The organism is Actinotalea caeni, assembly GCF_009733795.1.
In the GTDB taxonomy this organism is placed as follows: Bacteria; Actinomycetota; Actinomycetes; order Actinomycetales; family Beutenbergiaceae; genus Pseudactinotalea; species Pseudactinotalea caeni.
In genome coordinates this window covers 1-56,107 of the sequence record NZ_WNXX01000021.1, presented here as the reverse complement: position 1 = coordinate 56,107, position 56,107 = coordinate 1, and the positions used below count along the sequence as shown (strand labels likewise).

At 70.1% G+C, this 56,107-nt stretch carries 54 protein-coding genes and 2 pseudogenes (1 of these 56 cut by a window edge); 24 read left to right on the top strand and 32 right to left on the bottom strand.

Annotation, left to right across the window (positions count from 1 at the left end):
* The 6 genes from tsf to GPA02_RS15505 all read right to left on the bottom strand — a co-directional run.
* A protein-coding gene (tsf, locus tag GPA02_RS15530; protein WP_156201305.1) for a translation elongation factor Ts crosses the window boundary here: on the bottom strand, positions 1–739 show its 5' portion. Its footprint begins 104 nt before the window's first position; the window shows 739 of its 843 coding nt (coding positions 1–739); it begins with the start codon at positions 737–739; its stop codon lies beyond the left edge, outside the window.
* Positions 740–783: 44 nt separating this feature from the next.
* Complete coding sequence (gene rpsB / locus GPA02_RS15525) at positions 784–1,716, bottom strand: 30S ribosomal protein S2 (RefSeq protein ID WP_156201303.1); 933 nt, start codon at positions 1,714–1,716, stop codon at positions 784–786.
* A gap of 345 nt (positions 1,717–2,061) precedes the next feature.
* Positions 2,062–3,684 carry a dipeptide ABC transporter ATP-binding protein gene (locus GPA02_RS15520; protein WP_156201301.1) on the bottom strand — a complete coding sequence of 541 codons (1,623 nt, stop codon included), beginning with the start codon at positions 3,682–3,684 and terminating at the stop codon, positions 2,062–2,064.
* A complete protein-coding gene (locus tag GPA02_RS15515; RefSeq protein WP_156201299.1) occupies positions 3,681–4,574 on the bottom strand; it encodes an ABC transporter permease in 894 nt (297 codons plus the stop codon). Before GPA02_RS15515 ends, GPA02_RS15520 begins: the two co-directional genes overlap by 4 nt.
* Positions 4,571–5,536 carry an ABC transporter permease gene (locus GPA02_RS15510; RefSeq protein WP_156201297.1) on the bottom strand — a complete coding sequence of 322 codons (966 nt, stop codon included), beginning with the start codon at positions 5,534–5,536 and terminating at the stop codon, positions 4,571–4,573. Before GPA02_RS15510 ends, GPA02_RS15515 begins: the two co-directional genes overlap by 4 nt.
* Before the next feature lie 12 nt (positions 5,537–5,548).
* A complete protein-coding gene (locus GPA02_RS15505; protein WP_156201295.1) occupies positions 5,549–7,096 on the bottom strand; it encodes an ABC transporter substrate-binding protein in 1,548 nt (515 codons plus the stop codon).
* 144 nt (positions 7,097–7,240) lie between these two features.
* On the opposite strand from GPA02_RS15505, the gene GPA02_RS15500 reads away from it, so the two are divergent.
* The gene (locus tag GPA02_RS15500; RefSeq protein ID WP_156201293.1) at positions 7,241–7,924 is read left to right on the top strand and encodes a DUF1028 domain-containing protein; all 684 of its coding nucleotides are present in this window, start codon (positions 7,241–7,243) and stop codon (positions 7,922–7,924) included.
* Between the two features lie 27 nt (positions 7,925–7,951).
* Here the strand turns inward: GPA02_RS15500 and GPA02_RS15495 are convergent, their stop codons facing one another.
* Complete coding sequence (locus GPA02_RS15495) at positions 7,952–8,551, bottom strand: helix-turn-helix domain-containing protein (RefSeq protein WP_240134084.1); 600 nt, start codon at positions 8,549–8,551, stop codon at positions 7,952–7,954.
* A gap of 41 nt (positions 8,552–8,592) precedes the next feature.
* Between GPA02_RS15495 and GPA02_RS19555 the strand changes: the two are divergent.
* Positions 8,593–9,168: pseudogene (locus GPA02_RS19555) on the top strand (M23 family metallopeptidase); the annotation flags it as partial.
* A gap of 99 nt (positions 9,169–9,267) precedes the next feature.
* Here GPA02_RS19555 and GPA02_RS15485 read toward each other — a convergent pair.
* The 6 genes from GPA02_RS15485 to GPA02_RS15460 all read right to left on the bottom strand — a co-directional run bounded on the left by GPA02_RS15485 (position 9,268) and on the right by GPA02_RS15460 (position 14,584).
* A complete protein-coding gene (locus GPA02_RS15485; RefSeq protein ID WP_156201291.1) occupies positions 9,268–10,215 on the bottom strand; it encodes a tyrosine recombinase XerC in 948 nt (315 codons plus the stop codon).
* Between the two features lie 172 nt (positions 10,216–10,387).
* On the bottom strand, positions 10,388–11,374 hold the full coding sequence (locus GPA02_RS15480; protein WP_193567878.1) for a MerR family transcriptional regulator: 987 nt from the start codon (positions 11,372–11,374) through the stop codon (positions 10,388–10,390).
* A gap of 16 nt (positions 11,375–11,390) precedes the next feature.
* Positions 11,391–12,170 (bottom strand): HEAT repeat domain-containing protein, encoded by a 780-nt coding sequence (locus GPA02_RS15475; protein ID WP_240134083.1) that lies wholly within the window; start codon positions 12,168–12,170, stop codon positions 11,391–11,393.
* A 161-nt stretch (positions 12,171–12,331) separates the two neighbouring features.
* Positions 12,332–13,585, bottom strand: a complete 1,254-nt coding sequence (dprA, locus tag GPA02_RS15470) for a DNA-processing protein DprA (RefSeq protein ID WP_156201289.1) — start codon at positions 13,583–13,585, stop codon at positions 12,332–12,334.
* Entirely contained in the window at positions 13,578–14,210 is a 633-nt protein-coding gene (locus GPA02_RS15465; RefSeq protein WP_338027533.1) for an ATP-binding protein, read from the bottom strand. The genes dprA (GPA02_RS15470) and GPA02_RS15465 overlap by 8 nt, the downstream gene beginning before the upstream one ends.
* Before the next feature lie 53 nt (positions 14,211–14,263).
* Positions 14,264–14,584 (bottom strand): sulfate permease, encoded by a 321-nt coding sequence (locus tag GPA02_RS15460; RefSeq protein WP_338027532.1) that lies wholly within the window; start codon positions 14,582–14,584, stop codon positions 14,264–14,266.
* A 256-nt stretch (positions 14,585–14,840) separates the two neighbouring features.
* On the opposite strand from GPA02_RS15460, the gene dprA (GPA02_RS15455) reads away from it, so the two are divergent.
* A complete protein-coding gene (gene dprA, locus GPA02_RS15455) occupies positions 14,841–15,842 on the top strand; it encodes a DNA-processing protein DprA (protein ID WP_156201285.1) in 1,002 nt (333 codons plus the stop codon).
* Between the two features lie 41 nt (positions 15,843–15,883).
* On the opposite strand, the gene mobF is transcribed toward dprA (GPA02_RS15455), so the two are convergent.
* Entirely contained in the window at positions 15,884–19,432 is a 3,549-nt protein-coding gene (gene mobF / locus GPA02_RS15450) for a MobF family relaxase (RefSeq protein WP_204986645.1), read from the bottom strand.
* 274 nt (positions 19,433–19,706) lie between these two features.
* On the opposite strand from mobF, the gene GPA02_RS15445 reads away from it, so the two are divergent.
* On the top strand, positions 19,707–20,795 hold the full coding sequence (locus GPA02_RS15445; protein ID WP_156201283.1) for a DNA cytosine methyltransferase: 1,089 nt from the start codon (positions 19,707–19,709) through the stop codon (positions 20,793–20,795).
* Positions 20,796–21,021: 226 nt separating this feature from the next.
* On the opposite strand, the gene GPA02_RS15440 is transcribed toward GPA02_RS15445, so the two are convergent.
* The 5 genes from GPA02_RS15440 to GPA02_RS15420 form a co-directional block, all read right to left on the bottom strand.
* The gene (locus tag GPA02_RS15440) at positions 21,022–21,723 is read right to left on the bottom strand and encodes a DUF1361 domain-containing protein (RefSeq protein WP_156201281.1); all 702 of its coding nucleotides are present in this window, start codon (positions 21,721–21,723) and stop codon (positions 21,022–21,024) included.
* The gene (locus GPA02_RS15435) at positions 21,720–21,875 is read right to left on the bottom strand and encodes a hypothetical protein (protein ID WP_156201279.1); all 156 of its coding nucleotides are present in this window, start codon (positions 21,873–21,875) and stop codon (positions 21,720–21,722) included. The genes GPA02_RS15440 and GPA02_RS15435 overlap by 4 nt, the downstream gene beginning before the upstream one ends.
* 76 nt (positions 21,876–21,951) lie before the next feature.
* Entirely contained in the window at positions 21,952–22,860 is a 909-nt protein-coding gene (locus GPA02_RS15430; protein ID WP_156201277.1) for an SDR family oxidoreductase, read from the bottom strand.
* Positions 22,796–23,464, bottom strand: a complete 669-nt coding sequence (locus GPA02_RS15425; protein ID WP_156201275.1) for an SDR family oxidoreductase — start codon at positions 23,462–23,464, stop codon at positions 22,796–22,798. Before GPA02_RS15425 ends, GPA02_RS15430 begins: the two co-directional genes overlap by 65 nt.
* Before the next feature lie 45 nt (positions 23,465–23,509).
* Positions 23,510–24,619 (bottom strand): NADH:flavin oxidoreductase/NADH oxidase, encoded by a 1,110-nt coding sequence (locus GPA02_RS15420; RefSeq protein WP_162457800.1) that lies wholly within the window; start codon positions 24,617–24,619, stop codon positions 23,510–23,512.
* A 138-nt stretch (positions 24,620–24,757) separates the two neighbouring features.
* Here GPA02_RS15420 and GPA02_RS15415 point away from each other — a divergent pair, with 138 nt between their 5' ends.
* Together GPA02_RS15415 and GPA02_RS15410 are read left to right on the top strand one after the other, a co-directional pair.
* Positions 24,758–25,123: an ArsR/SmtB family transcription factor gene (locus GPA02_RS15415; RefSeq protein ID WP_156201271.1), complete on the top strand. Its 366-nt coding sequence runs from the start codon at positions 24,758–24,760 to the stop codon at positions 25,121–25,123.
* A 33-nt stretch (positions 25,124–25,156) separates the two neighbouring features.
* A complete protein-coding gene (locus GPA02_RS15410) occupies positions 25,157–25,546 on the top strand; it encodes a DUF1304 domain-containing protein (RefSeq protein ID WP_156201269.1) in 390 nt (129 codons plus the stop codon).
* Positions 25,547–25,559: 13 nt separating this feature from the next.
* Here the strand turns inward: GPA02_RS15410 and GPA02_RS15405 are convergent, their stop codons facing one another.
* Together GPA02_RS15405 and GPA02_RS15400 are read right to left on the bottom strand one after the other, a co-directional pair.
* Complete coding sequence (locus tag GPA02_RS15405; RefSeq protein WP_156201267.1) at positions 25,560–26,927, bottom strand: ABC transporter ATP-binding protein; 1,368 nt, start codon at positions 26,925–26,927, stop codon at positions 25,560–25,562.
* Positions 26,928–26,959: 32 nt separating this feature from the next.
* Positions 26,960–28,702 (bottom strand): ABC transporter permease, encoded by a 1,743-nt coding sequence (locus tag GPA02_RS15400; protein WP_156201265.1) that lies wholly within the window; start codon positions 28,700–28,702, stop codon positions 26,960–26,962.
* A gap of 236 nt (positions 28,703–28,938) precedes the next feature.
* On the opposite strand from GPA02_RS15400, the gene GPA02_RS15395 reads away from it, so the two are divergent.
* Complete coding sequence (locus tag GPA02_RS15395) at positions 28,939–29,307, top strand: ArsR/SmtB family transcription factor (protein WP_338027531.1); 369 nt, start codon at positions 28,939–28,941, stop codon at positions 29,305–29,307.
* Here the strand turns inward: GPA02_RS15395 and GPA02_RS15390 are convergent.
* The 7 genes from GPA02_RS15390 to GPA02_RS15360 form a co-directional block, all read right to left on the bottom strand.
* Positions 29,291–30,007: an MgtC/SapB family protein gene (locus tag GPA02_RS15390; RefSeq protein ID WP_156201261.1), complete on the bottom strand. Its 717-nt coding sequence runs from the start codon at positions 30,005–30,007 to the stop codon at positions 29,291–29,293. The two genes, GPA02_RS15395 and GPA02_RS15390, sit on opposite strands and share 17 nt — an antisense overlap.
* 140 nt (positions 30,008–30,147) lie before the next feature.
* On the bottom strand, positions 30,148–32,892 hold the full coding sequence (mgtA, locus tag GPA02_RS15385; RefSeq protein ID WP_156201259.1) for a magnesium-translocating P-type ATPase: 2,745 nt from the start codon (positions 32,890–32,892) through the stop codon (positions 30,148–30,150).
* A gap of 294 nt (positions 32,893–33,186) precedes the next feature.
* Positions 33,187–34,044, bottom strand: a complete 858-nt coding sequence (locus GPA02_RS15380) for a magnesium transporter CorA family protein (protein WP_162457799.1) — start codon at positions 34,042–34,044, stop codon at positions 33,187–33,189.
* 35 nt (positions 34,045–34,079) lie between these two features.
* Positions 34,080–35,021: a CorA family divalent cation transporter gene (locus tag GPA02_RS15375; protein ID WP_156201255.1), complete on the bottom strand. Its 942-nt coding sequence runs from the start codon at positions 35,019–35,021 to the stop codon at positions 34,080–34,082.
* A gap of 70 nt (positions 35,022–35,091) precedes the next feature.
* Entirely contained in the window at positions 35,092–35,298 is a 207-nt protein-coding gene (locus tag GPA02_RS15370; RefSeq protein ID WP_162457798.1) for a hypothetical protein, read from the bottom strand.
* Positions 35,299–35,391: 93 nt separating this feature from the next.
* A complete protein-coding gene (locus tag GPA02_RS15365) occupies positions 35,392–36,339 on the bottom strand; it encodes a magnesium transporter CorA family protein (protein WP_156201251.1) in 948 nt (315 codons plus the stop codon).
* Positions 36,340–36,403: 64 nt separating this feature from the next.
* Positions 36,404–36,736 carry a hypothetical protein gene (locus GPA02_RS15360; RefSeq protein WP_156201249.1) on the bottom strand — a complete coding sequence of 111 codons (333 nt, stop codon included), beginning with the start codon at positions 36,734–36,736 and terminating at the stop codon, positions 36,404–36,406.
* A gap of 567 nt (positions 36,737–37,303) precedes the next feature.
* On the opposite strand from GPA02_RS15360, the gene GPA02_RS15355 reads away from it, so the two are divergent.
* From GPA02_RS15355 to GPA02_RS15275, 17 genes are all read left to right on the top strand, one after another.
* The gene (locus GPA02_RS15355) at positions 37,304–37,639 is read left to right on the top strand and encodes a hypothetical protein (protein WP_156201247.1); all 336 of its coding nucleotides are present in this window, start codon (positions 37,304–37,306) and stop codon (positions 37,637–37,639) included.
* A 131-nt stretch (positions 37,640–37,770) separates the two neighbouring features.
* Complete coding sequence (locus GPA02_RS15350) at positions 37,771–38,688, top strand: helix-turn-helix domain-containing protein (protein WP_338027530.1); 918 nt, start codon at positions 37,771–37,773, stop codon at positions 38,686–38,688.
* Between the two features lie 218 nt (positions 38,689–38,906).
* Complete coding sequence (locus GPA02_RS15345) at positions 38,907–39,986, top strand: ImmA/IrrE family metallo-endopeptidase (RefSeq protein WP_156201313.1); 1,080 nt, start codon at positions 38,907–38,909, stop codon at positions 39,984–39,986.
* Entirely contained in the window at positions 39,986–40,921 is a 936-nt protein-coding gene (locus GPA02_RS15340; RefSeq protein ID WP_156201245.1) for a bifunctional DNA primase/polymerase, read from the top strand. Before GPA02_RS15345 ends, GPA02_RS15340 begins: the two co-directional genes overlap by 1 nt.
* On the top strand, positions 40,918–41,619 hold the full coding sequence (locus tag GPA02_RS15335) for a DUF2637 domain-containing protein (RefSeq protein WP_156201243.1): 702 nt from the start codon (positions 40,918–40,920) through the stop codon (positions 41,617–41,619). Before GPA02_RS15340 ends, GPA02_RS15335 begins: the two co-directional genes overlap by 4 nt.
* Complete coding sequence (locus GPA02_RS15330) at positions 41,616–42,032, top strand: hypothetical protein (protein WP_156201241.1); 417 nt, start codon at positions 41,616–41,618, stop codon at positions 42,030–42,032. The genes GPA02_RS15335 and GPA02_RS15330 overlap by 4 nt, the downstream gene beginning before the upstream one ends.
* A gap of 92 nt (positions 42,033–42,124) precedes the next feature.
* Positions 42,125–43,027, top strand: a complete 903-nt coding sequence (locus tag GPA02_RS15325) for a hypothetical protein (protein ID WP_156201239.1) — start codon at positions 42,125–42,127, stop codon at positions 43,025–43,027.
* On the top strand, positions 43,024–44,034 hold the full coding sequence (locus GPA02_RS15320) for a ParB N-terminal domain-containing protein (RefSeq protein WP_156201237.1): 1,011 nt from the start codon (positions 43,024–43,026) through the stop codon (positions 44,032–44,034). Before GPA02_RS15325 ends, GPA02_RS15320 begins: the two co-directional genes overlap by 4 nt.
* A 39-nt stretch (positions 44,035–44,073) precedes the next feature.
* A complete protein-coding gene (locus GPA02_RS15315) occupies positions 44,074–44,763 on the top strand; it encodes a hypothetical protein (RefSeq protein WP_156201235.1) in 690 nt (229 codons plus the stop codon).
* 12 nt (positions 44,764–44,775) lie between these two features.
* Complete coding sequence (locus GPA02_RS15310; RefSeq protein ID WP_156201233.1) at positions 44,776–46,422, top strand: M23 family metallopeptidase; 1,647 nt, start codon at positions 44,776–44,778, stop codon at positions 46,420–46,422.
* Positions 46,422–46,688 (top strand): DUF6112 family protein, encoded by a 267-nt coding sequence (locus GPA02_RS15305; RefSeq protein ID WP_156201231.1) that lies wholly within the window; start codon positions 46,422–46,424, stop codon positions 46,686–46,688. The genes GPA02_RS15310 and GPA02_RS15305 overlap by 1 nt, the downstream gene beginning before the upstream one ends.
* 122 nt (positions 46,689–46,810) lie before the next feature.
* Positions 46,811–47,080, top strand: coding sequence for a DUF6112 family protein (locus GPA02_RS15300; RefSeq protein WP_156201229.1), 270 nt, complete (start codon positions 46,811–46,813; stop codon positions 47,078–47,080).
* 28 nt (positions 47,081–47,108) lie between these two features.
* Positions 47,109–48,455, top strand: coding sequence for a TrbL/VirB6 family protein (locus tag GPA02_RS15295; protein WP_156201227.1), 1,347 nt, complete (start codon positions 47,109–47,111; stop codon positions 48,453–48,455).
* Positions 48,456–48,461: 6 nt separating this feature from the next.
* Positions 48,462–49,931, top strand: coding sequence for an SCO6880 family protein (locus GPA02_RS15290; RefSeq protein WP_420809366.1), 1,470 nt, complete (start codon positions 48,462–48,464; stop codon positions 49,929–49,931).
* A gap of 51 nt (positions 49,932–49,982) precedes the next feature.
* Complete coding sequence (locus GPA02_RS15285; RefSeq protein ID WP_156201225.1) at positions 49,983–50,774, top strand: hypothetical protein; 792 nt, start codon at positions 49,983–49,985, stop codon at positions 50,772–50,774.
* A gap of 32 nt (positions 50,775–50,806) precedes the next feature.
* Positions 50,807–51,268, top strand: coding sequence for a hypothetical protein (locus GPA02_RS15280; RefSeq protein ID WP_156201223.1), 462 nt, complete (start codon positions 50,807–50,809; stop codon positions 51,266–51,268).
* Complete coding sequence (locus tag GPA02_RS15275) at positions 51,265–52,749, top strand: ATP-binding protein (protein ID WP_156201221.1); 1,485 nt, start codon at positions 51,265–51,267, stop codon at positions 52,747–52,749. Before GPA02_RS15280 ends, GPA02_RS15275 begins: the two co-directional genes overlap by 4 nt.
* 48 nt (positions 52,750–52,797) lie before the next feature.
* Here GPA02_RS15275 and GPA02_RS15270 read toward each other — a convergent pair whose 3' ends face one another.
* From GPA02_RS15270 to GPA02_RS15255, 4 genes and pseudogenes are all read right to left on the bottom strand, one after another.
* Positions 52,798–54,039, bottom strand: coding sequence for an MFS transporter (locus GPA02_RS15270; protein WP_156201219.1), 1,242 nt, complete (start codon positions 54,037–54,039; stop codon positions 52,798–52,800).
* A 41-nt stretch (positions 54,040–54,080) separates the two neighbouring features.
* A complete protein-coding gene (locus GPA02_RS15265) occupies positions 54,081–54,446 on the bottom strand; it encodes an ArsR/SmtB family transcription factor (protein WP_156201217.1) in 366 nt (121 codons plus the stop codon).
* Positions 54,447–54,559: 113 nt separating this feature from the next.
* Positions 54,560–55,918 (bottom strand): magnesium transporter, encoded by a 1,359-nt coding sequence (mgtE, locus tag GPA02_RS15260; RefSeq protein WP_156201215.1) that lies wholly within the window; start codon positions 55,916–55,918, stop codon positions 54,560–54,562.
* 71 nt (positions 55,919–55,989) lie between these two features.
* Positions 55,990–56,107, bottom strand: a pseudogene (locus GPA02_RS15255) (IS481 family transposase); the annotation flags it as partial.

The following is a 56,107-nucleotide window of genomic DNA, read 5'->3' as shown; positions in this document are numbered from 1 at the left end:
GCAGCACGTTCTCCTTGAAGAAGCCGTTGAGACGGCCCTCGATGATCTTCGGGAGCGCGCCCTCGGGCTTGCCCTCGTTGCGCGCGGTCTCCTCGGCGATGCGACGCTCGTCGGCGACCTGCTCGGCCGGGACGTCGTCGCGGCTGAGGAAGGTCGGCGAGTACGCGGCGATGTGCATCGCGACGTCCTTGGCGACCTCGGCGCCCGCGGCGTCGGTGGCGACCAGCACACCGACCTGCGGGGGCAGGTCCTTGGCGGTGCGGTGCAGGTAGGAGGTGACCTTCTCGCCGGCGACGCGGGCGACGCGACGGACGACGATCTTCTCGCCGAGCGTGGCCGCGGTCTCGTCGACGAGCGACTGCACGGTGGCGCCGTCGGTCTCGACGGCGAGCAGCGCCTCGGCCGACTCGGCACCCGAGGCGACGGCCGCCGCGAGCACGCGGTCGGCGAGCGAGATGAAGGTCTCGTTCTTCGCGACGAAGTCGGTCTCCGAGTTGATCTCGACGAGCACGCCGACCTCGCCACCCGTGGGGGCGGCGTCGATCTGGACGGCGACGAGACCGTCGGAGGCCGAGCGGCCCTCGCGCTTCGCGACGCCCTTGAGGCCCTTGACGCGAATGATCTCGAGCGCCTTGTCGGCGTCGCCGTTCGCCTCGTCGAGAGCCTTCTTGACGTCGAGCATGCCCGCGCCGGTCTTCTCGCGCAGCGCCTTGATGTCAGCGGCGGTGTAGTTCGCCATGGGGGTCAGGTTCCCTGTTCTCTCGTGGTTCGTGGTCGCGGTGCTCAGGCCTGCTCGGCCGCGGGGGCCTCGCCCTCGGCGGCAGCCTCGGGGGCGGCCTCCTCGGTGGCCTCGGTCGCCTCGGCCTCGGCGGCGGGCGCCTCGGCAGCCGGGGCCTCGGCGGCCGCGGCGTCGGCGGCAGGCGCCTCGGCCTGGGCGGCGGCCTGCTCGGCCTCGTGGGCCTGCAGCAGCTCGCGCTCCCACTCGGCCAGCGGCTCGGCGGCCGCGGCGTCACCGGTGCTGCCACCGGCGCGGGCCACGAGGCCCTCGGCGACGGCGTCGGCGATCACGCGGGTCAGCAGCGAGACGGCGCGGATGGCGTCGTCGTTGCCCGGGATCGGGTAGTCGACCTCGTCGGGGTCGCAGTTGGTGTCGAGGATCGCCACGACCGGGATGTTGAGCTTGCGGGCCTCGGCGACGGCGAGGTGCTCCTTCTTCGTGTCGACGACCCACACGGCCGAGGGCACCTTGGTCATGTCGCGGACGCCGCCCAGCGTGCGCGCGAGCTTGTCGCGCTCGCGGCGCTGCATGAGCAGCTCCTTCTTGGTGTAGGCCGACGACGCGACGTCGTCGAAGTCGACCTCCTCGAGCTCCTTGAGGCGCTGCAGGCGCTTGTTCACGGTGCCGAAGTTGGTGAGCATGCCGCCCAGCCAGCGCTGGTTCACGTAGGGCATGCCCACGCGGGTCGCCTGCTCGGCCACGGCCTCCTGGGCCTGCTTCTTGGTGCCGACGAACAGGATCGTGCCGCCGTGCGCCACGGTGTCCTTGACGAAGGAGTAGGCGCGGTCGATGTCGGCGAGCGACTTCTGCAGGTCGATGATGTAGATGCCGTTGCGCTCCGTGAAGATGAAGCGCTTCATCTTGGGGTTCCAGCGACGGGTCTGGTGCCCGAAGTGGACGCCGCTCTCGAGGAGCTGGCGCATGGTGACGACGGCCATGGCTCGTCCTTCCGGCGCGGGGCGGACCGCCCGCACGCTCATCTGGTACCCGGACGCGTGGCGTGCGGGCACGAACTCGGTTGTCTCGGCCCACCGGGTGGCGGACCGCCTGGTGCTCACGACCGCTCGGCGCCGGGACACGGGTCCCGGACCAGGCCGCGCGGCCCCACCGGAACCGGTGGTACGTGAGCGCGCGATGTCAGCCGGTTCGTCCGGGGACTCACCGCCTGCGGTGCACATACTACCGGACGCCCCTGCGGGCCCCGACCGTGAGCCCGGTCTCACCCGCGCTGCCGCGCGGGCGAGCAGCATGCCGGCCGAGCGGTCTGGACGCCGGCGCTCGCCTCAGCCCGCCCGTTCGAGCGCGGCCCGGGGCCGCTCGGGCGGGATCGCGTCGAGCAGCGCCCGCGTGTAGGGGTCGCGCGGCTCGGCGAACAGCTCGGCGGCCGGCGCGTGCTCGACGACCCGGCCGCGCTGCATGACCAGCACGTCGTGGCTCATCTGCTGCACGACCGCGAGGTCGTGGGCGATGAAGAGGAACGTCAGCCCCAGCTCGGCCTGCAGCCGGAGCAGCAGGTCGAGGACGCGCGCCTGGATCGAGACGTCGAGCGACGCCGTCGACTCGTCGAGGATGAGCAGGTCGGGCTCGAGCGCGAGCGCGCGAGCGATCGAGACCCGCTGGCGCTGCCCGCCGGAGAGCTCGTGCGGGTACCGCCCGGCGAAGTCGGCCGGCAGGTCGACCAGCTCCAGCAGCTCGGCGACCCGCTCGCGCGGCGAGCGGCCGTCGCGCGGCAACCGGTGCGCGCGCAGCGGCTCGGCGATGCTCTCCCCCGCCCGCATGCGGGGGTCCAAGGAGGAGAACGGGTCCTGCATCACCATCGCGATGCGACGGCGCAGGTCGGCCGGCACGCGACCGAGCACGTCCTGCCCGGCGAGCGTGGCGGTGCCGGCCGTCGGCCGGGCGAGCCCGGTGAGCACGTGGGCGATCGTCGACTTCCCGGAGCCCGACTCCCCGACGATGCCGAGGGTGCTGCCGCGGCGGACCTGGAACGAGACGTCGTCGACGGCGTGCACGAAGCTGCGGCCCGTCGCCGACGTCACCGGGAACCGGACGTCGAGACCGACGACGTCGAGCAGCACCCCGCCGTCGGCGTCGACCGCGGGCGGCCCGGGGACGCCGAGCCGCGGCCGCGCCGCGAGGAGCTCGCGCGTGTAGGGGTGCCGGGGGTCGTCGGTCAGCTCGACGACGTCGCGGTGCTCGACGGCCTCGCCGTCGCGCAGCACGAGCACGTCGTCGGCGACCTGCCCGATGACGCCCAGGTCGTGGCTGATCCAGACGACCGCGGTGCCGCGGTCGCGCTGCAGCGCGCGCACCAGCTCGAGGATCTGGGCCTGCGTGGTCACGTCGAGCGCGGTGGTCGGCTCGTCGGCGACCAGCAGCGCCGGGTCGCACGCGAGCGCGATCGCGATCATGACGCGCTGCCGCTGCCCGCCGGAGAGCTGGTGCGGGTAGGCGCGCAGCCGCTGCTCGGGGTCGGGCAGCCCGACGGCCTCCAGCAGCTCCAGCGCGCGCCCGGCGGCCGCGCGGCGGGTGAGGCTGCGGTGCGCCTCGAGGGACTCGGTGATCTGCCGCTCGAGCGTCAGCAGCGGGTTGAGCGAGGTCGTCGGGTCCTGGAACACGAACCCGATGCGGTCGCCGTGCACGCGGCGCAGCGTGCGCGGTCGCGCGCCGACGAGCTCGACGGCGCCGCGCTCGCCGTCGGTGACGATGCTGGATCCGGTCACGCGTGCACCGGGCGCGTCGAGCAGCCCGGTCGCCGCGAGCACGGTGAGCGACTTGCCCGAGCCCGACTCCCCGACGATGCCGAGCGTCGCCTCTGGCTCGACGGCGAACGTCAGTCCGTGGACGATCTCGCGGCGGCCGATCGCCACCCGCAGGTCCTCGACCTGCAGCACGGGTGCGCTCATCGCCGCCTCCGGGACTCGATCAGGGTGCGCTGCTTGGGGTCGAGCACGTCGCGCAGCCCGTCGCCCAGCAGGTTGAACGCGAGCACGGTGACGAAGATGGCCGCGCCGGGGAAGACGCTCATCCACCAGGCCTGGGACAGGAACCCCTGCGCGGCGAAGAGCATGCCGCCCCACGACGGCGCCGGCGGCTGGATGCCGAGGCCGAGGAACGACAGCGCCGCCTCCGACAGGATCGCGAAGGCCAACGAGAGCGACGTCTGCACGATCAACGGCCCGGTGATGTTCGGCAGCACGTGCCGGCCCAGGATCGAACGACCGCTCACACCCATGGTGCGCGCCACCTGCACGTAGGGCTCGTTGCGGACCGAGAGCGTGCTCGCCCGCGCGACACGGGCGAAGATCGGGGTGTACACGATGCCGATGGCGAGCATCGTCGTCGCCATCCCGGGCTGCAGGATCGCCACGATCGCCAGCGCCAGCAGCAGCACCGGGAACGCGAACATGACGTCGACGACCCGCATGAGCACGGTGTCGACGACGCCGCCCACGTAGCCGGACACGACACCGACCGCGACGCCGACGACGAACGCGAAGGCGACCGAGACCACGGCGACCTGCAGCGACACGCGCGCGGCGACCACCACGCGCGAGAACAGGTCGCGCCCCAGGTCGTCGGTGCCGAACCAGTGCGCCGCGCTCGGCGGCTGCAGCGCGTTGGCGACGTCGACGGCGTTGACGCCGTACGGCGCGACCCAGGGCGCGAGCAGCGCGACCACGACGACGGCCGCGAGCACGACGGCGCTGACGACGGTGACCGGGTTGGTCGCGAGCACGCGCACCGTGCTCAGCCGACCGGTCGGCTCGGCGGTCTGCTCGGTCGTGGCGCTCATGCGAGCCGGATCCGCGGGTCGACCAGCGCGTAGAGCACGTCCACGAGCAGGTTGATGAGCAGGAACATGACCGCGATCAGCAGCACCGACCCCTGGATCATCGAGTAGTCGCGGGCCGCCACCGAGTCGTAGACGAGCCGCCCCAGCCCGGGCCACGCGAACACGACCTCGACGACGATGACGCCGCCGAGGATCGTCGCGAGCTGGATGCCCGCGATCGTGAGCACGGGGACCAGGGCGTTGCGCAGCACGTGCCGACCGACGACGACGCCGGCCGGGAGCCCTTTCGAGCGCGCCGTGCGGACGTAGGACATCGAGGCGACCTCGAGGACGGCGCTGCGGATGTAGCGGGTCATGATCGCCGCCGCGACCAGCCCGACCGTCAGCCCGGGCAGCGCCACCCGGCGGGCCCACCCCCCGACGTCCTCGGTGATCGGGACGTACCCGCTGGAGGGCAGCAGCCCGAGCGTCGTGGAGAACAGCAGGATCAGCAGCATGCCCATCCAGAAGTCCGGCACCGAGACGCCGAGCTGGCTGGTGACGCGGATGATGGCGTCGCTCACGCGGCCCTCGTGCAGCGCCGACCAGATGCCCGCCGGCACCGCGATCAGCAGCGCGATCCCGATGCCGACGAGTGCCAGCGACACCGTGGCGGGCAGCCGCTGCAGCAGCAGCTGGGTCACCGGCTCGCCGCTGCGGAAGCTCACCCCGAGGTCACCGGTGAGCGCGCTGCCGACGTAGGAGAGGAACTGCTCCCCCAGCGGCCGGTCGAGCCCCGACGCCGCGCGCAGCGCGTCGTAGGCCTCCTGCGTGTACCGCGTGCCCAGCGCCAGCCGGATGGGGTCGCCGGGCACGAGCTGGACGAGCAGGAACACCAGCACGAGCACGCCGAGCAGCACGACGGCGGAGAAGAGCAGGCGGCGGCCCAGGAAGGCCGCGACCTGTCGCGGGGACAGGCGCACGGGTCGATGCTCTCAGTCGGCGAGCCCGACCTGGGCCAGCCGGATCGCCCGGTCCGCCCGCGCCGTGTATCCGGTGAGCGAGGGGCTCCACACCTGGATCACCGAGGGGTTGTACAGGTAGATGTAGCTGCACTCGTCGGCGATGATCGTCGCGGCGTCGGCGTAGGTCTGCTTGCGCACGTCCTTGTCGGTCTCGACGCGACCGGCGTCGAGGAGCTCGTCGACCTCGGCGTTGGCGTAGCCCTGCGCGTTGCTGCCACCGCTGGAGTGGTGCTGGGAGTAGTAGAAGTCGTCCGGGTCGATGTTGCCCAGCCAACCCATCATGAGCATGTCGAAGTTGCCGGAGTTCTGCTCGTCGAGCCACGTCGAGAAGTCCGGCTGGCGGATCTCGACCGTGATCCCGAGCGGCTCGAGGTTGGAGGCGATGATCTGCGCCGCCGTCACCGTCTCCGGGTAGTCGGAGGTGGCGAGCATGTCGAGCGTGCCGCCCGTGAAGCCGGCCTCCGACAGCAGGCTCTGCGCGGTGTCGAGGTCGAGCGAGTAGCGGCTGTACTCGGTGAACCAGACGCTGTCCTTCGGGATCGCGAGCTGGTTGGCCTCGGCGGTGCCGTAGGAGACCGCCTGCAGGATGGCGTCGCGGTCGATCGCGTAGGCGATCGCCTGTCGCACCCGCACGTCGCTCCACGGCTCGCGGGCCTGGTTGAGCGCGAGGTACCAGTAGTCGCTCGACGGCGTCACGCCCAGCTCCAGCTCGCCGTCACCCTCGAGCTCGGCGACCTGCTGGGGCGGCACGACGTCGGTCCAGTCGATCTCGCCGGAGCGCAGCGCTGCGAGCGCCGTCGAGGCCTCGGAGATGAAGGAGAACTCGACGCCGCCGATCTCGGGCGCGCCACCCCAGTAGTCCGGGTTGGCGGTGAGCGCGATGACCTCGCCGCTGCGGTACTCGCTGACGGAGAACGGCCCGGTGCCGATCGGCTTGGTGGCGATGTCGCCCGAGGTGACGTTGGCCTCCTGGACGATCGCGAGGCCCTTGAACCCGCCGAGGTTCGACAGCAGGTTCGGGCTCGGCGCGGAGACCGTGATGACGACCGTGCGCTCGTCGGGCGCCTCGATGTCGGTGACGGCGCTGAAGCGCCACGCGTTCGCCAGCTCCTCGTCGATGATCCGGCGGTAGGTGTAGACGACGTCGGCCGAGGTGAACGGGCTGCCGTCGTGCCAGGTGACGCCGTCGCGCAGCGTGAAGGTCCAGGTCAGCTGGTCCTCGCTGACCTCCCACGACTCGGCGAGCGCGGGCTGCATCTCGAGGTTCTCGTCGGGCTGCACGAGCGTGTCGAAGACGTTCTCGAGCACCTGGAACGCGAAGTAGGCCGAGGTCTTGTTCGGGTCGAGCTGGTCGGGCTCGCCGCCGATCGCGACACGCAGGGTCGCGCCCTCGGTGCCGCCGGTCGTGCCGGTGTCGCCGTCGCCGTCGAGGTCCACGCCCTCGCCGGTCGAGCACCCGGCCGCCACCGCCCCGGTCGCCGCCAGCAGGATCCCGCTGACGAATGTGCGTCGCTTCATCGTGCGCTCCCGTGCTTTCATTCTGATGATGTTCCGATCATTATGGGAGCAGACTGGTGCGACCACAACAGGTCGACCACGTCGTGACCGAAACGTCACCGACCGCACCGGGCCGGACGGCCCGCACGTCCAGGGGGAGCCCGAATGACCTTCACGCTGCTGGCCGCCGACCCCGGGCACGGGCTGCTGGCCGCGGCGACCGCGAGCCGATCGCTCGCGGTCGGCAACGCGGTCATCGCGGTGGACCCCGCGGTCGGCGCGGTCGCGAGCCAGGCGTGGACCAACCGCGCGCTGCGGGCCCGGATGCTCGACGCGCTCGCCGCCGGTCGCGTGCCCGCCGAGGTGATGGCCGAGGTCCCGCGCTGGGACGAGGGCGCCGCGCTGCGCCAGGTCGCGGCCCTGCTCCCGGACGGTCGCGGCGAGGCACGCACCGGCGAGGGCACCACCCCGTGGGCGGGTGCCGTCGTCCGCCCGGGCGTGGTCGCCGTCGGCAACCTGCTGACCGGGCCCGAGGTGCTCGACGCCGTCGTCGCCCGGTTCGGCGCGCTCTCCTCGGCGACCGTCGAGGGCGCCGACGGCGACCCTCGGACAGCCACGACCGCCGACGACGTGCTGGGGGCCTTCGCGCGCCGCGTCGTGGCGGCGATGCAGGCGGGCGAGGACGCCGGTGGCGACCGGCGCGGCCGGCAGAGCGCCGCGGTCGTGGTCAGCCGGAGACGGCCGGAGCGCGCCCACCCCCCAGAGCTCGAGATCGACCTGCGGGTCGACGACGCGGCCGAGCCGCTGCGCGAGCTGGCCCGGCTGCTGGAGACGCAGCTGGCGGGCTAGCGCGCCCGCGCCGCAGCAGCCGGTCGGTCAGCGCTCGAACGGGCTGACCGCGCCGAGCACCACCGTGGGCTCGTCGGCGCCGTTGGCCCACCAGTGCGGGGCCGAGCAGCCGTAGGTGGCGGTGTCGCCGGGCCCGAGCTCGGTGCGGCGCTCGCCGTGCACGACGACGAGCGTGCCCTGCAGCACGGTCACCGCCTCGGTGCCGATGTGGCGGAACGGCCGGCCCTCGTTGCTGAACCCCACGGGCAGCGTCGAGCGGATCACCTGCAGCATCGACTCCCCGCGCGGCGTGAGCAGCTCGCGCACCACCTGCTCCGCGGCGGGCAGCCGCGGGTCGGTGGGGATCGAGTAGCGCGCACCGGCCCGCACGACCGCGAAGTCGGACGCCGGCTCCTCCAGCAGCTGGGAGACGGTGAGACCGAGGGCCGCGGCGAGCTTGGAGATCGTCGCGAGCGAGGGGTTGCCGATGCCGCGCTCCAGCTGGCTGACGAACCCGAGGCTGACGCCCGCGGTCTGGGCGAGCTCGGCGATCGAGAGGTCGAGGCGCTTGCGCGCGGCCTTGACGGCGGCACCCAGACCTGCGACCTGGGCGTCGTCGTCCGGCACGGGGATCGGCAGGTCGGCCACGCTGCGACCCTACCGACCGCGGTGTCCACAGGGCCGCGCCGATGCACCGCCGTCCACAGCACCCCCGCTCCCCCGGTGCGCCGGGACCACCCGGTCGGCTGGGGTGGGGCGATGAGGTCGGGCACGTGAGCAGGGTGTCGACGGCGGTCGCCGCCGCGGTGCTGGCGGGCGCGCTCGTGGTCACGGCCGTCGGCCCGGGGCCGGGGCCTGGAGCCGGTGCGGCCGGCACGGACGCGCCCACGGACGTGGGCTCGGGCGCGGAGCCGCGCGGCAGCGGCTACGTGATGCCGCTGGCGGGCGAGGTGGTGGCGACGTTCGACGACCCCCCGCTGCCCTGGTCGGCGGGGCACCGCGGCGTCGACGTCGCCGGTGCCGTGGGTGCGGAGGTGCACGCGGCGGGCGACGGCGTGGTCGCCTTCGTGGGCGTCGTCGTCGACCGCCCGGTGCTCTCGATCGACCACCCGGACGGCGTCCGCACCACCTACGAGCCGGTCGCTGCGTCGGTGACGGTCGGCGAGGCGGTCGTCGCCGGCCAGGTGATCGGCACGCTGCTGGCCCAGGCCTCGCACTGCGCGCCCGGGGCGTGCCTGCACTGGGGCGCCAAGGTCGGCGGCGACTACCTCGACCCGCTGTCGCTGCTGCGCGACGTCGTCGTCCGGCTGTACCCGAGCGGCCAGAGCGCGGGAGCGAGCGCACCGGCGGCAGGCGGGCCGGGGTCAGGCGCGCGGGTGCGCCTGCCGGAACGCGGCCCGCAGCCGCTCGGAGCTGATGTGCGTGTACCGCTGGGTGGTGGCGAGCGAGGCGTGCCCGAGCACCTCCTGCACCGACCGCAGGTCGGAGCCGCCGTCGAGCAGGTGGGTGGCGGCCGTGTGCCGCAGGCCGTGCGGGGCGAGGTCGCGCACGCCCGCGAGCGCGGTCAGCTCGTGCACGACGGCGCGGACCTGGCGCACGTCCCAGCGGCCGCCGCGCGCGCCGAGGAACAGCGCGTGCGGGCTGGTGGGCACGACGAGCCGCGGGCGCGCGGTCAGCCACTCGCGCAGGGCGCGGGCCGCGGGGACCCCGAACGGGACCATGCGCTCCTTGCCACCCTTGCCGAGGACCCGCACGAGCCGCTGGTCGAGATCGAGGTCGTCGACGTCGACGCCGACCAGCTCGGAGACGCGCACGCCGCTGGCGTAGAGCAGCTCGAGCGCGGCCCAGTCGCGCAGATGGGCGGGGTCGCCGTCGTCGGCGCGCGTGCGGGCGACGTCGAGGACCGCGGCGGCCTCGTCGACCGCGAGCGTCGCGGGCACGACCGTGTCGGGCCGAGGAGCGAGCAGGCGCAGCCCGGGGTCGGTCGGCAGCCTGCCGGTGCGGTGCGCCCACGCGGTGAACGTGCGCGCCGAGGCCGAGCGGCGCGCGAGCGTCGAGCGCGAGAGCCCCCGGCGGGCCTGGTCGGCGAGCCACGCGCGCAGCGTCGTGAGGTCGAGCCGGTCGAGGTCGCTGGTCTCGACGGCCGCCCCCGCACGCACGGGTAGCGACCGCAGCAGCTGGGTGGCGTCGCCGAGGTAGGCGCGCACGGTGTGGGCCGACATGCCCCGCTGCGCCTCGAGGTAGCCCGCGTAGGCGTGCAGGAGCTCCTCGTCACCGGGACGAGGGCGCTGCGCGACCCGGGTGCTCGTCATCGCCTCCCACGGTCGCAGACCGCGACCCCCGCGGGGGCGACGGACACGCGGCCGAGGGTGCCGTGGCCGGCCCACGGACCGACGGGTGCCGATTGTGTGCTCCGGCCCACCCCTCGCAGGCGGGCCAGCGTGCCGGCGGCGCCGCGGTGCGGGACCGGCCGCTCAGCAGCGGTCACCGGCGCCCGAGCAGGTAGCGCGCGGTGTGGGCCACGCCTGGGTCCGGGTCGTGCGTGCATGCCGTGAGGATCTCGGCGACGCGTGGACCGGGGACGTCCGCGAGAGCGGCGACGAGCCGGCGCCGCGCAGGGGCGTCGGCGGCCGTGAGCGCGGCGGCCAGTGCGTCGACGACACGGTCGGCGTGGCCGTGACGGGTGGCGAGGGCGCCCAGGACGTCGGCGGCGTCGACGTCGTGGTCGCCGTCGACGACGAGGCGGACGAGGCCGTCGACGGCGTCGGGCTGACCGAGCCCGCCGCGCGCGAGCAGCGCGGGCACCCGCACCTGCGGGTCGGGGTGTCGGTGGGCCTCGGCCAGCGCGGCGGTGGCGGCCGGCGAGGAGATCTTGGTGAGGGCGGCGACCGCGCGGCGCCGGCGGTGGGCGTCGTCGGAGCTGAGCGCGGTGACGAGCACGTCGATGCTGTGGTCGCCGGTCTGGGCGAGCACCCAGTCGAAGGTGCCGGCGACGTTGGCCTCGGGCTCCTCGAGCAGCACCTCGGCGAGCGCGGCCGCGTCGGCGCCCTCGACCGACAGCTGGAGCGCCAGCCGCTGCCGCAGCCGAGGGTCGCCGGAGTCGAGGCCGCGGAGCATCCCGATCGTGCGCAGCACGTCCGACCACGCGCGCGGCTCGCTCGCGCGCACCCAGCTCAACCGCCGCAGCAGCTCCTGCTCGCGCTCCAGCCGCTCCCGGGTGGCGGCGATCAGCTCCTCGACCAGGGACGCCGGGCTGAACCTGTCGCCGTCGAGCACCTCGGCGATCTCCTGCAGACCGAGCCCCAGGCTGCGCAGGCCCTCGACGTGGAAGAGCCGCCGCAGGTCGTCGTCGGAGTAGTCGCGGTAGCCGCCGGCGGTGCGACCGCTGGGCCGCACCAGGCCGATGCGGTCGTAGTGGCGCAGCATCCGGGCGCTGATCCCGGACTGCTGCGCCACCTCTCCGATCAGCACGGCGACCCGTCCGCGCTCATCCGTGCTCCTCCGGCACCTGGGGTGCCGCGAGCAGCGCGGCGGTGCGGCGCGCCTCGTCGACGTCGTCCTCGAAGCCGCTCTCGGGGTCGTCGAGGAGCCGCTCGGTGGCTCGCGCGTGGGCGCGCACCACCGGGTCGGGGTGCTCGGTGGCGTGCACGACGGCCTCGCGCGCGTCCTCGCCGAGCGCCGCGAGCGCGCGGCTGAGGCTGCGCCGGACCTCACGGTCGCCACGGCCGAGCTCGCGGGCGAGGCTCGCCGCGAGCGCGGCCTCCTCCCCCGGCTGCACGAGGGTGACGGCGGTACGCCAGGCGGCGCGAGCGACCTCGTCGTCGGTGTCGTGCAGCAGCGCGAGCACCGCCGCTCGGGTGCCGGCGTCCCGGAGCTTCGACAGCGTGTGCAGCGCCTGGCTGCGCGCCTGCGGCACGGTCGACCCGAGCTCGGGCAGCAGCCGGGCGACGACCGTCCGGTGGTCGTGCCGCGTGAGCGCCCACGTGAGCATGTCGCGCACGAAGAAGTCCGGCTCGACGCCGCACCGTTCCACCAGCACCTCGACGAGGTCCCCGTGCGGCGAGCTGCCCGCAGCCATCGCCGCCCGCAGCCTGGTCTGCGCCGACGGGGCCGACAGCGCCGTCGCCAGCTGCCCGACGTGCCCGAGCTGCTCGCCGTGCGAGGCCTGCTCGGTGCCCCCGACGCGCTCGTCCGCGGGCGGCGTGGGTGTGGCGCCCGCGTCCGTCCACGGGGTCGTGACGGACGTGATCGTCCGGTCCTGGGTCATGGTGACCACCTCCACACCCAAGGACACAGGTTGTCACCGTGTCAAGGTCAAGGCGCGTGCCGGGAAGGCACCGCGATGCCCCGCCACCGCCGTGCCGGACCGCGTCCTCACGTGCGCGGTCGGCCTGGCTACCCCTGCTCTCCGCCCGAGGCATCTGGCCGTCACCGGTCGCGCACGCCTCGTCCGGCTCCTTCCCGTCTCGTCGAGGTTGCGGGTCCGCCGCCGAACGCGCGCGTGCCGGCCGCGGCGCCTGTGCCGTCGTCCGCACCGGTGCGCGTGCGTCGCCACCGGGAGCCGGTGCGCTCGACCCGGCCGGCCATCGCGAGCATGCCGAGCGCCGCGAGCGTCTCGGTCACGCTCAGCCCGCAGACCCGGACGAGGTTGTCGACCTCGGCGCCACCGCGCGCGGGGAGCGCGTCGAGCACACGGGCCTCCTGCGGGCCCAAGCCGTCGAGCAGCCCGCGAGGGGTGTCGGGCTCGGGCACGACGTGGTCGAGCCCGCCGACGAGCTCGAGCACCTCCTCGACGTCGGTGACGCACGTGGCGACACCCTCGCGGAGCAGCCGGTGGCAGCCGCCGGACGCCATCGAGGTCACCGGGCCGGGCACGACGCCGACCGGGCGCAGCAGCTCCGCCGCGTGCCGGGCCGTGCTGAGCGCGCCCGAGCGCCACGCCGCCTCGACGACGACGGTCGCCTGCGCGAGCGCCGCGATCAGCCGGTTGCGGGCGAGGAAGCGCTGACGCATCGGCGAGGTCCCGGGAGGCGCCTCGGAGACGACCGCGCCGCACTCGACCACCCGCAGCAGCAGGTCGCTGTTCTCGACCGGGTAGAGCCGGTCCAGCCCGCCGGCCATCACCGCGAGCGCCGGGCCGCCGTCGACGGTCGCGGCGCGGTGCGCGGCGGCGTCGATGCCGTAGGCGCCGCCCGAGACCACGGTGACGCCCCGCTCGGCCAGCGCCACGCACAGGTCGCGTGCGACCGTCTCGCCGTAGCCGGTGCTCGCGCGCGACCCCACGACCGCGACCGCGCGCACGGTCAGGTCGGCCACCTCCGGCGCGCCCAGCACGTACAGGCACAGCGGTGCCGCGTCGCCCAGGTCGTCCAGGCCGGGCGGCCAGCCCGGTCCCCCGGGCAGCAGCACCGACCCACCGAGCCGGTGCATGACGTCGAGCTCGCGCCGCGGGTCGAGGTCGCGCAGCCGCGGACGCCACCGCGCGGCCGCGCTGCGCCAGCCCGGGTGCGGCGCCAGACCCGGCGGGTGCTCCGCGCCCGAGCGCAGCCAGTCGAGCGCGGCGACCGCACCCAGCGCCCCGACCACCGCGCCGGCCGCCCGCTCCCCCGGCCCGGTCACCCGGCTCCAGGCCACCGTCGCGAGCAGCTCGTCGTCGACGTCGAAGCCGACTCGCTCAGCCACGGCCGCCACCCGCTCGCAGCGACACCGCCGTCGCGAGGTCGGACACCCCGGGGCTCGCCCGGCCCGCGAGGTCCGTCAGCGTCCAGGCGAGCTTGAGCACCCGGTCGAGCCCGCGCAGGCTCAGCCGGCCGCTGTCGCGCAGCCGGTCGAGCTCGGCGACCAGCCGCGGCTCGGCGCGCCGGGTGTGGTCGCGCAGCCACGGACCGGGCACCTCGCCGTTGAGCCGCCACGGCGTCCCGGCCAGCCGCTGCGCGGCAGCCTCCCGTGCGGCCGCCACCCGGGCGGCCACCGCGGCGCTCGGCTCGCTGGGCGGTGCCGCGCGCAGCGCGCCCGGGCGCAGGTCCGGCACCTCGACACGGATGTCGATGCGATCCAGGAGCGGCCCCGACAGCCGCGAGAGGTAGCGCCGTCGCGCCACCGGGGTGCACACGCAGTCGAGGCCCTTGCCGCTCGCGCGCCCGCACGGGCACGGGTTCGCCGCCAGCACGAGCTGGAACCGCGCCGGGTACCGAGCCGCACCGCGCGCCCGGTGCAGCACCAGCTCGCCGTGCTCGAGAGGCTGCCGCAGCGTCTCCAGCACGCGCGACCCGAACTCGGGTGCCTCGTCGCCTGATGGAAAGTACACCTCGGTTGGCGTGGGGTTCTATAGTCTATCGATCTGACCGATCGGGAGCCTGCCTAGACGAGGCCGTTGGTGCAGTCCTCCGAGGGCACGGCGGCGTGCATCGTCTCACGCCGCTGCCTTCGTTCCTGCGCTCGGACACGGACGAGTTCGATGAGGCTGAGGGGTCCGATCCAGAGGAACTTGAAGGCGTTCCAGACGTACAGCAGGACCAGCAGGTAGAGCCAGCCGGGACCGCCGTCGTTGATGATCGTGGTGCAGATCGCCGCCGCGTAGAGGTAGAGGGCGGCGATCAGCATCGCGGGGATGCCCCATTTCAGTCCGCGCCGGGTACGGATCGCGTTGAGCAGCAGATTGGTGGGCGCGTACCGGAGCACGCCATAGCCTCGTGCGCTGAGTGCAACAGATGTGCGGAGCATTACGGGCCTCGCTTTCCTCGTCATAGCGCGACGGTGTTCCGTCGTGGAGGCGGCTATGAACCGAGTGCCCTCAGAGGGGCTGTCCCGAAGGACCCGCGTAGCTGGAGAACCTACCTCGCTGCCCAGTCTACGACCGTGCTCTGACAGAGGGAACCCCTCCGCAGCAGGCGGGCGCGTACCTCGTCGGTGACCGTGGAGCGAGAGGACACCGATCATGGCGACGCTGGCGGAGCAAGTGCAGGGCGAGCGGATGGCGCGGATCGCGCTGTCGATGATCGCCGAGCCCAACGACCCAACCACCGGCCACGTCCTGGCCCATCACGGCGGGATCGAGACGGTGCGACTGATCGAGTCCGACGACAAGGTGCCCGGTCTGCCCCGCGCCGACGTGCTGATATGGCGCGAACGGCTGGCGGCGCGGATCACACCCGGCTTGCTGGATCAGGTGCCACAGGCCGAGCAGCACGGGTTCGGCGCACTCATCCCGGCCGACAAGGAATGGCCCGCCGGGCTGAACGACTTGGGCGAGCGCGCCCCGTATCTGCTGTGGACGCGAGGCGCGGCATCGTTCCTGACGGCGGCGCTGAGCGATCGAGTGACGATCACCGGCTCCCGCGCCGCGACCGCCTACGGCGAGCACATCGCCGGCGAGCTGGCGGAAGGTCTGGCCGACGAGGAACGAGTCGTCGTCTCGGGCGGCGCCTACGGGATCGAAGGGGCCGCGCACAAGAGCGTGCTCGCTGCGAGCGGTCAAACGATCGCCGTCCTGGCCGGTGGGCTGGATCGCCCCTATCCCGCCGGGCACAGCGAGCTGCTAAACCGGATCGGCGATGTCGGGTTGCTGGTCAGCGAGCTACCGCCTGGAGCCACGCCGACCAGGCACAGGTTCCTAGCCCGCAACCGCCTGCTGGCGGCGCTATCGGGTGCGACCGTGATCCCCGAGGCGGGCCCTCGGTCCGGGTCGATGACTACTGCCCTCGCTGCGCACGAACTTGGCCGGGGGGTCGGCGCGGTGCCCGGCCCGGTGACCAGCGCCGCAAGCGCGGGACCGAACGAACTCGTCAAGCAGGGCTTTGCCGCGCTCGTTACCCAGCCGAGCGACGTAGTCGCGCTGCTCGATTCCGACGCATCCACCCGCACGGTTTCGCGCCCGGAGGTCGGACGGGAACTCGATTACCGACGGCCGAGGCCGGAGACGCCCGGGCACACGATCTGACGCCGTGTCTGGGTCGATCCCGTCTCCATGCTGAGTGCGGCTCATAGGGTCGGTGCGGATCGGCCCGCGGCCGTCTGCCGCACCTGCTCTCTTGATGGGTCGTCGCTGGCGATGGATTGTGCGCGGTTGAGGGCGGCGCGTGCTCGTGCCGCGTCGATCTTTTGGCTGGTGCTCTCTGGTGCAGGTCCGAGCGGGTTCCGGTCGTCAGTGATCTGGTAGCGGTCGCGGTAGGCCGCGACCGTGCGGCCCGCGCGTCTCCACGCCTCCCGCTGCTTCTTGTCCTTCGGCACCATGCCGAGCTTCGCCGCCCACGGCTCCTGGTCGGTGAGGGCGCCGTGTAGAACGGCGTCGGCCCGTTGCTCGATGAGGTCGCGGCGCTCGCCCAGGGCTTGACGCATCCGCGCGTCCATCGGTCCGTTGGCGTCGGGGATCAGTCCGACGATCAGCCGCGGCGCTTTGCGGGTGCGGCCCGAGCCGGCCGGCCTCGCCGTGGCGCGTGCGACGCGGGCGTGGATGACGGAGGCGATGTCCTCGGCGTCGTCCAAACCGCGTGCGGCGATCAGTTTCGGGAGTAGCGCGTCGAGGTCGTGGTGGTTGGCTTCGGCGTGCCGCAGCTCGGCCGACAGCGCACCGTAGGCGTCGGAGTCGAGCACGTCGCCCACCTGCTCGGGAGTGAGCCCGCACGCGGCGAGCAGCGTGGCCCAGCGGTCGAGCTGGGCGGCTTGGGCGATCGTCTCGTACTCGGCCGCGAGCTGCGTGATCGAGCCCCAGTGTTCCTGTTCGGCGGTGATCGTCTCGTGCGCGGACAGCTCCGCCCCGAGATGGTGGAGCACGCCGTAGAGAACGCTGCGGGCGGTGACATTGGGGTTGTCGCCAGGGTGCGGCTCGGCGTGCTCGTGATCCTCCCGGTCGACGGCGACATAGGCATAGTTGCCCTCCGCGCCGCGGGTCATCGAGACGTAGAAGTTCTCCCGCGTGGTGGTCGGGGTGACAACGACGTGCGAGGTCTGCGTGGTCACACCCTGAGACCTGTGCGCCGTGATCGCGTAGCCCAGCTCCAGGTGCTCGACCACATAGTCGGCGGGCAGGACGATCCCGCCGCCGAACCTACGCCCGGCCGGACGGACGCTGAGCGACCCGTCCTCACGAACGGCGGTCACGATCCAGCGAGAGCCATTGCGGACCCACGTCCTGCCGTTGCGGAGTCGGCGGTCGTTGTGGCGCGTGATGACCAGATCGCCCTCGGACGCGGCGGTGCCGTCGCGCAGGCCGACCTCGCGGGCCGAGTTCACCGCACCGCTGATGATCCGATCCGCCCGCGCCCTGGCGTTCAGAGTGGTGACCGACTCCTGGGTCTCGGCCACGAGGATCGACGCGAGGCCGGAGCCAAGGTCGTGCTGCCACGCGGTGTAGGCGGCGTCGATCATCGCTTCTGCTTCGCCGCCGGTGATCCGGCCATGCTCGATGAGCGTGTCGATCGCTTCGGTGCGGCCGTGGCGGAGCTGCAACGAGGTGGCCTTCTCCCAGGCGTGGGTGAAGCGGTGCAGGTCGTGAAGCTCGGGGGCGTCGTCGCGGGAATGGACCAGCAGGCCGAACGCGCCGCCAGCATCGACCGACTGGAGCTGACCCCAGTCTCCGACCAGCAGGGCCTTCGCCCCGGCCTTCTCGACCTCGCGCGTGATCCGGTCCAGCGACGCGGTGCCGGCGAGAGAGGCTTCGTCGATGATGACGAGCTGGCCCGCATCGAACGTGGTGCCGTACATGAGATGGTTCTGCCACCACTTCGCCGTATTCTCGGTCGCAATCCCCAGATCGTCAGCGAGGACCTGCGCGGCGACCGCCGAGGGCGCCAACCCCACCACGGACCCGGCACCGTGCTCTTTCTCCCATGCGCGGCGCAGCGCGTTCATGGCGGTGGTCTTGCCCGCACCGGCCGGGCCGACCAACACATCCACGACACGGCCCGAGACGGCGACCGCGGCCAACGCCGCCGACTGATCCTCACCGAGTACCCGGCCGCGGGCGTCGGGTCTGCGGGCGATCCGCTCCACCGTCTCCAAGGGCACCGTGGGTCCAGTCATCGCGTCGGCTCGGACAAGGAGCCGGTCTTCGGCGGCCAGCAGCGTCTCGGATGAGAACAACGTCGAGTGTCGGGGACGGAACCGGGTCGTCCCGTCCGGACGCCGGAACTCGAGCGGGCTGGTCGCCAGCTCGGGCGGGGTGAGGCGCAGCGAGACCCGCTCGGCCGCGTCCACGACCAGGCCGGTGATCGCTTCGCGGTCTTCGATGCTGGCGAACCTCCAGCCCATCAACTGCCGGGACGCTTCGGCGTGCAGGTTCCATCGGGTCCAGGTCGAACGCTTCTCACCGACCGTCTCCATCACCGCCTGCCCGACCTCGCCCACCACGTCCAGCGGCACGTCGTCGGCACGCAGGACCCTGCGGGGAGTTGCACCGCTGGTGAGGACGCGCGCCCAGCCGTTTGCGTCTCGGCCCAGGATGCGGCTGGCGCGCTGCCGCCACTCGGCGGTGAGGTCGGCGAGTGATCTGACCTGCTTGTCCGGCCGAGTGGCGAGTGTCGCCTGCGCCCGTAGTTTCAGCACGGTCCGGGCCGAGGGCTGCCGGCCGTGCTTGGCGACGTACTCCGCGATCAGGCGGTCCTTCTCGGCCTCGATGTGCCGGGAACGGGTGGAGAACTCGGCAACCAGCTCGTCGGGCACGCCCTCGGTTTCCCATGCCGGGTTCCGGTCCCGGCCCCGCTCCCGCGACTCCCACCCCAGTCCGAGGGTGCGGGTCAGCCGATCGGCCAGGGCCGCGTTGTACAGCTCGGAGACAGCGACGACCGCCGAGTGCATCGGCCGGCCGGCGAGGGTCCGCCAACGACCGTCTTGGACGGTCAGCACTTTGTTACTGATGACGACGTGGGTGTGCAACTGCGGGTCACCGGAGCGGCTGTCGTAGTGATCGAACGCCGCCGCGACGACCCCAGCGACATCGACGTGTGCAACCGCTCCGTCCGGGCCGGTTGCACCCACGCGGGTCGCTGCAACCTCTCGTTCGAGGAAAGCAACTAGGTCTGCAACCGCCGCGTGATGTGCCTCGGCGATCAGTGCCTGTGTGCCTGCGTCTGCAACCGCCCAGATTGCGGAGACGGACTTGGGCACGCTGAATGTGAAGTCGAACCCGGCCACGGCACGCCGGGTCCCGCGCTCGGCTTCCTCGGCCTCGATCGCGGCGACCTCGCTGGCTCTCGCGGACGGACCCAGCTCGGGATCGAGCGCATCGACGCGCTGCTTGACCCGCTCACTGATCGAGGCGAACTGCTGGTAGGCGCGGCCGAGCGGATCGCCGGTGATCGGGTCATGGCCCATCCCGATCAGGAGCTGTAGTTGCGCCTCCGAGACCTGGGCGCCCTCGCCCAGCTCGCCGTGCCCAAGACGGCCCAGCCCCGAACCGATCCAGAACCCCGGCGGCGTTCCCGCCTCGGTGTAGTAGCGGGTCAGCGGTGTCGAGAGCGAACGGTCACCATCGCCGGCAGCAACGGATTTCAGCAGGTACTTGTAGCCGTCGCCGGCCGACATCACACGCATCGAAACCGTCACAGTCGCGCCTCCTTCTCAGGCGGCAGGTAGGCGACGACCGACCGGGCGGCAGCCCCACCATCGCGCCGCCCTTGGGCGGCTTGGGCCTCGTCTGAAAGACGTGTGGCGGCTCTGAGGAAGGTCGAAAGAAGCATCGGGCAGCGAGGCGACCGACTGTGAGGAGCGCGGCGAGAGTCGAGTCGTGCACCTGGCAGGTGATACAGCCCTGGCCGCGCGCTCACGAGTGGATGCCGGCCGGGATCACCGATCTGCCGGAGTCCTCATGCACGAACCGAACGACGAACGCGACGACCGCCTGCGGGTCGGGTCGCTGTTCTCCGGCTACGGCGGACTCGACCTCGCCGTCGAGCAGGTCTTCGATGCCCGCACCGTCTGGTTCGCCGAGATCAACGAGCCAGTCGCCCGCGTCTTCACACACCACTGGCCCGACGCCCCGAACCTCGGCGACGTCACGACCATCGACTGGCGCGAAGTCGAGCCTGTCGACGTTCTCTGCGGCGGGTTCCCCTGCCAGGACGTCTCCACGGTCGGGAAGAGGGCTGGCCTCGCTCCCGGCACCCGCTCGGGCCTCTGGGCGTACATGGCGACGGCGATCGAGGCGCTGCAACCCGAGTGGGTCGTCATCGAGAACGTCCGCGGGCTACTCTCCGCGCCCGCGATCCGCGCGCCCTCGGAAGGAGACGATGATGAGCGACGCAACCCCGATGCCGCAACCCCCGACACTGCAGCCCTTCGCGGTATGGAACCCGACCCGTGGGGTCTGGGAGACCAGTCAACCCGACCTCTACGGGCACTTGGCGCCGTACTCGGAGACCTGGCCGACCTCCGGTACAACGCGAGATGGATCGGCTTACCCGCTTCCGCAGTCGGCGCACCGCATCCCCGGTTCCGCGTCTTCATCCTCGCCCACCGCACTGTTCCGAACCCCGCTGGCCTCGGACTCGTCTCGCGGTGGGGAGACCCTGGATCAGGTGAAGGCGCGGAGCGGAACGATCGCGCTCAGCCACCAAGTCATCGACCTCGTGACACGGGGTGGGCATCCGCGCTCGCCGGAGGAGACGTTCGCGCTGATCGAGGACTTCTTCGACGCTGGGGACGCTACGCCGCAGCCATCGCCCGGTGGGAACGCATCACCGGACGCCCCGCCCCAGCCCCTGCCCCTGCCATCCTGAACCAACATGAGGGGCCGCGACCGGCACCCGCCTTCGTGGAGTGGCTCATGGGTCTGCCGGCAGGCTGGGTCACCGATCCCGAGCTCGCCCTTACGCATGCTCAGCAGCTCACAGCGCTCGGTAACGGTGTCCTGCCGCTCCAGGCCGTAGCCGCAGTTCGCAGCCTTCGCTATAGGTGAAGGCTCTCGTCCTTTGACTCGCGAGGAACCGTTGAGGGCACAGGCCGAAGCTGAACCAAAGGAACCGCAACCCGGACCCACAGTCCCACAGGCGCGACCCTTCGTGGCGTTGAACCCCGGCCCTTGGGGACTGGGAGACCACCCCGTCCGAACCTCTACGAGCACTTGGCACTTGGTACTCACTCGCCCCTTGGCGCGGTGCATCGTGGCCGGAACGGGGTCACGTTCAGCCGCCGAGCAGCGCGTCGGGGACGCCGGTGACAATCAGGTAGACGAGCGCGAGCAGGATGGTGTGGGTGAGGCAGAAGCCGAGTGCGTCGCGGGCGTGGCCCGGCTCTCGGAAGTAGGTGCCGAGTTTGCGGGCGAAGGATGCGGGGTGGGCGATGTCCCAGCTGTTGAAGCGGATGTAGCGGCCGAGGTACATGCCGAATGTGACGAGGAGCAGCACGACACCTGCGAGAACCCAGGAGTCGGCGCCTGCCAGCGGCCGGCTGGTGTTGGGGTGCGCGATCAGGACGTAGATGGCCTGGACAACGTAGACGTTCAGGACGGTGTTCATGACCCCCGACAGGGCGAGACTGAGGGTTAGGACGATGTCGTACCACAGCGGCACGCTCTCGGTCCCGCGGCGGTGCGACATGTTCAGCTCGGTGATCAGGTATGCCGAGTTCGGCAGAAGAAGAAGCCAGGCCGCACCACCGATGAGAACGACGGTCCACAGCAAGACCGTGCTCGGGGCGGCCACCGCGACCGCGACCAGCCCGGCGAGCACGAGGAGCAGGACGACGGCCGGCGCCAGAGAGAGTCCGATGTTCAGCAGCATCGGCCGGTACAGGCGGGTTCGATACAACGGCGCCCGCGCGAGTACGAGGAGCGCGGCGAAGGCGTTGAGACCGACAACGGCGGCTGGAAGCAGGAGGGCGGTCATCGATTCGACGCCTGCTTTGGGAGGAACGTGTCGAAGTTGACCCAGACCTGGGCGAGCGGCGCGGCGAGGTCATCGAAGTGGAGGAGCTCTCCCTTGTCGTCGTGGGAGAGCTGGCCGGAGACGCCGTGGCTGAACGTGTCGATCTGGCTCATCAGAGCCTCCTCCATGTCGTCGGGTGAGATGAGCGGTCGTGCGGCGGCACCGTCCTGCGGGGTGCCGCCGCGCCGGTTAGGCGGTCTGTTTGGTGGGCAGGATCAGGGTGTGAGCGAGGTTGACGTGCGCGGGCCGGGTCACGGTGAACGTGACAAGTTCGGCGAGGTCTTGCGGGGTGAGCCAGTCGATGGTCTCCTTCGCGCCCTCCAGCCACGCCTTGGTGCCCACGTCAGTGACGTGGGACTGCAGTTCGGTGCCGACGATGCCAGGGGCGATGTTCGCCACGCGCACGTTCTGGGCGCCGAGTTCGGTGCGCAGGTTCGCGGTCAGGTGCTTCACGAACGCTTTGGTGGCCCCGTACACGGCGAAGCCGGGACTCATGCTCTCGCCCGCGATCGACCCGGTGTTGATCAGGTCCGCGACACCGTCGCGCTGGGCGGCGGCGAGGAGTTGGTCGGTGAACGCATCGGCGACGGTGACTAGGGCGGTCACGTTCAGGTCGATCTGCTTGTTCCAGTCGGCCATGTTGTGCCCGGCGAACGGGGCCGGGAGCATGATGCCGGCGTTGTTGAACAGGATGGACGCCCCGCCCAGCTCCTCCTGCACCCGCATTGCGGCAGCACGCACGGCGTCCGGGTCGGTCACATCGACTGTCAGCGGCAGGGCGGTGCCGCCGCTGCGGGTGATCTCCTCGGCGATGTCGGTGAGGGTGTCGCCGCGGCGGGCGATGAGGGCGACCTTCGCCCCTTCGGCGGCCAGCGCGAGCGCAGTCACGTGCCCGATACCCGACGATGCTCCGGTGATGACGGCGGTGCGGCCCGCCAGTGCTTCAGAAATGATGGTTGCTCCTTGCGATGAAAAGTCGGTCAGTGCCGCAGCGTCTGGCGCCGTGCGGGACGCCGGATACCTGCGGCGGTGTTTAGCGGCGCGGTCCGGTGGATGCGGCCACTTGTGCTGCGGCGTCGGCGACGGGGGTGTCGCCATCGGTGAGTTCCACGATCACGCGGGACAGTGCCTTCTCGTGGAGGGCGGCGTCGATGAAGGCGGCCACGTTGTCACGGGCGACGTCTCCGTACTCGATCGCGATGCCGGCGGTGACCTGGCCCGATCCGGGTTCGTCGCGCAGCAGGCCCGGGCGGACGATGATCCAGTCCAGGGCGGTGCGGGTGAGGTACACGTCCGCGGTCTTCTTGACCCGCATGTAGTGCTCGAACCCCTCTCCGAGCCCCTTGGCCCGTTCGGACTCCGGGAACGCGGACACCACCACGAAACGAGTCGCGCCAGCAAGCGCCGCGGCGTCGGCGGCCTTCTCCAGGCCTTTCCCGTCGATGAGGGTGGTCCTGTCCTGTCCGGTGCCGTGCGCGCCGGCGGAGAACACGACCGCGTCGTGCCCGGCCATGAGGGCGGCAAGCTCGTCGACGGTGTTGCCGATGAGGTCCCCGGTCACCGGGGTGCCCCCGGCATTACGGATGGTGTCGGCCTGTGCCGGGTTGCGGTGCATCCCGGTGACCTCGTCACCGCGCTTCGTGAGCAGCCCGGTGAGGCGATGCCCGACGCCGCCGGCGGCGCCGATCTGGAAAACCTTCATGAGGGTTCCTTCCTAGTCATGCTTGTGTTGTCGTTGATCTGAGGTCTACAGGGTGTAGGCGTACTGCTCGATGAACCGCGGGCTCGCACCCAGCTCCAGGGCGGCGTCGTTGGCCCAGGAGGGGTTGCGCAGCAGCGGCCGCCCCAAGAACACCGCATCCGCCTGACCCGAGGACACAAGGTCGTCGGCGAGCTGTGGGGAGTCGATCCGGCCCACCGCCGCGGTCAGCACCCCGGTCTGGTTGCGGACGATCGCGGCGCGGCTGGTCTGATAGTCCCGCTCGCGCGGGATCGGGACCACCTCGATGCCGCCCGAGGACGCATCGATCAGGTCCACACCGCGCTCGGCCACCCACCGCGACAACTGCACCGTCTGGTCCACCGTCCAGGAGTCGCGGGCGTCCGCCGGGTTCTCCTCCACCCAATCAGTGGTCGAGACCCGCATGAACACCGGCTTGCCCTCCGGCCACACCGAGCGGACCGCGTCGACGATCTCCAGCACGAACCGCGCCCGATTCTCCAGCGACCCGCCGTACTCATCGGTGCGCTCGTTCGTGATCGGAGACAGGAACGAGTGCAGCAAGTACCCGTGAGCGGCGTGAATCTCAACCACATCGAACCCGGCCTCATCGGCCCGACGCGCCGCCTGCGCGAACGCGGCGACCACGGCCTGGACCTCGTCGTGGGTCAACTCCTGCGGCACCGGTGACCCCGGGAACGCCAGCGGGCTCGGGCTCACCGGTGCCCACCCGTAGGACTGCTCGCCGACGTAGTTCTCCTCGCCGATGAACTTCCCACCCAGCCACGGACGGTCACTCGACGCCTTCCGTCCGGCGTGGCCGAGCTGAATGCTGGGAACCGCGCCGGCCTCACGGATACCGCGAGCCAGACGGGCGAAGTCCTCGGTCTGCGCGTCATCCCACAACCCGAGGTCGTACGGGGAGATGCGACCCTCGGGGACCACCCCGGTCGCCTCTACCATCACCAGGCCCACCCCGCCGGCAGCGCGGCTCGTGTAGTGGGCGAAGTGGAAGTCGTTCGGACGGCCCGCCCGTCCCGTTTGGGGTTCGGCGGTGTAGGTGCACATCGGCGACATCCACACCCGGTTCGGGAACTCCACACCACGGATCTGGATCGGGTCGAACACGTTCGTCACAGCTGAGATCTCCATTCGAGGCAAGTCAAGTAGTACGCTGTTCATCGTACAACGACAGTCACCGTACAACAAGGTAGGATGGGTGTCGAACAAGATGAGGCATGACCCGCACCGCCCTGGACCCCTTTGGAGGAAGACGTGGCCCGCGAGCTTGACCACCCCGACATCGGCACTGTTTCCCTGGACACCGTGCTGGCCGCACTGGCCGACCCGATCCGGCGCGAGATCATTACCCAGCTCTCCACCGGCCACAACGACCAGGCGTGCATCGCGTTCGACCTGCCCGTGTCGAAGTCCACCTCCACCCACCACTTCCGAGTGCTCCGCGAAGCCGGACTCATCACCCAGCGCTACGAGGGCACCGCCATCCGCAACACCCTGCGCTGCGAGGACATGGACACCCGATTCCCGGGGCTCCTCGACGCGGTGATCGACGCCGAGTGCCGCACGAGAAGTCAAGGCGCGAACCGCCTTGTCGGCGTGGACGCCACCGTCGGCGCGTAGAGAGAACATTCAGATCCAGAAAGGTCGCTCATCATGATCATCGCCGGGCTCATCACGGCCGGACTGGCCGCGCTGGTGCATGTGTTCATCTTCTACTTGGAGTCCGTCGCCTGGGAGGGTGAGCGTGCCCGCGCACTGTTCCGCACCGGCAGTGTCGAGGAGGCGCGGGCGACGAAGTTCCTGGCGTTCAACCAGGGTTTCTACAACCTGATCCTTGCGCTCCTTGCCTTGATCGGGATCGTGTTTGCTGCGCTGGGGCAGACGCAGACAGGTATCGTCCTCGCCCTGGCCGGGACCGGTTCGATGTTGGCCGCCGCTGTGGTGCTGTTCCTCTCTTCGCCGCCGCATCGGTCCGCAGCTCTCAAACAGGGCGCGTTGCCGCTGGTCGCGGTGCTCGCGCTCTCGATCGGGCTCGCCGTGTGACCTGTGGAGGTGACTAGGGTGCCTGGCCGCCGTCGTTGTCGGTGTCTCGGCTGATGAGCATGGCGCTGAGGGCGGCGGCGATTTCGGAGAGGACCAGTTCCCCGGTGTTGGCGTCGTAGTCGAACAGTTCCCCGTAGCGGCCCCAGTCGATGGCGATGTCGAGTTGCTTTTCGGTGTCGTCGGCGTTGTATCCGCGGCGCAGCAGGTCACGGAAGAAGTCGTCGCGCAGGGCGCCGCCGTCGCTGTTTTCGAGGGCTGTGACGATGGTGGCGACGAGGGGGGCGTGTTCGACGGCGAGGGTGGCGAACACTTCTTTGGAGCGTTGGATGTCGGCGGTGTACCACGCGCGGCCGGTGTCGGTGAGGAAGGCTTGGGCGCCGTCGATGTCGAGCAGGCCCAGCATGCGGGCGGCGTCGACCAGCGGCAGCAGGTCGTCGACGTGGAAGGACAGTTCGTCGGCGAGGTCGGGCAGGTCGGCTTGGCCGTGGTGGGCGTAGACGATTTCGACCAGGCCGGCCAGGCCGCCGACACTGGCGTCGGGCAGCGGATGGGTCAGCGGTCCGGGGACGGCGGCGCGTTCGGCGGCGGAGCGTTCGTCGCGGCCGGTGAGGATGGCGTAGAGCCGGTCGACGGCGGCGTCGAAGGTGGGGCTGCGCCGATCCCTGGGCCGCGGCAGCAGGATGGGCACTTCTGCTTTGATGTGGCCGGGACCGGAGCCCAGGACGAGCACACGGTCGGCCAGGAGCACGGCTTCTTCGATGTTGTGGGTGACGATGCAGATGCTCTTGGTCGGGAAGTCCGGTCGCGCCCACAAGGAGATCAGCTCGCCGCGCAGGTTCTCGCTGGTGAGGACGTCGAGTGCGGAGAAGGGTTCGTCCATCATGAGCACGTCGGGTTGCAGGACCAGGGCACGGGCGAAGCCGACCCGCTGGCGCATGCCGCCGGACAGTTCGCGCGGGTAGGCGGTCTCGAACCCGTCCAGGCCGATCTGGTCGATGGCGTCCAGGGCGCGCTGTCGGCGCTGCTTGTCGGGCACGCCGGCGGCGCGCAGGCCCAGTTCGACGTTGTCTTGGACGGTGAGCCAGGGCATCAGCGCGAAGGACTGGAACACCATCGCTGCGCCGGGGTTGGCGCCGTTGAGCGGGGCGCCGCGGTAGCGGACCTCGCCGCTGCTGGGGGCGATGAGCCCGGCGAGGGTGCGCAGCAGGGTGGACTTGCCGGAACCTGACTTGCCGAGCAGCGCGACGACCTCCCCCTCGTGCAACGTGAGCGTCACGTCGTCCAGGACGTGCAGGACCGAGCCGTCGGCCGCGGGGAACGACTTCGACAGGTGCTCGGCTTCGATCAGCGCGGTGCGCCCCGGCGCGGGTGATGCGGTCATGGCAGGTCACGTCCTTTCGTGGGTCGACGGGTTCAGGTCAGCGACAGTCGGCGTTCGGCGAATCCGTACAGGGGCCGCCAGAACAGGCGGTTCAGGCCGACGACGAACAGGCTCATCACGGTCACACCGACCAGGGTCTTGGCGAACTCGCCATCGGCGGTGGAGGAGGCGATGTAGGCGCCCAGGCCGGTGGCGGTGAGGGTCTGGTCGCCGTAGGAGACGACTTCGGCGACGATCGAGGCGTTCCAGGCGCCCCCGGCGGCGGTGATGCCGCCGGTGACCCAGGACGCGAAGATCGCCGGCCCGTAGAGGTAGCGCCAGGTGTGGTATCGGCCCAGGCGCAGGTTGATCGCGGCTTCACGCAGGTCGTTGGGGATCGCTGCGGCACCGGCGATGACGTTGAACAGGATGTACCACTGCGCGCCGAGGGCCATCAGGAAGATGCCACCGATGTTCAAGCTGACCCCGGTCTGGATCAGCAGCAGCGTGACGAAGGGGAACAGGAAGTTCGCGGGGAAGCTGGCGAGGACTTGCACGACCGGTTGCGCGAACCGTGTGACCTTGGGGCTGAGCCCGATCCACACCCCGATCGGCACCCAGATGAGGGTGCCGGCGATGAGCAGCACCAGCACACGGGCGAAGGTGGCCAGGCCCAGACCTGCGGCGACGGCGAACTGGTCCAGGCCCACGTTGTCGCTGATGTAGCCGAGCATCCGCACCAGCCCGAGCCCGATCAGGGCGCACACGATCACGGTGAACACGATGTCTCCGATGCGCCGGCGCGTCGGGTTGACCCGCAGCGGCCGGTCGGAGCGGCCCAACGGGCGGGTGATCCGCTCGAGCCCGACACCGACCGGGCGCAGCACCCGGGCGATGACGGCGGGGATGACCGAGCGGCGCAGCAGGTCGAGCATGATGCTGCGCTGCTGCTCGACGGTGACGGTGTCGCCGGTGCGGAACCGTTCGGCCCAGGCGGTCAGCGGCCGCCAGAAGAGGAAGTTGACGCCGATGACCATGACGATCATCACCCCGATCGCCAGCAGCAGCCGGCCGATCTCCTCGTTCTGCGACGCGGCGGCGACATAGGAGCCGATGCCGGGCAGCGCATAGACCCGGTTGTTGACGCTGATGACCTCGGAGGCGATCAGGAAGAACCAGCCGCCACCGAAGCTCATCATCCCGTTCCACACCAGCGGGATGGTGCCGTAGGGGACGTCGAGCTTCCAGAACCGTTGCCACTTGGTCAGCCGCAGCAGCCGGGCTGCTTCGTCCAGGTCGCGAGGCTGGGTGATCAGGGACTGGTAGAACGCGAAGGTCATGTTCCATACCTGGCTGGTGAAGATCGCGAAGATGCTCGCGAACTCGACCCCCAGCGCGGTGCCGGGGAACAGCAGCAGCCACACCGACAGGGTGATCGACAAGAACCCCAGCACCGGGACCGCTTGGAGCACGTCGAGGGTGGGCAGCAGGACCTTCTCGGCCCGCCGCGAGCGGGCCGCGGCGGTGGCGTAGACGAAGGTGAACAGCACCGAGACGGCCAGGGCCGCGAACATGCGCAGCAGCGAACGAGCCGCATAGTAGGGCAGGTTCGCCGGGTCGGTGGAGACGGTGGAGGGGGCGGTGACCTGATCGAACGGTGCGGTGATCCCGTGGGAGAGCTGGATCACCAACCAGAACAACACGGCGACGCCCAGGAGCACGACTGCGTCGGCAGCGATGTGGCTGCGGGCGCGCAGCGAGGAGCCCTGGCTGGTGAAGGGGCGCGGCGTAGCCATCACGGTCTCCTGGAGGGTGCGGGACAGGCCGCGCCGAGCACCCTCAGAGCATCAGCGTGGCGGGCAGCGAAGGCACCAGCAGGCGGTACTGGCAGGGTCTGAACTCATACCGTTCACCTCCGGTGTCTGCGGCCCGACATGGGTCACCCCTCAGCATACTCAACGCTCAATGGCTTGCGCATATCTCAGATCGTTTGGATGATGGAGGGATGGAACCTCACAGACAGCCCCGCCCGGTGACCGACGCGCAACTGGCAGCGGCGGCGGCGACGTTCGACATGCTGTCGGCCCCGAGCCGGCTGCACCTGGTGTGGCTGCTGGCCACCGGGGAGTACGACGTCTCGACGCTGGCTGAGCAGTCCGGGTCGAACGTTCCGGCGGCGAGCCAGCATCTGGCGAAGCTGCGCGCGGCGGGGATCGTCACTGCCCGCCGTGAGGGACGTCGGCAGCTGTACCGGGTGGAGGACCCGCACATCCTCACCGTGATCGAGCAGATGTTCTCCCATATCGCCCCGGACGGGACTCTCGCCGGGTCGGCCGATCAGCGGCGCCCGCCGCGGCTGCCGCGGTTCGAGACCGCCGGGGCGGTCAGTCCACGGGGCTGATGTCTTCGGCGCTCCACCGCACGCCGAGCACTTCGGGGGTGTGGATCACGTCGGCGATCGCCTGTTCGATCTGACGGTCATCCCGCTCGGGGCTGGTCACCGTCGCGGTGATGACGACCAGATCGTCGGGCAGGTCGGTGGCGGCGACGGACTGCACGGTGAGGTCGGGACGGTGCACGGCATCGAAGACGATGGCGCGGACCTCGACCTCGTTCTCGCGGGCGCAGCGGACCTCGAAGGTGTACTCGACCTCGGTGTTCTTCTCCCGTCCGGTGGAGCCGGGACGGCGATCCAGCATCCGTCCCACCGGGCGCAGCAGCACGTTTGCGGCGATCACGATGACCGTGCCCGCAGCGGCGACCCACACCATCCCTCCCCCGGCCAGCGCGCCGACCGCAGCCGATGCCCAGAGGGTGGCGGCGGTGTTGAGCCCGGAGATGGACGCGCCTTGCTTCATGATGACGCCGGCGCCGAGGAAGCCGATGCCGGAGACGATCTGCGCGGCCACCCTGGTGGGGTCGGCGCCGGGTCCGTCGAAGCTGTAGGCGCCCATGATCACGAACAGGGTCGAGCCCAGGCTGACCAGCGCGTTGGTGCGCACCCCGGCGGTACGGGCGCGCCATTGACGCTCGAATCCAATGAGGGTGCCGAATCCGACGCCGGCGATGATGCGGATGGCGATGTCGATCGCGTCGATCATGATGGGTGTCCTTTGCGTAGTCGTGGGGCGACCCGGCGTCGCGGGGTGATGCGTCGCCGGGTGCGGGGTGTCGTGGGTGTGGAGGGCATGGGTGCGGGGTGCGGCCGGGTTCTGCTCGGCCGCACCCCGTGGGTGGTGGGTCAGATCCAGGCGCCGAACTTGCGGATGAACAGCGTCTTCACGCCCTGCACGAGCACGCAGTACGTGGCCAGGGTGAGGATCAGCCACGGGAAGTAGGTCCAGGGCAAGGCGACCAGCCCCAGTGCCTGACCCCATCCGCTGAACGGCAGGATGAGCCCGAAGACGCAGACCGTTGCGGTGGCCAGCAGCACCGGCAGGCTGGGCCGGGACTGGATGAACGGGATGCGGCGGGTGCGCAGCATGTGCACGATCAGGGTCTGGGAGATGATCGACTCGATGAACCAGCCGGACTGGAACAGGGCGGCCATCTCGGGCGAGTTGGCCTGGAACACGAACCACATCAGCAGGTAGGTGGTGATGTCGAAGATGGACGAGGTCGGGCCGAGGAAGACCATGAACCTGGACAGGCTCTTGGACTCCCAAGTGCGGGGCGCTTTGATGTCGCCCTCGTCGACCTTGTCCCACGGCAGGGTGAGCATCGACAGGTCGTAGGCGAGGTTCTGTACCAGGACGACCAGGGGGATCATCGGCAGGAACGGCAGCATCGCGCTGGCGACCAGGATCGAGAACATGTTGCCGAAGTTCGACGACGCGGTCATCTTGATGTACTTCATCGTGTTGACGAGGGTGCGGCGCCCTTCGAGCACCCCGCCTTCCAGCACGGTGAGGTCCTTATCCAGCAAGATGATGTCGGCGGACTCCTTGGCGATGTCCACGGCCGTGTCGACGGAGATACCGACGTCGGCGGTGCGCAGCGCGGGGGCGTCGTTGATGCCGTCGCCCATGAAGCCCACGGTGTGTCCGTGCTCCCGCATAGCCGCAACGATCCGGGCCTTCTGGGAGGGGCTGACCTTCGCGAACACGGTGGTGTGCTCGGCCAGCTCTCCCAGCTCCGCGGCGGTGAGCTGCTCAATGTCGGAGCCGAGGATGATGGTGCCCGGCTCGACGCCGATCTGCCGGCACACGGTGGCAGCCACCAGTGGGTTGTCGCCGGTGATGATCTTCACGGCCACGTCGTGCCCGTTCAGGCTGGCGATCGCAGCTCCCGCCGTGGCCTTGGGCGGGTCGAGGAAGGACAGGAAGCCGACCAGGGTCATCTCCCGCTCATCGGCGGTGCTGTACTCGGCGGTCTGCCCTTGGCGGGCCACCGAGCGCACGGCCACGGCGAGCACCCGCATCCCGGCCTCGTTCTGCTCGGCCACCAGCGCGTCCAGCGCGCTGCGGCGTGCGGCGCTCAGGCGGGTCTCGTCGCCGTCGTTCAGCTCGGTGGTGCACTGTGCCAGGACTTCTTCGACGGCGCCCTTGGTGATGATCGTCTGCGCGAAGCCGTCGTCGACGACCACCGACATCCGACGCCGCACGAAGTCGAACGGCATCTCGTCGATCAGCGTGTATCCGCGCCGCACCCGGTCCAGCTCGCCCGGTCCGGCGGCGGTGAGGATCGCCGTATCGAGGAGGTTGCGCAGCCCGGTCTGGAAGTGCGCGTTCAGGGTCGCGTAGCGCAGCGTGGTCCGGCTGGTGCGGCCGGTGACGTCCAGGTGGCGCTCCAAGACGATGCGGTCCTCGGTGAGGGTGCCGGTCTTGTCCACGGCGAGCACGTCCATCGCGCCGAAGTTCTGGATGCTGTTGAGCCGCTTGACGATCACCTTGCGGGCCGCCATGAACCGTGCGCCCTTGGCGAGGTTGGCGGTGACGATCAGGGGCAGCATCTCCGGGGTCAGGCCGACCGCGGTGGTCACTCCGAACAGGAACGCGCTGGTCCAGTCCTTGGTGAGGCCGTTGATCAGGAACACCACCGGCACCATCACCAGCATGAACGTGATGAGGGTGAAGCTGACCTTCTTGATCCCGGCATCGAAAGCGGTCTCGGGGCGCACCCCGACGATCGCCGAGGACATCCGGCCGAAGTAGCTGAGCGTGCCGGTGCCGATCACCACCGCGGTACCGGACCCGGAGACCACGGAGGTGCCCATGAACCCCAGGTTCGGTGCGTCGATGATGGTCGCGGTCGTGGCGCCGGGGTGGGGCTGGGCCGTCTTCTCCGCCGGCATCGCCTCACCGGTGAGCATGGCCTGGTTGATCTGCAGGTCCTTGGTGCGCAGGAACCGCACGTCGGCGGGGATCATGTCACCGGCGGCGAGTTGGACGATGTCGCCGCGCACGATCTCCTCGATCGGCCGCTCACCGGTGACCGGCTTGCCGGCGACCATGCGGGTCACCGCCGCGGTGGTGCGCACCATCGCCTTCAACTGCTCCGCCGACCGGGACGAGCGGTACTCCTGCCAGAACCGCAGGGTGGCGCTGACCAACACCATGATGCTGATCGTGATCACGCCGGTGAAGTCCGGCCCCTCGGCGGGGTCGGCGAAGATCACATCGGTGCACACCATGATCGCGACCAGGAAGATCAGGATCAGGATGAACGGGTTGGCGAAGGTCGCGGCGAACTGCACCACCGCCGGGGCGGGCTTGTCGTGGCGGACCTCGTTGCGGCCGTACCGGGCGCGGACCCGGGCCACCGCGTCCTCGGTCAGGCCGTTGTGGCTGGTGCTGAACGTGTCCAGGGTCGCCTCGGCGGACAGCTTCGCCGACTCCACCAGAAGCCGCTGCTGACCGCCGGGAAGGTTCGAGGCCCGCGGGTCGGTGTTCTTCTTCTTGTTCCGCGGCGGGCGGGAACCCACGCCGGGTGTGGGGCCAAGCGGCGGCGAGGTCAGAAGCCGGGCGCGGGCGTAGAGGGTGTGCATGGAAGTGTCTCCCATCGGGTTCGGACGCGGCAGAACGCCGGGTGCCGAAGATGGGGCATGCGCGGGCGTGTCAGCGTCGCTGGAAAATGGTGGTCGGGCCCCGGCGGACCGCGCTCGACACCTTTCGGGGCCGACCCGTCGCCCCGCTCGGGCACATCGATCGACTGTGTTTGTCACTCACGACGGATCACCTCCTCACACACGCTGTGGGGGCCTGTCGGCCCCAACCCACCACCCTACCCAACTCTCAACGGCTTGCGCAAATGACGCAGTGGGAGTGGTGGGCTGGGAGGGTCATCGGAGTTGTCCGGCGCGCTTGATGACGTAGATGGGAAGGGCGGCGAGCAGGAACACTCCGGCGATCTGGACCCAGGCGGTGTAGGGCCAGCTCAGCTCGGGCATGAACTCGAAGTTCTGCCCGTACCAGTTGATCAGGGTCGTACCGGGGATGAGGATCGCCCACAGCACGGTGAAGACCTTGATCACGTTCAGGTCGCTGGTGGAGATCTGCTGGGACGCGCCCTGGGCGTGGAAGCGGTGCCGGTCGACGATGAACTCCAGCCGGCGGGCCAGGGCTTGTCCTTGCAGGACCAGATCGTCCAGGCGGGTGCGCTCCAGCGTGCCGTGGTCGGTCGCCTCGTGGCGCAGCAGCCGCGCCAGCTGCACGAGTCGGCCCACGGTGTAGGAGACGTGGGACAGTGCCTGGTCGATGTCGGTGAGCAGTTCGCTGACGTGGGGCAGGTCGCTGACCCCGACGCTCTTGACGCCGGCGCGTTCCAGGTCCAGGCGCGCCATCGCCTGGTGCACGGTGCGGATGTCGCCCTCGATCATGGCCAGGCTGTGCGCGACGGTCGCGTAGCCGGCCTGCACGAGCGCGAGGCAGACGGTGTCGGGGTGGGTGGCGCTGGCCTGGTCCAGTTGCAGGCGGGCCTCCACGTCTTGCAGGGACGGGACGCCGCCAGCGGGCTCGACGGTGACGATGCGGTCCTCGCGCAGCACCATGGTGACCTCGTGGACCTCTGCCGAGTCGGAGCGGGCGTCCATCAGCCGCAGCGGGAACACGTTCGTGCCGGGCTGACCGGTGCCGGGCTGGACCTCGAACCCGAGCGTGTGTTCGGCGTCGGCGAGGTCCTGGGTGCCGGTGACGAACACCCGTGTCCACGGGCTGTTCTCGATGGTTCGGATGCTCATCGCAGCCACCCCTTCCGCTTGATGTAGGCCAGCGGCACCAGCGCGAAGAACACGGTGGCACCCATCACGAACCACTCCCCCCACTGGAAGGACAGCTCGGGCATGTGCGCGAAGTTCTGCCCGTAGTACGCCGCGATCAGCGTCGGCGGGGTGAACACGGCGGTGACCACTGTGAAGACCTTGATGATCTGGTTCTGCTTGAGATCGAGGGTGGTCATCAACGACTGCTGAATGTTGCGCACCTTGGCGTGCTGGAATCGGGCGTGGCGGCGGGAGCCCTGAATGTCCGACAGCAGCGCCGCGTCCCCGTTGCCGGTGGCCGCAGCCGATCGGCGCACCCACCGGGTGGCCCGCTCCAGCATGAGCTGGCCTTCGATGGTGCGGGCGATGAGTTCTTCGGCCTCCCCGAGCGAGACCGCGGTCTGGGCGATGTCGGCGACGCCGACCTGGCGGCCCTCGACCTTGAACCCGCCGCTGCTGTCGACGGCCTCATCGGCCAGGTCGCCCAGCACCAGGGAGATGCGGGCGATGGTGTCCTGCATCGAGTCGCCCAACGCCTCGATGATCAGCAGCAGTGCGTCGTGGCTGGAGGCGGTCGCCGGCAGCCGGTTGGCGCGTGCCTGGGCGTAGCTGAGGGCATCGACCGGCTGGTCCGGTTCGACCGTGATGACCAGGTCGGCGGTGAAGGCGATCAGCACGCTGACGGCGCGGAAGGAGTAGCCGCCGACCAGGTCGTCGTCCCGCAACGGCAGGGCCACGGGCAGGACGGTGAAACCGGCTTCCTCGATGGGGTGGGTGGTCTGTCGCTCCAGGGACAGGCCGTGCTGGCGCGAGATGGCGTCCAGGGCGGCCCGGTCGGATGCGCGCACCCTGATCCAGCCCTGGCCGGGAAGGTGCTGCGCATCCAGCGTGATGGGGGGTGCGGTGTTCTGGTTCATGTTCGAGCTTTCAAGGTTGGTCCCGCCAGGAGTGGCATGGAGGTCGCGAACAAAGGGGGCAGCGCGGGTGTTACCCGAACTGCGCCACGCCGAGCAGGTGCAGGCCCGCGAAGCAGGCGATGATGGCCGCGTAGAGCACGACGACGGCCCAGATGATCTCCCGCTCGATCCGGGAGGTCCGCGGACGCTCCTCGTCGGCGTTCTGACGGGCGCGGGCACGCTCGTCCAGGTCGGCGCCGGGAAGGCTGTTGACCTCGATGCGTGAGCTCCAGGTCATCTTCCCTGCCTTCGTGGATGCGCTGGGGGTGGTGTGAGTGGTCATGACAAAACTTCCTTCACTTCGATGGAGAACTAAGGGGTCGGGTGGGGTCTATCGCAGCCATCCGCGACGGCGGACGTAGATCAGCGGGAGCATCGCGAACACGAAGCTCAGCAGGATGATCGCCGGCTCGGCGTACTGCCAGCTCAGGATCGGCATGAACTCGAAGTTCATGCTGTAGTAGGTCGACAGCAGCATCACCGGCAAGAACACCGCCGTGACGACCGAGAACACCTTGATGATCTGGTTCTGCTTCACGTTCAGGGCCAGGTTGTTGGTCTGCTGCAGCAGCCGCACCCGATCGTGCACGAACTCGATGTGCTGCTCGATCGCCTCGATGTCATCGATCAGGCGACCCAGGTCGGTGCGCACCGGGGTGGGCCGCTCGTGCAGCTTGGCGCGGATGTGGCGGGCCGCCTCGGCGAGCGCGAGCTGACCTTCCATGCAGCGCGAGAGCAGCTCTTCCATGTCGGCCAGCTCCTGCTGGGTGCTCGTCACGTCCGAGACACCGAAGTCGCGTGCTTTCTTCGTCTCCAGGCTGCGCAGGATGGAGTTGGTCTGGACCATCATCTTCTCGGTGCTGTTGTTCAGCCCGCTGACCAGCCCATCGGTCGCGTCGGAGATCGCCTGCAAGATGCTGGCGGCGATCTCGAAGGGGTTGTCGTCCTCGCGGCCGTCGCGCTCCATGCGAGCAACCGCCAGATCCAGCGGCGCGCACGCCTGCCCCGGCTCCACGGTGATCACGACGCGGTCGCTGACGGCGAGGATGATCCTGGTCTCCTGGTAGTCCTCGCCGTCGCGCTCCACGAACGTGGTCGGGATGTAGATGAACTCCTCATCGGTGTAGAACGACGCGGACGCGGCACCGGCAAGGTCGGCGCCGTAGCGCTCACGCATCTGCCGGAACAGCCGGGCGTCCTCACCGACGATGCGCTGCCATCGCCCATTGCTGATCGACCTGACACGGGCCTTCGGGGCCGTCGATTCGATAATGCTCATTCGCGTTCTTCCTTCATGTTTGGTGCAGATGCGGTTGGCGGCCGATATCGCCGCCAGAAGACGGCTACTCGTCGTCGGTCTCGGTCTCGCCCGAGCCGCCCGTGTTCGAGAACCCGCTGTGGGTTCCCGACGTCGAGGAGGTCTGCGTCTCCAGGCCGTAGTTGAAGACGTGCAGGGAGGCGGTGAAGGAGAGCATGAGCACGCTGCTGACCACCACCACCCGGGTGGTGAACCGCTCGTAGCGGGCTGCCTTCCTCTTGCCGCCGCCCTGGCCCCCGCCGACAGCGACCAGGACACCCCGCCACGACGGGATCTCAGCCGATGCGGCTCGACCGGTGGGCTCGGGCATCGTGTGGACCGGCCAGGACGGCATGGTCTGCGTGGTGATGGTGGACATGGCGCATTCCTCTCAAAGCAGTGAACGTGGTGGGGCCTCGGAGTCCTGCGCGCCCACCCCACGTCACGACGAGGTTGCGCTGTCCAGGCTCCAGTGGATCGCGGGCGCCGAGGCAGACGGACCCGTCTCAGGGTGGGAGCGCACAGATCGACTGTGGTCGTCGCTCACGACGGATCACCTCCTAGCGCGCATGACTCGGGGGCCTTCTGGCCCCGTAGATGACACTAGTCGATACTCTGCGCTTTGCGCAAATGAACGACTGTTGACGTTGTGTCGACCAGAAGGTAACGAGAGACAGTCTGGCACTTGCGCAAGTCACGGACTATGCTAGGAGGGCGCACCTGCCGCGCTGCCGTCGACCGCAGACGCGGCGATCGAGGTGGGTGCCACACGATCATGGAGGAGGTTCGGATGAGGTCACCACACGACGAGTCGCCCGATCGACCCCCTCGCACCGAGTCGCCCGTCCCGCACCGGGACCAGCACGACGCCTCCGACGTGCAGCCCACCGCAGAACAACGTGTGGCTCCTCCTAGCGGGTGGGCCGCCGTCGCCGCATGGGCGCAGATGAGGCACTACCCCCTGGCCGGCCCGCCGCCCTTCCTCGCCGTGCCCGCCTCACGCGACGACGCGAGCAACAGTCCCGGGGTGCTCCCAAGCCAGGAAGACCCCGAGCGCTCCCGGTCCCGATCGCGGCGCGTCGCGGCCGTCGTCCTGATCGAGCTTCTCGCCGCCGCGGGATTCATCTGCGCCATCATCGCCTGGACCAGCCACAACCAGGCCCTAGGCATCCTCGCCCTCGCCACAGCACTCGGCGCCAACCTCATCCTCTGGGCATGGGCGCGCAGACTCGCAAGAGGCGGCGCGACGCACCAGCACGGTTCAGGACGCGAACGGCGGTGAGGTCCAGGCAGCCTGCCCGGAGGCGGTTGAGGACGGCAGGCTGCGGTGCGCGGTTTCGGCTGCGGGGTTGCGTTCCATACCCGGTGGATGCTCGCGCTGGGTGCTGACCCACCGGACCGGGCGCGTCGGCCATGACCAGCATGTTCACTTATCAACCTGTCTTGGCTCGCACGCGTGCGGTACACACCTACGTCGGCCCGATCGCCTATGACTGTGTGCAAGTGGTGGTCGTCAGATCAGGCTCGGCGATATTGTTCAGCGAGTTCGGTCAGAAGCCTGTTGCTGTCGGCGACGTGATCCTTTTGGCGGCGAACACTTTGTGTTGCACTGAGCCCGAAGGCCACGTCACCGTCACCACCATCTACTTGGATACCGACTACGTCATTGACCAGGTGCGCTGGCGGTATGCCGCGTACATGCGCGACCGTCACGAGGTGCAGGGATTTGCCGAAACGGTGTACACAGAACCGACGCAGATCCTCCATATCGGCGAAGACCGCGCAGGGATGCTGATGCCCTGGCTGGATGAACTTGTGAGACTGAGCACCGATGGCGGATTCATCGAGAACTTCTACCGAATGCAAGCGCTCTTGTTTGACGTGCTCCACGTCGTCGCACCATTCATTAGGACCTCACCTGTTCGCACCTCCGTGACCGAACGGGCGACAGCGTGGCCGTCTCTTCCTCGCCTTCGCCGATTTGCGCCGTTGCGCGATGAGGCGCGCAGGATAGCTGAGCTGTTGGAGGGGGCCATCGATCACCGCTGGTCGATGGCGGAGCTTGCGACCGAGGTCCATCTCTCGAAGTCTCAGGTTGGTCGGGTGTTCGTGGAGGCGTACGGCAAGTCACCGATCGCCTACCTTGCCATGCTGCGAGCCGAGCGCATGGCCGATCTTCTTCGCAACACGGATGCGTCGATTGCCGTCATCGCTCGGGAGGTGGGTTGGGGCGACGCCGACTTCGCGGCCCGCCAGTTCCGCCGGAGCGTCGGGCTGACTCCCAGTCGGTACCGAACGATCACCCGCGAGGACGGGTCCCCGTCCGGGTGATGCGCGCACGTAGCCGGGCGATATCCGCAGGATCAGCAGTGTTTGCCTCGCCATCGGCGCCCGATCCGGTAGGCCGGTAGGGACACGTCGGGTTCACCGCGGAGCCTGACGGTCGTCACCGGTTCCGTCGTCCGTCTCGTTTCCTGATCCTCCCGGCGTACCTCGTGGTCGCACGGCTACTCCCTCTCGGGGTGGCCCCGCTGGAGGGAGGTCAGGAGATGGCTATGAGAACCGAGACTCGGGAAGCGAAGCTCGAAGCTCTCGAAGAACGCATCGTGCGCTCGGCCGAGGAACTGGTGTCGGGCGAGGACTGGCGTCGGGCGATGGAGTTCGCGGCGCGGTTCCGGTCGCGCTCGTTCAGCAACACGTTGTTGATCTGGGCTCAGCACCTCGAAGCGTACGAGCAGGGCCGAGTGCCGACGCCGACGCCGACCTGGGTGGCGGGGTTCCAGGACTGGAAGAAGATGGGCCGCTGGGCCGAGGCCGGCGGTGGCTACGAGATTCGCGCCCCGGTCCGGGTGAGGTTCGCGACCGCGACCCCGAAGGACCCGTCCTCGTGGCGCCGGCTGGGGAAGGGCCAGAGCCCGCGGCCGGGCGAGGTCGTCCAGCGTCGCGTCGTGAATGTGGTCCCGACTCATGTGTGGGACGTGGCGCGGACCCACGGTGCGCCGTTGCCGGAGCTGCCGAGCCCGAAGCTACTGGAAGGCGAAGCGCCGGCCGGTCTGTGGGAGGGGTTGGCCGCACAGGTCGAGTCGCTGGGTTACGAGGTGCTGCGGATGCCGGACGGCGACGCGATGCACGGCGCGAACGGCATGACCGACCCGGGGACCCGGCAGGTGCTCGTGCGCACCGACAGAGACCCGGCCTCGCAGGTGAAGACCCTCGCGCACGAGTTGGCGCACGTTCGGATGCACGGGCCGAACCATCAGGAGGCACGCCAGCATCGCGGTATCGGTGAGGTCGAGGCCGAGTCCGTGGCTCTGATGGTGGCGGCTGCGCACGGCATGGACACCAGCGACTACACGATCCCCTATGTCGCGGGATGGGCGGCGAGTGTGGACGGCAAGGACCCGGTGCAGGTCATCCGCGACACCGGAGAACGGGTCCGGCGCACCGCGACCGAGGTTCTGGACCAGCTCGACACGATCCAGCTCGGAAACGGCCAACCGCTGTCGCTGCGCATCGACGGACCCGAGCACTCGGCACCCGAGCAGTCCGCGGAGCGAGCGTCACAGGCTGGGCCGCTGCCGGAGCGAGAGCCACAGGCGAGGCAGACAGTGGCAGGGCGGGGGCTGTGATGGTCGCCCCTGATGATGTGGCTTCGGTGTTCCGACACCTCGGCGAGTTGTCGTTGCCGGTCGCGGCGCGCGAGCTGGCGCGGGCCGGCGTGCCGGTGTTCCCATGTGTGCCAGGCGAGAAGCACCCGATCGTCAAGCGCGGCTTCCAGCGTGCGACCAACGATCTGCGCCAGGTGCAGGGGTGGTGGCGGTGGCGTCCGACCGCGAACATCGGCATCCCGACCGGCGCTGTCTCGGGGCTAGTCGTGATCGATGTGGACGTGCACGGCGTGGACGGGTACGCCGCGTATGCGCGGGCGGCTCGCGCGGGTCTGATCCCGGCACCGCTGGCGACGGTGACCACACCCAGCGGCGGTCAGCACGCCTACTTCCCGGCGTTCCCCGCTCGGGAGCAGCGGTCGTGGGCGGTCGGCGATGCGGGGATCGACTGCCGTGGGGACGGCGGCTACATCATCGCCCCGCCCTCGGTGCTCCGGCTGGATGGAGCGCGCATCCCGTACCGGGTCGAGCAGGTCGCCACGGGCCGGGTGGAGCCGGTGGACGCCGTGCGGTTGCGGAGCTTCCTCGCTCCACCGCCACCGCGCCGCCCCAGGCCAGAAGGCCGGCACGTCACCGGGCGGGAGGATGCGGACCGGATGGCGGCGTGGCTGGCACGGCAGGTCAAGGGCGACCGCAACTACAAGCTGTTCTGGGCCGCGTGCCGTCTGGCCGAGGGCAACGTGCCCGTCTCCGATGCTCTCGATGCGCTGGTGCGGGCCGAGCAACCCGACTTCGGGGAACGAGAGATCGCCCGCACGGTCTACAGCGCCTACCGCAGCGTCGGCGCCGGGGTCACCCGCCGGGACGGCGTTGCTCGGTCTGCGAACCCGCCGGCCGGTGGGCTCGTTCGTCGTGCCCATGAACAGCGGGTGCCTGCGTCGAGGGGGCTGGCATGAAGGGGCAGTCGCGGCGCTGGGCGGTCGCGACCTCGACCGGGGGCACGGTCGGGATCGCTGGTTTCGCGTTCTGGCTGTCGTTTATCGCCTTGACCGACCTGGCGCGCCGGTCGGGGGTCGCGGAGGGGCAGGCGTGGGCGTGGCCGCTCATCGTCGATGGCCTGATCGTGGTCGCGACCGTTGCCGCGTTCGCCCTCGATGGGCACCGCTCGGCGTGGTACCCGTGGCTGCTGCTCATGGCCGCCACGGGCGTCTCGGTGGCTGGAAACGTCATGCACGCGACCGTGACCGCCGACGCGGGAGTGCCTGCGCTTCTGGCCGGGTGCGTGGCGGCGGTGCCACCGCTGATGCTGCTGGCGAGCACGCACCTGACCGTCGTTCTGATCCGCTCGACCAGACCACCCGAACCCGAAACGGTGCACGAGCCCGCGGCGCTCGGGGCGACCGCCGTTCCGTCGCTCCCGTCCCCGTCCGAGGGGTCGGGGGAACCGGACGTCGGGGACCGCCGGATGCTGGCGGCAGAGCTGCGAGGGCTGGGCTGGTCGAACAAGCGGATTGCCCGCGAACTCGACGTGCACCCCTCGACGGTCGGCAGATGGCTGCCTCGCGCCGACCACGCCGAGACGTCCGGTGCTCACCAGACCGATGAGACGGACCTGTCCGGGTCCGAGCTCGTGATGGAAGGAGCTGCGCGATGAACGACTACGACAAGACGAACCCGGCGGATCAGTACCCTCGCCACGCCGAACCCGAGCAGGCTCGCATACCGCGGGAGGACCCGAACCCTGCCGAGGACGCAGAAGCGGCGGGCACGCCGGATGCCGTGAAGGACGCCGCGTCGCGCAGGCATGCGACGGAGAGGCTGGCGAAGGTTCGGGGCCGGGGCGTCGATTGGGTGCGTCCGACCGATCTGATGGCCCAGAGCGGCGGGGTTGTCCCCCGCCGAGGGATCGACCTCACCGCCGCGGCAAGCCGGCGCGTGCGCGCCCCGCTCGTGAAGGGTGCGCAGTGGCTGGGCGAGCGCGCCCGAGGCCTGCCGCCGCTGTCGGCGTTCGGTCGCCGCGGCGGTCCCGATCAGGGCCAGGTCCGGTCCGGGGTCGGGATGAGGTAGCCGGGTGGTGATGAGTCGTGGACACCCGATTGGTCGAGGCAGAACCCGCAGACGGCTGCGGGAGCACCTCGCCGCCAGGAGGTGCCCAGACCATGACCAACAACACGAGCACGACCCCTGCGGCCGAGAGGCCCGGGGCTGAGGACTACCGCAGCAGCGAGGGCCTGCGCGCCCTGCTGAATCGGCTCCACTCGGCCGGCCGTGGCGCGTGGGAGCACGACCCTGTGGCGGCGGAGCTGGTGGCGTTCGCCGCGGAGAAGTACGCGGCGCTCGCGCACAAGCACCGGCTCGACCCGTGGGAGGCCGCGTCAGCGGCGTTCGATGTGATGCGTACCAAGGCCGCCCGCACCGCGGATGATCCGTGGGCGGTCGTCACCCACGCGGTACGGATCACCTGTGTCGCCGAGGAACGCGGCCAAGGACTGCTGTGCTCGACGCACCAAGCGCGCCGGCCCCGCTACTCGGTGTTCCACGACCCCGAGCGTTTGTCGGACCGCGAGAACCCGCTGGACGACTACCACCCGGCCTTCCACGTCACCGACGCCCACCGCGAGGACGACGACCCACCCGAGACGGACCACGACGATGCGGGAGCGACCACCGCGACTGCGGCCGTGGAGGACGCGATCACGCTGCTGACGCTGCTGGGCTGGCAGGTCGGCACCGCGCGGGCGGCGGTCGAGCACGTCTGCGTGGCGTTGACCCGCGTGGGGAATCGGCACACCGCCTATGAGACGTTGCGGCGCGACAAGCACGCTAGGGCTCTGCTCGATCTGCCCAGCCGGTCATGGGCGGTGCTGCTTCGTTCCCTGCTGGGCTCTCCGCTGCCCGAACTCGCGGCGACGGGCGCGGGCCGTGGCGTGCTGCTGCGGTTGCTGATCGGCGAGACGCTGCCGGTCCTGCTGCGTGACGACGACCTCGTGCTCACCCTCTCCCTGGCGGTGCCGGGCACCAGCAAGCCGAGCGTCACGAAGAAGTCGCGGGGTGCGGGATGAGCGCACCTGCCGGGTACATCGAGCTGGAGCGGGCGGTCGATTCCATCGTCATCGGTCGCCGGCACCGCACCGACCTGGGCGACATCGACGCGCTGGCCGCCTCGATCGACCGCGACGGCCTGTTGCAGCCGCCGACGATCACACCGGACGGAGCGCTGGTGTGCGGGCTGCGCCGGCTCGCGGCGATCAAGAAGCTCGGCTGGCGGCGAGTCAGCGTGTGGGTGCGCTCGGGCATCTCGGACCGGCTGGGGCATCTGCTCGCCGAACAAGACGACAACCAGCTCCACAAGCCTCTGGGCCCGATCGAGGCAGCCGCCCTCTACCGCGAAATCAAGCAACTCATGGCCGAGGACGCCGCCCGCCGCAAGGCCAAGACACAGTTCCAGGAGGGCCACGAACCAGGAAAGCATGGTCCCGCCGAATCGACGGGACCAGCGGCCCCTCAGCCGCTCGGCGATGCCCGTGCGCAGGCGGCACGCATGGTGACCGGCTCGTCGTCCTACACCCGGCTGGAACAGATCGGGTTCCTGCAACGCCTGGCCGACGACCCGGCCGTCTCGGAGGCGCTGCGGACGCAGGCACGGGATGGGCTGGCGCAGATCGAGGGCGGCGCGCCGGTCAATCCGATCTTCCAGCGGCTCCGCGACGCGCACGCCGAGGCCGGCACTGACCGGGACCGCAGGTTGCACGAGCTGGCCGATGAAGCACTGGCCCGCGTCCACACCGCCAAGGCGGCCAGGGCCAAGAAGCCGGCGTCGCCGCCTCTCGGCCGGATCACCGAGGACGATCAGCCGGCACGGTTCCCGGTGCGGGCGTTCGTCCTGACGTGGGGCGACATGGAAGCGTGGTGGACCCACTACGACGTGGGCGAGCTGGCCGCCGAGCTCACCGATGAGCAGGTCGAGGCGTTCTTCGCCACGGTCGAGGGAACCACCGAGTTCGCCAGCCGGCTCCGCGCCGCCCGCACGGAGGCGCAGTCCGGGCGGCCGCTGCTGCGCGCTCTCTGAGCCTCCTGCGGCCGGTCGCCTGCGGGCTCACCTCGTGGCATGAAGACGAACCTCGCCTCCTGGTCCCGTGGCCGGCTGATCGCCGTGATCGCTGCCGCCCTCGTCCTGCTGCTCCTGATCGGCGTCGGCGTCTACGGGCTCATCACCGGCCCGAAGCACCCCGACGACCCGAACCCTGATCCCGCTCCCACGGTCACCGCGCCGGGCGAGTCCGAGCCCGGCAGGCCAGGGCCACCGCGGGTGGTGCCCTCGAACGACCCGGACGAGTTCGCCCGCAACGTCGCTGAGGTGCTGTTCGCCTGGGACACCGGCTCCGGCCTGATGCCGCTGGACTACTCCGCCGCGATCCTGGAAGTCGGAGACCCCTCCGGTCACGAGCAGGCCGGCCTCGCCGTGGATGTCGCCGGCTACCTGCCCACCCGACAGACGTGGATCGACCTGCGCAAGTACGCCACGACCCAGCACCTCACGATCGAGGACTCCTTCGTGCCCGAGGCATGGGATCAGGCTGTCGAGCAGGCCCAGCCCGGCCAGCTCCCCGCCGGCGCAACGGCCATCACGATCGAGGGCACCCGCCACCGCGAGGGCGTGTGGAACGGGCAGCCGGTGACCTCGGAGCACGCGGTGTCCTTCACCGTGTTCCTGGTCTGCCCGCCCCCGGCACCGCAGTTCCGCACTGGCCTGTGCCATGTGCTGCGCCTGTCGCAGCTCGACAACCCGCTCCGGTGAACAGGGGTTGTCGTGGTCAAGAAGCTCCTCATCATCGGGCTCGCCCTCGTGCTGTTCGGGCCGGCCAGCATCCTGCTCGCCATCGGCGTGCTGATGAACCCCGCCGCCGCCAACTGCGCTGTGCCCGGCGGCAGCGTCACGGTCGGGAACGTCCCCGACTCGCTGACCGTCACCACCGCGAACGGCGAGACGTTCACGCTCAACAAGACCCAGCTCACCCACGCGGCGACCATCGTCACGATCGGAGGCGGGATCGAGGGCGTGGGCCGGCCCGGAATCAAGATCGCACTGATGGCGGCGCTCACCGAGAGCACCCTGCGGATGCTGGCGAACACCGGCGCCTACCCCGAGAGCGGCGACTTCCCGAACGACGGAAATGGCTCGGACCATGACTCGCTCGGTCTGTTTCAGATGAGACCCGCCGCCGGCTGGGGCACCGTCGCGGAGCTGATGGACCCGCGCTACCAGGCGCGGGCGTTCTTCGGCGGATCGAACGGCCCGAACTATCCCTCACCGAGAGGACTGCTGGACATTCCGGGATGGCAGCAGATGGACCCCGGCGAGGCAGCCCAAGCGGTCGAGGTCAGTGCCTACCCGGATCGCTACCGCAACTACGAGCCGGTCGCAGAAGCCATCCTCGATGCCCTCACTCGGGCATCCGGCGGCGTGGGACAGGCAGGCCCGGCCAGCGCCGTAGCCGCTGCTGCGGGGCCAGTGGCCGCATCCGCGCGGGTCGTGTTCCCCCTGCCCGAGGGAACGTGGGTGCTCACGTCCTCGTTCGGACCGCGCATCCACCCGATCACCGGAGAGCCGAGCTTTCACACCGGCACCGACTTCGCCGCACCCGACGGCACCCCGATCTTGTCCGCCGCTGATGGCGTGGTCACGGTCGCGGAGTTCAGCGGCGGCTACGGGGACCTGATCGTCATCGAGCACCAGATCGGCGGCGCGACGGTGGCGACCGCCTACGCCCACATGTGGCAGCACGGCATCCACGTCACGGCCGGTGACCGCGTGGTCGCCGGGCAGCACATCGGCGATGTCGGCAGCTCCGGCAACTCGACGGGGCCACATCTGCATTTCGAGGTCCGGCCCGGCGGCACCAACGCCGAGGCCGTCGATGCCGCGGCGTGGCTCAACGCCCACAACGCGGCCGACCTGCCCGAGGCCACGGTCGGCAGCCCGAACGGGTGCGACACCTCCGGCGGCACACCGGGCGAGCCCGCGCCGCCGGACGGCGATCCCGACCAGATGGTCGATGACCCCACCAGCAACGGGCAGATCACCGCGCGAATGGCACACCTCATGGCCCAGGCCCGTGCCGTCTTCCCTGACAGCTCCTGGGCCTGCTACTCGCCCAGACCCGGCACGAGGTCAGAGCACCCGCTGGGCCGGGCGTGCGACATCACGTTCGGGAACCGGATCGGCACGCACCCCACACCCGCGCAACTCGAGGACGGGTGGCGGGTGACGAACTGGATGAAGGACCACGCCGAGGCCCTGGGCGTGGAGTACCTGATCTGGCAGGGCCAAATCTGGTCCCTGGCCCGCGACGCCGAGGGCTGGAGCCCCTACAACGGTGGCGGGATGCACGACCCCGGCGACGTGACCGGCGGTCACTACGACCATCTGCACGTCACCGTCAAGGACGGTGCGTGATGGGAGTGTTCCCCGACTTCGACGGACTCGGAGGCATCGGCGATCTGAAACAGGTCATCGGCGCGCTGCTGATGATCGTGCTCATCGTCGCGGTCCTCATGGTCATCGTGTCGGTGATCTGCTGGGCGCTGGGCGCCTCACACGGCAACCACTCGCTCGCCTCCAAGGGCCGGGTCGGGGTGCTCGTCGGCGTCGGCGCCGCCGCCCTCGCCGGCGCGGGGGTGGCGTGGGTGAACTGGCTCATCGCCCTCGGCCAACAGCTCTGACCCTCCGCCAACAGGCCCGCCCACCGCGCGGGAGCGGGCCTCTCGTCTGCCCGCTCACCCCAGTCCCCTCCTGGCTCACCTCCCCGCCACAAGCCACCCGCTTCTTCGAGGGAGTAACCGCCGTGATCGACATTGACCCCAACAGCTCGGGACTGCCCGGCATCGACCAGCTCCGCACCATCGTCGGCGCCGTGATGACGGTCGGCCTCATCCTCTCCGTCCTGGCACTGATCGTGAGCGCGATCGTCTGGGCCTACGGCGCCAACAGCAGCAACCCGCACCTGTCGGGCAGGGGCAAGCTGGGCGTCCTCATCTCCTGCGCTGCCGCGGTGATCTGCGGCGCCGCCGTGACGCTCGTGAACTTCTTCTGGAACGTCGGCCAGGCCGTCTAGGGCCGCCAGCCACAGCAGGAGAGTCCTGATGAGTGTCTGCGATGTGCCGATCATCTCGACCGTCTGCGACGTGGCGGGCGAGGCCGCCGCGACCGTCGTAGCCGCCCCGTTCGACTGGCTCGCCCAGGCGATGGGCGGCGCGGCCGGCTGGCTGATCGAGGCGATGTGGGCCGTGTTCGACACGACCACGCTGGTCGATGTCCAGACGGACGGGTTCACCAATGTCTACAACCTGATCTTCGGCATCGGGGTCTTCCTCGTCCTGATCTTCTTCTGCCTCCAACTCATCACCGGCCTGATACGCCGAGACCCGACCGCCCTGTCCAGGGCGGCGCTCGGAGCAGCCAAATCCGTGCTCGGTGCCTTCGTCGTGGTCACCTTGACGGCCCTCGCGCTAGAGATCGTGGACCAGCTCTGCATCGGCATCATCCAGGCCTCCGGCGAGACGACCGGGACGATGGGCGACAAGATCACCCTGCTCGCCGCCGGACTGACCGGCATCAACATCGCCGCCCCCGGCGTCGGCGCGATCGTCACGATCTTCCTCGCCGGGCTGATGATCGCCGCCGTCGCCATCGTCTGGTTCTCCCTGCTGATCCGCAAGGCCCTCCTGCTCGTCGGCGTGGTCCTAGCCCCCATCGCTTTCGCCGGCGCGTCCTGGGACGCCACCCGCGGGTGGATCGCGAAGTGGGCCGCGTTCGTGATCGCCCTCATCGTCTCCAAGCTCGTGCTCGTCGTCATTTTCCTACTGGCGATCACCCAGATCGCCACCCCGATCGAGCTGGACATCGCCGCGGTCACGGAACCGATCACGGGCATCGTCCTGCTCGGGATCGCTGCGTTCGCGCCGTACATGGTCTATCGCTTCGTGTCCTTCCTCGGGTTCGACCTCTACCAGCAGATGGGAACCGAGCAGGAAGCCAAGAACGCCCTGAACCGTCCGATCCCGATCCCGGCCAAGCCCAAGGGCGGAGGCGAGCCCAAGACGGTGCTCGAAGACCCCAAGGGCGGCGGAGGGTCCAGCGGCGGATCGGGCGGGACACCACCGCCCAAAACGCCGACACCGACGGCCGGAGGCACGGGCGCTGGCGCGGCCGGCGCAGGTGCGGGCGCCGGAGGTGGAGCAGGTGCAGGAGCCGGAGCGGGCGCTGCTGCGGGGCCAGCCGCCGCCGTCGTCGTCGGAGCGCAGATCGTCAAGGGCGCAGCCGAAGCCGGACCGAAGGCGGGCCAAGCGGTGGCCGGCCAGGCCGAGACCGCGGCGGGTGCAGCCAACGAATCGGGCGCCGCACCGTCGAACACGCCACCGCCTCCCTCGGCACCGCAGCCACGTACGCCCTCAGCCAATCCCCCGGCGTCGCCGTGGAAGAAGGAGTGACCGGCCATGCCCGCAATGACGGAACAGAAGGCACCCGGTAGCGAGCTGACGCCGATGAAGTTCAGCCGCCTCACTCGCCGGGGCGTGCTGCTCGGGCTCTCGGTCGCACAGCTCGTCACTCTCGGGATCGGCGGGCTGACGCTGCTGGCCGCGTTCTACGGCGGCGCCGGGATGCTGTTGGCCTACACCGCCCCGGTATGGCTGCTCGCGGCGGTGCTGACCTGGGTGCCCATCGCCGGGCGGCCGATGGTCGAATGGCTCCCGGTCACGCTGTGGTGGCTGTGGCGCTCCACCGGCGGGCAACTGCTCTACCGGAGGCGGGTCGTGAAGCCCCGCCCGGCGGGGAACCTCGCGTTGCCCGGAGACATGGCCCGACTACGCGAGCACCTGGACCCGGAGACTGGCGCGTGCATGATCCACGACCCCCGCCAGGCCACGCTCACCGTGATCTGCGAGGTCACCCATCCCGCATTTGTGCTGCTGGACCCCGGAGAGCAGGAACGTCGCGTGACCTCCTGGGGACGCGTGCTCGCCACGGTGTGCCGGTCCGGACGGATCGCCACCCTGCAAGTGCTCGAACGGACGCTGCCGGACTCCGGCAGCGGGCTCGCCGAGTGGTGGGCCGAGCACGGCACCGACGACGGCTCCTGGGCCGCGACCACCTACGCCGAGCTGATCGAGCGCGCCGGCCCCGCTGGGGAACGGCACTCCACCACGATCAGCCTCTCCCTCGATATGAAGACCAGCGCACGGCAGATCAGGACCGCCGGCGGCGGCATCCGTGGGGCGGCCGCAGTCCTCCGGCAGGAGATGGCGACCCTGACCGCGGCGCTGCGGTCCGCAGACCTCACCCCTATCGGGTGGCTCGGTCCCGGCCAGGTCGCCGTGATCCTGCGCTCGGCATACGACCCCGCCGTCGCTGCGACCCTGGAACGGCACGGGCGGCTCGGGCAGGAACTCGCCGCCGCCGGCCCCGTCGCGGTCACCGAAACCTGGGGCAACCTGCGCACCGACTCCGCCTGGCACACCGTCCTGTGGGTGTCGGAGTGGCCCCGGAGCATGGTCTATCCCGGCTTCCTCGCCCCGGTGCTGCTCTCGACCGGCATCCAACGATCCGTGTCACTGCTCTACACGCCCATGCGCTCGGACCAGGCTGCGCGTGACATCCGCAAGAAGAAGGTCGAGCACATCTCGGATGCGGCGCAGCGGGCACGGATGGGACAGATCGAGGACGCCGCCCAGTCCGCGGAGTTCCAAGACGTGCTGCAACAGGAGGCCGACCTGACCGCCGGTCACGGCGTGCTTCGCGTCTCTGGCCTCGTCAGCGTCTCCGCGCCCACGCTCGACGAACTGGAAGCCGCGACCGCCGCCATCGAGCAGGCCGCGATCCAAGCCTCCTGCGAGACCCGGCGGCTCGTCGGACAGCAGGCCGGAGCATTCACGGCGGCGGCCCTGCCGCTGTGCCGAGTCGTGTGACCGCGCAGCGCACCTGGCAGGCATCCAACTGTCCGTCCAGGGAGGCCCGCGATGCCCACGTTCACCGATCCCGCCAGCGATGCCAGCGAAGCCTATGAAGCATTGCGCGGGCTCGCCCACGCCAGCCGCACCTTCGAGGAGCCGTCCGACACCTACGCGGTGATCGGTGAGCTGCTGGGCGGGATGCGCGCGATGCGGCAAGTGCTCGACCAGCTCGCCCACGCCCATGTAGGTCGCCAGCACCACGTCACCGACGACGCCCACGATCAGACAGCCGGCGCCGCCGCTGCGTTGGCCGCAGCCGACGAACTGCACCAGGCCGCAACGCTACTGGACCAGGCCGACGACCGCCTCAACGCCGCGTTCACGCACTCAGGCCGGATCGTGTGGAACCCGCAGGGCCGGATGGTGGAGCGATGGGTCGGCATCGTGTTCCTTCAAGGAGAGGAAGCCGACCGCATCCTCGACCTCATCGACGCCAAGGGCGCCGAGGCAGGGATCGAGCATCTGTCGATGTGGGACTACGGCACCGAGACCACCGACGCGGCAATGGTCAACGGGGACGTCCACGACAGCGCCCCGGTCCATGCCGGCGATCGGCAGGCCGAGACCGGCGACTACGCGATGACCTACAACCCGCAAGCCGGGCACGTCGCCCTCTACCGCAAGCACCTGATCCGCGCCGAAGACGCCATCGACCCGAACGCCGAAGCACGTGTCCCGGCACGACGCTCAAACCCTGTCCGCGAGACGACCGGGCGGCGCAGCGCCGTCCGGGAAGGTGGCTGGTTCGAGCATCCCGGCGTCGCCGCGGTCAAGCAGGCCCGCGGCCTGTCGATGTAGCACCGGATACGGGCACGGCGCACCTGCTCGGCATGGACAGCACAGAGCCCACCACCCGCACGACCGCGCAGGCCGGGACGCTCAGCCTGACGGTCTGGCCCGACACACCGCTGGGCGAGCACCAGCGGTACGCCTACCGCATCGAGGACACCGCCGGCGGGCACATGCTCGAAGGACGCGACCTGTTTACCGGGGCCGGTGCGCCGGTCGCCGCGGAACGGGCGATGCGTGACCTCGCCGCGTTCCTGAGTGCCGCCGGCGACGCCCGCCGGTACGCCATCGACAACCCCGGCAGCACGCCCGAGCACCAAGGGCTGTTCCCCGACTGGACGGCCGAGGCTGCCCGTCAGAACGCCGACGCGCTGACCCTGCTGGCCGAGGAAGAACAGCTCTCCAATCCGTCGCAGGAACGGTCACGGCCGGCGCCGGACCCGTCGTGGTTCGAGCGACCTCCCGGTGTCTGGGTCGCCGGGACGCGGGGGCGGTCGCTGTGAGCCGCGACGAGCGGCTGCACACCGCTGTCCTCGTCGCTCCGGCATCGGAGCGACGGCGGCTGCGCAAACAACGAAGGCAGGCGGCCGCGCGGCTGGTCGCCGAGCAGCGGCAGGCCGAGAAGGACAGTGCCAGAGCCAAGGCGGAAGCCGAGCGCGCCGAGCGTCGCGCCACCGTCTACCTGCCGCCAGCAGGTGAGCCCGGCCCGGCCATGCTCCGCTCGCCCGGCAGGTTCCGGCTGCCCCGGCATCAGGACACCAGCGCCGTGCTCGCCGGCCAGTATCCGTTTCTCGCCGAGGCCGGACTGGGGTCGGCAGGCATGTTCATCGGCCAGGACCTCTACTCCGGTTCCTCGTTCGTGTACGACCCCTGGGAGTTGTACCGCAGGGGCCTCATCACCGCGCCGAACCTGATCTTGGCCGGCATCGTCGGCTCGGGTAAGTCGAGCCTCGCCAAAAGCCTCTACACGCGCAGTCTGCCCTTCGGCTATCGCGTCTACATCCCCGGTGATCCCAAGGGAGAGCACAGCGGCGTCGCCGAGGCCGTCGGAGGGAAGGCCATCGTCCTCGGGCATGGGATGGGCAACCGGCTCAACCCCTTGGACGAGGGATACCGGCCCGGCGGCTTCTCCGATCAGGAGTGGGCCACCACCCTCGCCGCGCGGCGGCGCGACCTGCTCGGTGCGCTCACCGAGACCGTGCTGGACCGGCCGCTCGCGCCCCTCGAACACACGGCGATCGACACCGCCCTTGCTGGGGCCGTGCGCGATGCGGAGGTGCCGATCCTGCCGATGGTGGTCGAGCGACTGCTGCGCCCTGATGCTGCCGATGACTCGGATGGCCGGCTCGCGGAAGACGGCCGGCTCGTCGGTCACGCGCTGCGTCGCCTGGTCGCCGGCGATCTGGCTGGGCTGTTCGACGGTCCCTCGACGGTGAAGTTCGATCCGTCGCTGCCGATGGTCAGCCTCGACCTGTCCCGCGTCACCGAGAACTCCACACTCATCAGCGTTCTGATGAGCTGCTCATCGGCCTGGATGGAAGCCGCACTGCTCGATCCGAACGGCGGCCGTAGATGGGTGATCTACGACGAAGCGTGGAGACTCATGTCGCACCCGGCGCTGCTGCGAAGGATGGACGCCCACTGGCGTCTCGCGAGACACTACGGGCTGGCGAATCTCTTGGTGTTCCACAAGCTGACCGACCTGGAGAACGTCGGCGACATGGGCTCGGCGAACCGGGCACTTGCGAGCAGTCTGCTGGCGAACGCGGAGACCCGGATCGTCTACCGGCAGGAGACCGACCAGCTCGGCCCCACCGCCACCGCGCTCGGACTCACCCGCACCGAACAGCGCCTCCTACCAGGACTCGGAACCGGGCAGGGACTCTGGCGCATCAAAGACCGCAGCTTCGTCGTGCAGCACCAACTCCACCCTGCCGAACTCGCCGCGTTTGACACCACCGCGCGAATGACGGGCAACGGGTAACCCGATTCTCGCTCGGAATCCCAAGCAAGATAGGCGCTCGGCGCCGATTCAGGCTCGTTGTCGGTCCCGTCGTCCTGGTGGATCCTTGCGCACTGCTGGCCGTCCGAGAGTCATGGCGAGGAAGGCGCCAATGACACCGATGGCGACGAGGGTGAGCGCGGCGCCGGGCAGTCCGATCGTTGCACCGAGTATGCCTGCGAGGGGGTAGGTGATCAGGAAGCAAGCGTGGGAGAGGGAGAACTGTGCGGCGAACACCGCCGGTCGGTTCTGCTCGGTGCTGTTGCGGCGAAGCAGCCGGGCAGCGGGGGTAAGGATCGTGGAGGTCGCCGCACCGAGGAGCCCCCATGCCGACAGGAGGGCAGCCCATTGTGCGGTGCCCTCCGTCCATTCCAGGAGCGCGGCCACGGACAGCAGCAAGACCGGCAGGGCGATGCCGCCGGTGAGCATGACCCTGCGGTCGGGCAGGGTGTCGAGGAGTGTGGGCATGCCGAGTGCGACAAGCATGGAGCCGCCCCCATAGGCGGCGAGCATGAGAGCGACGTCGGCTTGCGAGCGGCAGAGGTCGCCTTGGACGAGGACGACGGTGTTCACGATCACCATCGCCGTGGTCGTCGCGACCACCAGGTTGAGCCCCATCAGGCTGCGCAGTTCCGGGCTTGCCCAGAATGCGCGCACGCCTCGGGTGAGGCGGTCGAAGAACGGTGCCGGCGGCGGGGTCTCGATGTGCGGGAATCGGGTCGCCACGACGAGCAGTGCGGAAGCGAGAAACCCGGCCACGGTGCCAGCGAAGAGGTTGTGGAAGCTGATGAGCGTGAGGAGGGCGGCGGCGAGCATCGGGCTCAGGAGCGATTCCAGGTCGTAGGCCAGACGCGACAGCGACAAGGCACGAGTGTATTCGCGTTCGTCCGGGAGGACGGAGGGAATGACGGCCTGGAAGGCGGGGGTGAATGTCGCCGAGGCAGACTGGAGCAGGAAGATCAGGAGGTAGATCTGCCACGCCTCGGCCACAAACGGCAGCGAGACCGCGACCCCGGCGCGGATCAGGTCAGCCCCGATCAGCAGCGGCTTGCGGGGCAGACGGGCAGTAAGCGCGGTCGCGACGGGTGAGACGGCGACGTAGGCGGCCATCTTGATCGTCATCGCGACCCCTAGCACCACGCCCGCGTCACCGCCGGCGATCTCGAATGCGAGCAGACCGAGCACGACCGTGAGGAGGCCTGTGCCGAGCAAGGCGATGACCTGCGCGCTGAACAGCTTCGCGTAGGACGGATTGCGGAGAACGGTGAGCATGAGATGGGGCCTGACGGTCGAGAACCTGCGGTGCCGAAGGGCTAGGAGCGCGGCGTGTGGTGGTGGGGTGGGATCTGCCCGTTCGCGACCGCGTGCTCGGCCTGCCTGATCGCCTCGACCACCAGCGCGACCGCGTGCTCGTCCGTGAGGCGGTAGAGCACACTCGTGCCCTCCTGCCGGGTGGTGACCATCCGCGCCATCCGTAACCGCGCGAGATGCTGCGACACCCCGGAGGGCTTCTTCCCCACGAGCTCCGCGAGTGCGTTCACCGGGAGCTCTTCGTCGTGGTGCAGGGCGAGCACGATCCTGATCCGGGTCGGATCGGACAGGAGGCTCAGCACCTCGGCTGCGAGGTCGACGCACTCCCAGGACGGCTGCCTGCGAGCATCGTTAGTATCTGCATGCATACGCAGATACTAACAGATGGGCTGCGGCTACTCCGGTCTGCTCGCTCGCTACTCTCCGACTCACCCGCCAAGGCGGCGAGCATCACCCCAGCAAGATGCCCGCTCTGTCTCCGTCAGAGCCCGAGGACGGTGCGGGCGATGAGGAAGTAGATGACTAGGCCGGTGGCGTCGACGAAGGTGGTGATGAAGGGGTTGGAGAACACGGCGGGGTCGACGTGGATGGCGCGGGCGACGAGGGGCATGATGCCGCCGATCGTGGCCGCCACCGTACAGACTGCGAGAAGTGTGAGGCCGATCACGAGGCCGACGTGTGGGTCGTAGACCAGGCTGGTGATGGCGAACCCGATCGTGCCCAGCAGCAGGCCCAGCATGGCGCCGACCCGCATCTCGCGGGTGAGGACCTTGACGACATCGCGGGGTCGGACGTCGTTGAGGGCGAGTGCGCGGGTCACGGTCGTCGCGGCCTGGTTGCCGGTGTTGCCGCCGGTGCCGATCAGCAGCGGCACGAACAGGGCCAGGACGGTCATCTGCTCCAGAGTCGCCTCGAACACGGACAGGACCTGCACCGTCAGGGTCGCACCGATCGCGAGCACGAGTAGCCACACCACTCGGGAGCGGACGATGCTGAACAGCGGCGTGGACAGGTAGGGGCGGCGCAACGGCTCCACACCACCCTGCCGGGCGGCATCCTCGCTCTCCTCCCGCTCAAGAATCCGTACCGCGTCGTCGATGGTGAGGATGCCGACCAGACGCGACTCGCTGTCGACGACGGGCAGCGCCAGCACCCCAAGGTCGGCGCAACGGCGGGCAGCGACCTCGGAATCCTCCGTCGCGGTCGCGGTATGCGCGTCGCGCATCAGCGACTCGATCAGCGCTGCATCGTCGGCACCGAGCAGATCACGCAGGCTCACGACCCCGACGACTCGCCGCTCGTGGTCGAGGACGGGGAGGGTGTAGACGGTCTCGGCGTCATGGACACGCGGTCGCAGCCTCGCCAGCGTCTCGCCCACGGTGACCTCGGGGTGAGTGGATACCACCTCGGGGCTCATGCGCCGCCCGATCGAACCGTTCGGGTAGCCCAGCACCTCGGCAGTGAGTTGACGTTCATGCTCTGGCAGGCCCCGCAGCAGACGCTTGGCCACCAGCGCGGGCAGCTCGTCCATCAGCCACACTCGGTCGTCAGGGTCCAGCTCGGCGAACAATGCCGCGACCTCGCCGTCCTGCAACCCAGCCACCAACTCACCCTGCAGCGCAGGCGGAAGCGACTCGAACACCTCCAGAGCCTGTTGCTTCGCCAGCAGCCGGTACACCACCGCCCGCTGGCGTGCGTTGAGTCGCTCCAACGCCCCGACAAGCTGTCGGGTCGTGAGCTTCCCGACTGCCGCGGCAAGCCTGGTCAGGTCCCGGCTACTCAAGGACTGGGTGATCGTCTCGATCACCGCGGTCGGCGCATGCGCCTGCTCATCACTCATCATTCGTCGTCTCTCAGATCGGCACGCGTCGGTCGGCACCCACACACGAAGTGTGGTCTAGGTGTACTCGGTCAGCACGTTGGTGACAGTCGGCTGATCGGTGGCTTGCCTCCGCAGGCGGTGTGGGCTCGAGCGTAGTTGTAGTGCTTGAGCCATGGGGCCAGCGCGTCGGCTCGGGCGGTGTTCGAG

Bases quoted from the DNA above. Each gene is read 5' to 3' on its own strand.
- mgtE (WP_156201215.1), bottom strand. From the start codon at position 55,918: ATGAGTGATGAGCAGGCGCATGCGCCGACCGCGGTGATCGAGACGATC.
- GPA02_RS15360 (WP_156201249.1), bottom strand. From the start codon at position 36,736: ATGTCCACCATCACCACGCAGACCATGCCGTCCTGGCCGGTCCACACG.
- GPA02_RS15285 (WP_156201225.1), top strand. From the start codon at position 49,983: ATGCCCACGTTCACCGATCCCGCCAGCGATGCCAGCGAAGCCTATGAA.
- GPA02_RS15430 (WP_156201277.1), bottom strand. From the start codon at position 22,860: ATGGCGACACCCCCGTCGCCGACGCCGCAGCACAAGTGGCCGCATCCA.
- GPA02_RS15390 (WP_156201261.1), bottom strand. From the start codon at position 30,007: ATGATCGACGCGATCGACATCGCCATCCGCATCATCGCCGGCGTCGGA.
- GPA02_RS15320 (WP_156201237.1), top strand. From the start codon at position 43,024: ATGAGCGCACCTGCCGGGTACATCGAGCTGGAGCGGGCGGTCGATTCC.
- GPA02_RS15350 (WP_338027530.1), top strand. From the start codon at position 37,771: ATGACCAGCATGTTCACTTATCAACCTGTCTTGGCTCGCACGCGTGCG.
- GPA02_RS15435 (WP_156201279.1), bottom strand. From the start codon at position 21,875: ATGAGCCAGATCGACACGTTCAGCCACGGCGTCTCCGGCCAGCTCTCC.
- rpsB (WP_156201303.1), bottom strand. From the start codon at position 1,716: ATGGCCGTCGTCACCATGCGCCAGCTCCTCGAGAGCGGCGTCCACTTC.
- GPA02_RS15440 (WP_156201281.1), bottom strand. From the start codon at position 21,723: ATGACCGCCCTCCTGCTTCCAGCCGCCGTTGTCGGTCTCAACGCCTTC.
- mobF (WP_204986645.1), bottom strand. From the start codon at position 19,432: ATGCGTGTGATGTCGGCCGGCGACGGCTACAAGTACCTGCTGAAATCC.
- GPA02_RS15355 (WP_156201247.1), top strand. From the start codon at position 37,304: ATGAGGCACTACCCCCTGGCCGGCCCGCCGCCCTTCCTCGCCGTGCCC.
- GPA02_RS15265 (WP_156201217.1), bottom strand. From the start codon at position 54,446: ATGCATGCAGATACTAACGATGCTCGCAGGCAGCCGTCCTGGGAGTGC.
- GPA02_RS15325 (WP_156201239.1), top strand. From the start codon at position 42,125: ATGACCAACAACACGAGCACGACCCCTGCGGCCGAGAGGCCCGGGGCT.
- GPA02_RS15475 (WP_240134083.1), bottom strand. From the start codon at position 12,170: ATGACCCAGGACCGGACGATCACGTCCGTCACGACCCCGTGGACGGAC.
- GPA02_RS15500 (WP_156201293.1), top strand. From the start codon at position 7,241: ATGACCTTCACGCTGCTGGCCGCCGACCCCGGGCACGGGCTGCTGGCC.
- GPA02_RS15445 (WP_156201283.1), top strand. From the start codon at position 19,707: ATGCACGAACCGAACGACGAACGCGACGACCGCCTGCGGGTCGGGTCG.
- GPA02_RS15340 (WP_156201245.1), top strand. From the start codon at position 39,986: ATGGTCGCCCCTGATGATGTGGCTTCGGTGTTCCGACACCTCGGCGAG.
- GPA02_RS15410 (WP_156201269.1), top strand. From the start codon at position 25,157: ATGATCATCGCCGGGCTCATCACGGCCGGACTGGCCGCGCTGGTGCAT.
- mgtA (WP_156201259.1), bottom strand. From the start codon at position 32,892: ATGCACACCCTCTACGCCCGCGCCCGGCTTCTGACCTCGCCGCCGCTT.
- GPA02_RS15505 (WP_156201295.1), bottom strand. From the start codon at position 7,096: ATGAAGCGACGCACATTCGTCAGCGGGATCCTGCTGGCGGCGACCGGG.
- GPA02_RS15370 (WP_162457798.1), bottom strand. From the start codon at position 35,298: ATGACCTGGAGCTCACGCATCGAGGTCAACAGCCTTCCCGGCGCCGAC.
- GPA02_RS15405 (WP_156201267.1), bottom strand. From the start codon at position 26,927: ATGACCGCATCACCCGCGCCGGGGCGCACCGCGCTGATCGAAGCCGAG.
- GPA02_RS15520 (WP_156201301.1), bottom strand. From the start codon at position 3,684: ATGAGCGCACCCGTGCTGCAGGTCGAGGACCTGCGGGTGGCGATCGGC.
- dprA (WP_156201285.1), top strand. From the start codon at position 14,841: ATGGCGACGCTGGCGGAGCAAGTGCAGGGCGAGCGGATGGCGCGGATC.
- GPA02_RS15425 (WP_156201275.1), bottom strand. From the start codon at position 23,464: ATGAAGGTTTTCCAGATCGGCGCCGCCGGCGGCGTCGGGCATCGCCTC.
- GPA02_RS15330 (WP_156201241.1), top strand. From the start codon at position 41,616: ATGAACGACTACGACAAGACGAACCCGGCGGATCAGTACCCTCGCCAC.
- GPA02_RS15290 (WP_420809366.1), top strand. From the start codon at position 48,462: ATGCCCGCAATGACGGAACAGAAGGCACCCGGTAGCGAGCTGACGCCG.
- GPA02_RS15335 (WP_156201243.1), top strand. From the start codon at position 40,918: ATGAAGGGGCAGTCGCGGCGCTGGGCGGTCGCGACCTCGACCGGGGGC.
- GPA02_RS15515 (WP_156201299.1), bottom strand. From the start codon at position 4,574: ATGAGCGCCACGACCGAGCAGACCGCCGAGCCGACCGGTCGGCTGAGC.
- GPA02_RS15315 (WP_156201235.1), top strand. From the start codon at position 44,074: ATGAAGACGAACCTCGCCTCCTGGTCCCGTGGCCGGCTGATCGCCGTG.
- GPA02_RS15375 (WP_156201255.1), bottom strand. From the start codon at position 35,021: ATGAACCAGAACACCGCACCCCCCATCACGCTGGATGCGCAGCACCTT.
- GPA02_RS15280 (WP_156201223.1), top strand. From the start codon at position 50,807: ATGGACAGCACAGAGCCCACCACCCGCACGACCGCGCAGGCCGGGACG.
- GPA02_RS15295 (WP_156201227.1), top strand. From the start codon at position 47,109: ATGAGTGTCTGCGATGTGCCGATCATCTCGACCGTCTGCGACGTGGCG.
- GPA02_RS15365 (WP_156201251.1), bottom strand. From the start codon at position 36,339: ATGAGCATTATCGAATCGACGGCCCCGAAGGCCCGTGTCAGGTCGATC.
- GPA02_RS15270 (WP_156201219.1), bottom strand. From the start codon at position 54,039: ATGCTCACCGTTCTCCGCAATCCGTCCTACGCGAAGCTGTTCAGCGCG.
- GPA02_RS15400 (WP_156201265.1), bottom strand. From the start codon at position 28,702: ATGGCTACGCCGCGCCCCTTCACCAGCCAGGGCTCCTCGCTGCGCGCC.
- GPA02_RS15485 (WP_156201291.1), bottom strand. From the start codon at position 10,215: ATGACGAGCACCCGGGTCGCGCAGCGCCCTCGTCCCGGTGACGAGGAG.
- GPA02_RS15345 (WP_156201313.1), top strand. From the start codon at position 38,907: ATGGCTATGAGAACCGAGACTCGGGAAGCGAAGCTCGAAGCTCTCGAA.
- GPA02_RS15305 (WP_156201231.1), top strand. From the start codon at position 46,422: ATGGGAGTGTTCCCCGACTTCGACGGACTCGGAGGCATCGGCGATCTG.